General features: G+C 69.7%; 58 protein-coding genes and 1 pseudogene (1 of these 59 cut by a window edge). 26 read left to right on the plus strand and 33 right to left on the minus strand.

The features are described from left to right. Window positions 1-427: 427 nt before the first annotated feature. Window positions 428-1066, minus strand: coding sequence for a DNA-3-methyladenine glycosylase (locus tag OP79_RS00005; protein ID WP_033317752.1), 639 nt, complete (start codon window positions 1064-1066; stop codon window positions 428-430). A gap of 173 nt (window positions 1067-1239) precedes the next feature. Here OP79_RS00005 and OP79_RS00010 point away from each other — a divergent pair, with 173 nt between their 5' ends. The 3 genes from OP79_RS00010 to OP79_RS00020 all read left to right on the plus strand — a co-directional run bounded on the left by OP79_RS00010 (window position 1240) and on the right by OP79_RS00020 (window position 3265). Continuing rightward, window positions 1240-2022, plus strand: coding sequence for a sporulation protein (locus OP79_RS00010; protein ID WP_033317753.1), 783 nt, complete (start codon window positions 1240-1242; stop codon window positions 2020-2022). Window positions 2023-2072: 50 nt separating this feature from the next. Next, complete coding sequence (locus OP79_RS00015; protein ID WP_033317754.1) at window positions 2073-2612, plus strand: YbhB/YbcL family Raf kinase inhibitor-like protein; 540 nt, start codon at window positions 2073-2075, stop codon at window positions 2610-2612. Window positions 2613-2758: 146 nt separating this feature from the next. Then, entirely contained in the window at window positions 2759-3265 is a 507-nt protein-coding gene (locus OP79_RS00020; protein ID WP_033317755.1) for an HNH endonuclease, read from the plus strand. 61 nt (window positions 3266-3326) lie between these two features. Here OP79_RS00020 and OP79_RS00025 read toward each other — a convergent pair whose 3' ends face one another. The 3 genes and pseudogenes from OP79_RS00025 to OP79_RS00035 form a co-directional block, all read right to left on the minus strand. Next, the gene (locus OP79_RS00025) at window positions 3327-4262 is read right to left on the minus strand and encodes an SPFH domain-containing protein (RefSeq protein WP_033317756.1); all 936 of its coding nucleotides are present in this window, start codon (window positions 4260-4262) and stop codon (window positions 3327-3329) included. Window positions 4263-4391: 129 nt separating this feature from the next. After that, window positions 4392-4823: an NfeD family protein gene (locus OP79_RS00030; protein ID WP_033317757.1), complete on the minus strand. Its 432-nt coding sequence runs from the start codon at window positions 4821-4823 to the stop codon at window positions 4392-4394. 339 nt (window positions 4824-5162) lie between these two features. Further along, window positions 5163-5705: pseudogene (locus tag OP79_RS00035) on the minus strand (ABC transporter ATP-binding protein); the annotation flags it as partial. Window positions 5706-5808: 103 nt separating this feature from the next. On the opposite strand from OP79_RS00035, the gene OP79_RS00040 reads away from it, so the two are divergent. Further along, window positions 5809-6588, plus strand: coding sequence for a hypothetical protein (locus OP79_RS00040; protein ID WP_051744274.1), 780 nt, complete (start codon window positions 5809-5811; stop codon window positions 6586-6588). 325 nt (window positions 6589-6913) lie between these two features. On the opposite strand, the gene OP79_RS00045 is transcribed toward OP79_RS00040, so the two are convergent. The 3 genes from OP79_RS00045 to OP79_RS00055 all read right to left on the minus strand — a co-directional run bounded on the left by OP79_RS00045 (window position 6914) and on the right by OP79_RS00055 (window position 9119). Continuing rightward, window positions 6914-7156 carry a chaplin gene (locus tag OP79_RS00045; RefSeq protein WP_033317759.1) on the minus strand — a complete coding sequence of 81 codons (243 nt, stop codon included), beginning with the start codon at window positions 7154-7156 and terminating at the stop codon, window positions 6914-6916. A gap of 183 nt (window positions 7157-7339) precedes the next feature. Beyond that, the gene (locus tag OP79_RS00050) at window positions 7340-7981 is read right to left on the minus strand and encodes a response regulator (protein ID WP_033317760.1); all 642 of its coding nucleotides are present in this window, start codon (window positions 7979-7981) and stop codon (window positions 7340-7342) included. Then, window positions 7974-9119, minus strand: a complete 1146-nt coding sequence (locus tag OP79_RS00055; protein ID WP_033317761.1) for a GAF domain-containing sensor histidine kinase — start codon at window positions 9117-9119, stop codon at window positions 7974-7976. Before OP79_RS00055 ends, OP79_RS00050 begins: the two co-directional genes overlap by 8 nt. Window positions 9120-9290: 171 nt before the next feature. Between OP79_RS00055 and OP79_RS00060 the strand changes: the two genes are divergently transcribed. From OP79_RS00060 to OP79_RS00070, 3 genes are all read left to right on the plus strand, one after another. After that, window positions 9291-10019: an SDR family NAD(P)-dependent oxidoreductase gene (locus OP79_RS00060; RefSeq protein ID WP_033317762.1), complete on the plus strand. Its 729-nt coding sequence runs from the start codon at window positions 9291-9293 to the stop codon at window positions 10017-10019. Between the two features lie 91 nt (window positions 10020-10110). Then, on the plus strand, window positions 10111-11307 hold the full coding sequence (locus tag OP79_RS00065) for an S-adenosylmethionine:tRNA ribosyltransferase-isomerase (RefSeq protein WP_078491532.1): 1197 nt from the start codon (window positions 10111-10113) through the stop codon (window positions 11305-11307). Between the two features lie 298 nt (window positions 11308-11605). After that, window positions 11606-12406: a transglycosylase SLT domain-containing protein gene (locus tag OP79_RS00070; RefSeq protein WP_078491533.1), complete on the plus strand. Its 801-nt coding sequence runs from the start codon at window positions 11606-11608 to the stop codon at window positions 12404-12406. 120 nt (window positions 12407-12526) lie between these two features. On the opposite strand, the gene OP79_RS00075 is transcribed toward OP79_RS00070, so the two are convergent. Beyond that, entirely contained in the window at window positions 12527-15067 is a 2541-nt protein-coding gene (locus OP79_RS00075; RefSeq protein WP_033317763.1) for an ABC transporter ATP-binding protein/permease, read from the minus strand. A 242-nt stretch (window positions 15068-15309) separates the two neighbouring features. Between OP79_RS00075 and OP79_RS00080 the strand changes: the two genes are divergently transcribed. Both OP79_RS00080 and serB read left to right on the plus strand, forming a co-directional pair. Continuing rightward, window positions 15310-17076, plus strand: a complete 1767-nt coding sequence (locus OP79_RS00080) for a streptophobe family protein (RefSeq protein ID WP_033317764.1) — start codon at window positions 15310-15312, stop codon at window positions 17074-17076. 145 nt (window positions 17077-17221) lie between these two features. Beyond that, entirely contained in the window at window positions 17222-18427 is a 1206-nt protein-coding gene (serB, locus tag OP79_RS00085; RefSeq protein ID WP_033317765.1) for a phosphoserine phosphatase SerB, read from the plus strand. A 213-nt stretch (window positions 18428-18640) separates the two neighbouring features. On the opposite strand, the gene OP79_RS00090 is transcribed toward serB, so the two are convergent. From OP79_RS00090 to OP79_RS00100, 4 genes are all read right to left on the minus strand, one after another. Next, window positions 18641-19159, minus strand: a complete 519-nt coding sequence (locus OP79_RS00090; protein ID WP_033317766.1) for a SixA phosphatase family protein — start codon at window positions 19157-19159, stop codon at window positions 18641-18643. A gap of 77 nt (window positions 19160-19236) precedes the next feature. Then, window positions 19237-19461: a hypothetical protein gene (locus OP79_RS00095; RefSeq protein WP_033317767.1), complete on the minus strand. Its 225-nt coding sequence runs from the start codon at window positions 19459-19461 to the stop codon at window positions 19237-19239. Between the two features lie 178 nt (window positions 19462-19639). Continuing rightward, window positions 19640-19756, minus strand: coding sequence for an SGM_5486 family transporter-associated protein (locus OP79_RS57980; protein ID WP_106972257.1), 117 nt, complete (start codon window positions 19754-19756; stop codon window positions 19640-19642). Between the two features lie 51 nt (window positions 19757-19807). Beyond that, complete coding sequence (locus OP79_RS00100; protein WP_033317768.1) at window positions 19808-21181, minus strand: CynX/NimT family MFS transporter; 1374 nt, start codon at window positions 21179-21181, stop codon at window positions 19808-19810. 49 nt (window positions 21182-21230) lie between these two features. Between OP79_RS00100 and OP79_RS00105 the strand changes: the two genes are divergently transcribed. Further along, window positions 21231-21920: a FadR/GntR family transcriptional regulator gene (locus tag OP79_RS00105; RefSeq protein ID WP_033317769.1), complete on the plus strand. Its 690-nt coding sequence runs from the start codon at window positions 21231-21233 to the stop codon at window positions 21918-21920. 4 nt (window positions 21921-21924) lie between these two features. Here OP79_RS00105 and OP79_RS00110 read toward each other — a convergent pair whose 3' ends face one another. The 6 genes from OP79_RS00110 to OP79_RS55120 all read right to left on the minus strand — a co-directional run bounded on the left by OP79_RS00110 (window position 21925) and on the right by OP79_RS55120 (window position 25135). Next, a complete protein-coding gene (locus OP79_RS00110) occupies window positions 21925-22278 on the minus strand; it encodes a hypothetical protein (protein ID WP_078491534.1) in 354 nt (117 codons plus the stop codon). A 191-nt stretch (window positions 22279-22469) separates the two neighbouring features. Beyond that, on the minus strand, window positions 22470-23237 hold the full coding sequence (gene fabI / locus OP79_RS00115) for an enoyl-ACP reductase FabI (RefSeq protein WP_033317770.1): 768 nt from the start codon (window positions 23235-23237) through the stop codon (window positions 22470-22472). A gap of 3 nt (window positions 23238-23240) precedes the next feature. Next, window positions 23241-23945, minus strand: coding sequence for a 3-oxoacyl-[acyl-carrier-protein] reductase (gene fabG, locus OP79_RS00120; RefSeq protein WP_033318096.1), 705 nt, complete (start codon window positions 23943-23945; stop codon window positions 23241-23243). A gap of 161 nt (window positions 23946-24106) precedes the next feature. After that, the gene (locus tag OP79_RS00125) at window positions 24107-24502 is read right to left on the minus strand and encodes a type II toxin-antitoxin system VapC family toxin (protein WP_078491535.1); all 396 of its coding nucleotides are present in this window, start codon (window positions 24500-24502) and stop codon (window positions 24107-24109) included. After that, window positions 24499-24783, minus strand: coding sequence for a type II toxin-antitoxin system Phd/YefM family antitoxin (locus tag OP79_RS00130; RefSeq protein WP_033317771.1), 285 nt, complete (start codon window positions 24781-24783; stop codon window positions 24499-24501). Before OP79_RS00130 ends, OP79_RS00125 begins: the two co-directional genes overlap by 4 nt. 124 nt (window positions 24784-24907) lie before the next feature. After that, window positions 24908-25135, minus strand: coding sequence for a hypothetical protein (locus OP79_RS55120; protein ID WP_157857256.1), 228 nt, complete (start codon window positions 25133-25135; stop codon window positions 24908-24910). A 109-nt stretch (window positions 25136-25244) separates the two neighbouring features. Between OP79_RS55120 and OP79_RS00135 the strand changes: the two genes are divergently transcribed. The 3 genes from OP79_RS00135 to tyrS all read left to right on the plus strand — a co-directional run bounded on the left by OP79_RS00135 (window position 25245) and on the right by tyrS (window position 29550). After that, complete coding sequence (locus OP79_RS00135; RefSeq protein ID WP_033317772.1) at window positions 25245-26768, plus strand: TldD/PmbA family protein; 1524 nt, start codon at window positions 25245-25247, stop codon at window positions 26766-26768. Next, entirely contained in the window at window positions 26765-28156 is a 1392-nt protein-coding gene (locus OP79_RS00140) for a metallopeptidase TldD-related protein (RefSeq protein WP_033317773.1), read from the plus strand. The genes OP79_RS00135 and OP79_RS00140 overlap by 4 nt, the downstream gene beginning before the upstream one ends. A gap of 125 nt (window positions 28157-28281) precedes the next feature. Continuing rightward, window positions 28282-29550, plus strand: coding sequence for a tyrosine--tRNA ligase (gene tyrS / locus OP79_RS00145; RefSeq protein WP_033317774.1), 1269 nt, complete (start codon window positions 28282-28284; stop codon window positions 29548-29550). A 54-nt stretch (window positions 29551-29604) separates the two neighbouring features. Here the strand turns inward: tyrS and OP79_RS00150 are convergent, their stop codons facing one another. Beyond that, complete coding sequence (locus tag OP79_RS00150; RefSeq protein ID WP_033317775.1) at window positions 29605-29880, minus strand: GlsB/YeaQ/YmgE family stress response membrane protein; 276 nt, start codon at window positions 29878-29880, stop codon at window positions 29605-29607. Between the two features lie 211 nt (window positions 29881-30091). On the opposite strand from OP79_RS00150, the gene OP79_RS00155 reads away from it, so the two are divergent. Further along, window positions 30092-30478, plus strand: coding sequence for a DUF3099 domain-containing protein (locus tag OP79_RS00155; protein ID WP_033317776.1), 387 nt, complete (start codon window positions 30092-30094; stop codon window positions 30476-30478). A 247-nt stretch (window positions 30479-30725) separates the two neighbouring features. Continuing rightward, window positions 30726-30989 carry a hypothetical protein gene (locus OP79_RS00160; RefSeq protein WP_033317777.1) on the plus strand — a complete coding sequence of 88 codons (264 nt, stop codon included), beginning with the start codon at window positions 30726-30728 and terminating at the stop codon, window positions 30987-30989. Window positions 30990-31140: 151 nt separating this feature from the next. Here OP79_RS00160 and moaA read toward each other — a convergent pair whose 3' ends face one another. The 3 genes from moaA to OP79_RS00175 form a co-directional block, all read right to left on the minus strand. After that, complete coding sequence (gene moaA, locus OP79_RS00165; protein ID WP_033318098.1) at window positions 31141-32130, minus strand: GTP 3',8-cyclase MoaA; 990 nt, start codon at window positions 32128-32130, stop codon at window positions 31141-31143. A gap of 164 nt (window positions 32131-32294) precedes the next feature. Continuing rightward, on the minus strand, window positions 32295-33944 hold the full coding sequence (locus tag OP79_RS00170) for a solute symporter family protein (RefSeq protein WP_033317778.1): 1650 nt from the start codon (window positions 33942-33944) through the stop codon (window positions 32295-32297). Continuing rightward, complete coding sequence (locus OP79_RS00175) at window positions 33941-34297, minus strand: DUF485 domain-containing protein (RefSeq protein WP_033317779.1); 357 nt, start codon at window positions 34295-34297, stop codon at window positions 33941-33943. The genes OP79_RS00170 and OP79_RS00175 overlap by 4 nt, the downstream gene beginning before the upstream one ends. Before the next feature lie 374 nt (window positions 34298-34671). Here OP79_RS00175 and OP79_RS00180 point away from each other — a divergent pair, with 374 nt between their 5' ends. The 4 genes from OP79_RS00180 to OP79_RS00195 all read left to right on the plus strand — a co-directional run bounded on the left by OP79_RS00180 (window position 34672) and on the right by OP79_RS00195 (window position 40476). Next, the gene (locus OP79_RS00180; protein WP_033317780.1) at window positions 34672-36195 is read left to right on the plus strand and encodes a S8 family peptidase; all 1524 of its coding nucleotides are present in this window, start codon (window positions 34672-34674) and stop codon (window positions 36193-36195) included. Window positions 36196-36302: 107 nt separating this feature from the next. Further along, complete coding sequence (locus OP79_RS00185; RefSeq protein WP_078491536.1) at window positions 36303-37841, plus strand: S8 family peptidase; 1539 nt, start codon at window positions 36303-36305, stop codon at window positions 37839-37841. A 120-nt stretch (window positions 37842-37961) separates the two neighbouring features. Next, window positions 37962-39332, plus strand: coding sequence for a CoA transferase (locus tag OP79_RS00190; RefSeq protein WP_033317781.1), 1371 nt, complete (start codon window positions 37962-37964; stop codon window positions 39330-39332). A 181-nt stretch (window positions 39333-39513) separates the two neighbouring features. Further along, complete coding sequence (locus OP79_RS00195) at window positions 39514-40476, plus strand: CopD family protein (RefSeq protein ID WP_106972258.1); 963 nt, start codon at window positions 39514-39516, stop codon at window positions 40474-40476. Here OP79_RS00195 and OP79_RS00200 read toward each other — a convergent pair. Next, entirely contained in the window at window positions 40445-41338 is an 894-nt protein-coding gene (locus tag OP79_RS00200; protein WP_033317783.1) for a sterol desaturase family protein, read from the minus strand. The two genes, OP79_RS00195 and OP79_RS00200, sit on opposite strands and share 32 nt — an antisense overlap. 203 nt (window positions 41339-41541) lie before the next feature. Between OP79_RS00200 and OP79_RS00205 the strand changes: the two genes are divergently transcribed. The 5 genes from OP79_RS00205 to OP79_RS00225 all read left to right on the plus strand — a co-directional run bounded on the left by OP79_RS00205 (window position 41542) and on the right by OP79_RS00225 (window position 46433). Further along, window positions 41542-42528, plus strand: coding sequence for a DEDDh family exonuclease (locus OP79_RS00205; protein WP_033318100.1), 987 nt, complete (start codon window positions 41542-41544; stop codon window positions 42526-42528). Between the two features lie 99 nt (window positions 42529-42627). Next, window positions 42628-42861, plus strand: a complete 234-nt coding sequence (locus OP79_RS00210; protein ID WP_033317784.1) for a hypothetical protein — start codon at window positions 42628-42630, stop codon at window positions 42859-42861. A gap of 101 nt (window positions 42862-42962) precedes the next feature. Next, the gene (locus tag OP79_RS00215) at window positions 42963-43754 is read left to right on the plus strand and encodes an SURF1 family cytochrome oxidase biogenesis protein (RefSeq protein ID WP_033317785.1); all 792 of its coding nucleotides are present in this window, start codon (window positions 42963-42965) and stop codon (window positions 43752-43754) included. A gap of 62 nt (window positions 43755-43816) precedes the next feature. Continuing rightward, window positions 43817-45673: a glycoside hydrolase family 15 protein gene (locus OP79_RS00220; RefSeq protein WP_281192989.1), complete on the plus strand. Its 1857-nt coding sequence runs from the start codon at window positions 43817-43819 to the stop codon at window positions 45671-45673. A 4-nt stretch (window positions 45674-45677) separates the two neighbouring features. Then, entirely contained in the window at window positions 45678-46433 is a 756-nt protein-coding gene (locus tag OP79_RS00225) for an SDR family oxidoreductase (protein ID WP_033317786.1), read from the plus strand. 52 nt (window positions 46434-46485) lie between these two features. Here the strand turns inward: OP79_RS00225 and amaP are convergent, their stop codons facing one another. Genes amaP through OP79_RS00250 form a run of 5 tightly spaced genes read right to left on the minus strand, consistent with a single transcriptional unit; the run spans window position 46486 to window position 48913 of the window. After that, entirely contained in the window at window positions 46486-47064 is a 579-nt protein-coding gene (gene amaP, locus OP79_RS00230) for an alkaline shock response membrane anchor protein AmaP (protein ID WP_033317787.1), read from the minus strand. 6 nt (window positions 47065-47070) lie between these two features. After that, window positions 47071-47751, minus strand: coding sequence for a DUF6286 domain-containing protein (locus OP79_RS00235; protein WP_033317788.1), 681 nt, complete (start codon window positions 47749-47751; stop codon window positions 47071-47073). Then, complete coding sequence (locus OP79_RS00240) at window positions 47748-48176, minus strand: Asp23/Gls24 family envelope stress response protein (RefSeq protein WP_051744328.1); 429 nt, start codon at window positions 48174-48176, stop codon at window positions 47748-47750. The genes OP79_RS00235 and OP79_RS00240 overlap by 4 nt, the downstream gene beginning before the upstream one ends. A 5-nt stretch (window positions 48177-48181) precedes the next feature. Continuing rightward, window positions 48182-48367, minus strand: coding sequence for a hypothetical protein (locus OP79_RS00245; RefSeq protein WP_033317790.1), 186 nt, complete (start codon window positions 48365-48367; stop codon window positions 48182-48184). A 48-nt stretch (window positions 48368-48415) separates the two neighbouring features. Continuing rightward, window positions 48416-48913 carry an Asp23/Gls24 family envelope stress response protein gene (locus OP79_RS00250; RefSeq protein ID WP_033317791.1) on the minus strand — a complete coding sequence of 166 codons (498 nt, stop codon included), beginning with the start codon at window positions 48911-48913 and terminating at the stop codon, window positions 48416-48418. An 89-nt stretch (window positions 48914-49002) separates the two neighbouring features. On the opposite strand from OP79_RS00250, the gene OP79_RS00255 reads away from it, so the two are divergent. After that, the gene (locus tag OP79_RS00255) at window positions 49003-49767 is read left to right on the plus strand and encodes a hypothetical protein (protein ID WP_033317792.1); all 765 of its coding nucleotides are present in this window, start codon (window positions 49003-49005) and stop codon (window positions 49765-49767) included. Window positions 49768-49839: 72 nt separating this feature from the next. Here the strand turns inward: OP79_RS00255 and OP79_RS00260 are convergent, their stop codons facing one another. The 3 genes from OP79_RS00260 to OP79_RS00270 all read right to left on the minus strand — a co-directional run bounded on the left by OP79_RS00260 (window position 49840) and on the right by OP79_RS00270 (window position 52977). Next, a complete protein-coding gene (locus OP79_RS00260) occupies window positions 49840-50631 on the minus strand; it encodes an enoyl-CoA hydratase/isomerase family protein (protein WP_033317793.1) in 792 nt (263 codons plus the stop codon). A gap of 131 nt (window positions 50632-50762) precedes the next feature. Next, window positions 50763-50984, minus strand: coding sequence for a helix-turn-helix domain-containing protein (locus OP79_RS00265; protein ID WP_006123601.1), 222 nt, complete (start codon window positions 50982-50984; stop codon window positions 50763-50765). Window positions 50985-51378: 394 nt separating this feature from the next. Then, complete coding sequence (locus OP79_RS00270) at window positions 51379-52977, minus strand: ABC-F family ATP-binding cassette domain-containing protein (protein ID WP_033317794.1); 1599 nt, start codon at window positions 52975-52977, stop codon at window positions 51379-51381. A gap of 334 nt (window positions 52978-53311) precedes the next feature. Here OP79_RS00270 and OP79_RS00275 point away from each other — a divergent pair, with 334 nt between their 5' ends. After that, window positions 53312-53725: a VOC family protein gene (locus OP79_RS00275; protein ID WP_033317795.1), complete on the plus strand. Its 414-nt coding sequence runs from the start codon at window positions 53312-53314 to the stop codon at window positions 53723-53725. 29 nt (window positions 53726-53754) lie between these two features. Here the strand turns inward: OP79_RS00275 and OP79_RS00280 are convergent, their stop codons facing one another. After that, window positions 53755-55158, minus strand: a complete 1404-nt coding sequence (locus OP79_RS00280) for a hypothetical protein (RefSeq protein WP_078491537.1) — start codon at window positions 55156-55158, stop codon at window positions 53755-53757. A 169-nt stretch (window positions 55159-55327) separates the two neighbouring features. After that, window positions 55328-55381, minus strand: partial view of an alpha/beta hydrolase gene (locus OP79_RS00285; RefSeq protein ID WP_033317797.1) — the final stretch only. 1074 nt of this gene lie beyond the right edge of the window; 54 of the gene's 1128 nt are visible here — the last part of the coding sequence; its start codon lies beyond the right edge, outside the window; the stop codon is at window positions 55328-55330.

Genomic DNA, 55381 nt, shown 5'->3' on the forward strand with positions numbered 1-55381 from the left:
ACCGGAAAGATCCGGTGGACGGGGTATCAACATATCTGGCGTTGACTTTTGGCACGCTGTTGAGTTCTCAAGGAACGGACGCTTCCTTCGTACTCACCCGAGAGACTCTCTCGCGGCTTTCCTCCGGGCTTCCCTTCGGTGTTTCCAACGTTACCAGACCCTTTCGGATCCGATTCCCCGCTGGAGGGGATTTGTCATTAGGCTCCAAGATTTCTCTTGCGGCCTTTCGACATTCACTACGTTAACCGATCCTCCCCGGCAACTCATAATCGAGTCCCGCGAGGTCGGATTACGGCACGCAGACGCGCCGAACTCGCCCTCGCTGAGAGGAAGTCGTAAGTAGTGGGTTGGTCGCTTCCGGCTGCTGGCTGAACGCCGTACCCGGTTCAAGCGGCTCGGGCTACATTACGGATCGCCCACAGACGCGTCAAGTTCGACGACGGGGCGTATGGGCCCGGTAAGGACTCACCGTCGGGTCGTCAGCGATCCAGAAGCGCCAGGGGTGGACGCCTCCGTCGCCGGCCACACCGGTGCGTGGACCGTTGCGCACCTGGTCGGGGCGTACGGGTATGCCGGTGAGAAGGGTCAGAGGGGAGCCCCCTGGGGCGCAGGCGTCCGTGCCATCGAGGGCTCTGTCGACGTCCAGGGCTGTGGCCAGGCGGGCGGGGCCTTTGGCCAGTTCTTTGTCATATCGGGCCGAAAGCCGACGTTTGCGGGCGACTTCTACACCCTCGGTGATCTCTCCGGCGCGGAGCAGAACCGCGCTTGCCCTGCCCTCCGGACCGCACACCAGGTTCATGCAGTGCCACATGCCATAGGTGAAGTAGACGTACACATGACCAGGCGGACCGAACATCACGTCGTTGCGGGCGGTGCGACCGCGATACGCGTGGGAGCCAGGGTCGTTCGGGCCGTCGTAGGCCTCGACCTCTGTGAGGCGGAGCGCGATCGGTCCGTCCGGGGTGGTGCGCACGAGGATGCGTCCCAGGAGGTCGGGGGCGACGTCCAGGACAGGGCGGTCGAAGAACTCCCGGGGCAGGGGCGTACGGTCAGGGGCCGCGATCATGGCGTACGAGCGTAGTGGAAACGTGTGACGGTGAGCAGGGTGACCGGGGAACGGCCGTCTTGCCAGGATGAGGCTTGCCAGGGTGAAAGGGCGCGGAACCGGACACGGTCGGATCGCGTGTGTAGGGATCAAGAAACCGGACAGAGACAGGCGTTGCCTGAGGAGGAAAAGACATGGGGTTCAAGCGGCTGCTTGCGAGCCTGGGGGCCGGTGGGGCTTCGGTCGAGACGGTACTGACCGAGGTGAATGTCGTTCCCGGCGGCGTCGTTCAGGGTGAGGTGCGGATCCAGGGCGGGTCCGTGAAGCAGGAGATCGAGGGGCTCTCCGTGGGGCTTCAGGCCCGGGTCGAGGTGGAGGGGCAGGACCAGGAGCTCCAGCAGAACATGGAGTTCACGAAGATGCGGCTCGGCGGTGCCTTCGAGCTGCAGGCGAACGCGGTGCACGCGGTGCCGTTCGGGCTGGAGATCCCGTGGGAGACGCCCATCACGACCATTGATGGTCAGCCGCTGCGTGGGATGAACATCGGTGTGACCACGGAGCTCGAGATCGCGCGTGCCGTGGACTCCGGTGACCTGGACCCGATCAGTGTGCATCCGCTGCCGGCTCAGCAGGCGATTCTGGGCGCCTTCATTCAGCTGGGCTTCCGGTTCAAGAGCGCGGACATGGAGCGCGGTCACATCCGGGGTACGCGGCAGAAGCTGCCGTTCTACCAGGAGATCGAGTTCTTCCCGCCGCAGCAGTACCGCGGTCTCAACCAGGTCGAGTTGAGCTTCGTCGCGGATGAGCGCGAGATGGATGTGGTCCTGGAGATGGACAAGAAGCCGGGTCTGTTCAGTGAGAGCAGCGACACGTTCCGGTCGTTCAAGGTGGGGCTGAACGACTTCCAGGGGACCGACTGGGCGGCGTACCTCAACCAGTGGCTGTCCGAGGTCGGCAGCCGCCGTAACTGGTTCTAGGCTCGGGAACGAAAGACTCCACTGAGCAGAACCGATCAGGAGGTGCCGAGGTGACCGAGTCCAAGAGGCCGCCGCTTCCCCATGACTTCCATCCGACCGTGCCGTCTTTCACTGTGACGAGCGAGGACGTCGAGCCGGGCGCGGTGCTGAAGGACGCTCAGGTCTACGCGGCTGGGAACACCTCGCCGCAGCTGCGCTGGGAGGGCTTCCCGCCGGAGACCAAAAGCTTCGCCGTGACGTGCTTCGACCCCGATGCCCCTACGGGGAGCGGGTTCTGGCACTGGGTCGTGTTCGACATCCCGGTCTCGGTCACCGAGTTGCCGGCGGGTGCGGGCAGCGGCAAGTTCGAGGGGTTGCCGGACGCCGCGGTGCAGGCGCGCAACGACTACGGGACGAAGGACTTCGGCGGTGCCGCGCCGCCGCCCGGAGACCCGGCGCACCGTTACGTGTTCACCGTGTACGCGGTCGATCAGGAGAAGCTCGGTCCTGACGCGGACGCCACCCCGGCTTTCGTGGGCTTCAACTTGCGTTTCCATACGCTGGCGAGGGCGCAGCTCATCGCCGAGTACGCGGCGCCCGCGGAGAGTTGAGCGTTCACTGAACGTTTGCCCGCCTCTGGTCTTGGAATTGATCAGAGGCGGGCATTTTTTTATTGCGTTGTCCATCTCGGCGTGCCCGGCCAGAGTTGATCCAAGCCCGCCAGGGGGTGGGCCGGTGCGCATAGGAGGTGGGCTGGATGCGGGACACGCTGGTGCTGAACGCGAGCTTCGAGCCGCTGTCGACGGTGACGTTGAATCGAGCCGTCGTTCTGGTGCTGCAGGACAAGGCCGTCGTCGAGCAGGCCCACCCCGAACTGCGTATGCGCGGAGCGGTGGTCGACATACCGGCGCCCCGGGTGATCAGGCTGTGCCGCTATGTGAGGGTGCCCTTTCGAAGACAAGCTCCTTGGTCGAGGCGGGGTGTTCTGGTTCGTGACCGGCACAGGTGTGCGTACTGCGGCAGGCGGGCGACGACCGTGGACCACGTGGTGCCGCGGGCGCAGGGTGGTACGGACTCCTGGCTGAATACGGTGGCCTCGTGTGCGGAGGACAATCACCGCAAGGCGAACCGGACTCCTGAGCAGGCGGGTATGCCGCTGCTGCGGGAGCCGTTCGAGCCGACGCCTGCGGACGCGATGCTGCTGGCGCTGGGCCGGGACGAGTTCGACGCGTTGCCGGAGTGGCTGGCCCAGCCGGCCGCATAGGCAGTACGTGACTGGGGCTCACCTCCCGAGGGAGGTGAGCCCCAGTCACGTACGTACTACGTCAGTCGGTGACGGACGGCTTCTCGCGGCGCTCTGTACCTGAGCCGCCCGAATTGCCGCCCATCGGGCCGAAGTTGCCCATGGCGCCGCTCAGGCCCTTGAGGGCGTCGCCGATCTCGCTGGGCACGATCCAGAGCTTGTTGGCGTCGCCTTCGGCGATCTTCGGGAGCATCTGGAGGTACTGGTAGGCGAGGAGCTTCTGGTCCGCGTCACCGGCGTGGATGGACTCGAAGACGGTACGGATCGCCTGGGCCTCACCTTCGGCGCGCAGCGCGGCGGCCCTGGCCTCACCTTCGGCGCGCAGGATCGCGGACTGCTTCTCACCCTCGGCGGTGAGGATCTGCGACTGACGGATACCTTCGGCGGTGAGGATCGCGGCGCGCTTGTCGCGGTCGGCGCGCATCTGCTTCTCCATCGAGTCCTGGATGGAGGTGGGCGGCTCGATCGCCTTGAGTTCAACGCGGTTGACGCGGATGCCCCACTTGCCGGTGGCCTCGTCGAGGACGCCGCGCAGGGCCGCGTTGATCTCCTCGCGAGAGGTCAGGGTCCGCTCCAAGTCCATGCCGCCGATGATGTTGCGGAGCGTGGTGACGGTGAGCTGCTCGATGGCCTGGATGTAGCTGGCGACTTCGTACGTGGCCGCGCGGGCGTCGGTGACCTGGTAGTAGATGACCGTGTCGATGTTCACGACCAGGTTGTCCTGGGTGATCACCGGCTGCGGCGGGAAGGGCACGACTTGTTCGCGGAGGTCGATGCGGTTGCGGATCGAGTCGATGAACGGGACGACGATGTTCAGTCCCGCGTTGAGGGTCCGCGTGTAGCGGCCGAAGCGCTCGACGATGGCGGCGCTGGCCTGTGGGATGACTTGGATGGTTTTGATCAGCGCGATGAAGACCAACACCACCAGAATGATCAGGACGATGATGATCGGTTCCATCGTGGCTCCCCGTACCCTTCTCCGCCTCGGCGTTCCGGAAGATCCTGTGATTGTTGAAGATCTTGCTGGATGAGTGTGTCAGACCACAACTCTCCATGGGGCGTTCCGGCCACGGAACGCTGCGCGAAGTTATATGACGATTGCCGTGGCACCTTCGATGTCCACGACATCGACCTCCTGGCCGACTTCGTAGGTCCGGCCGGTGTCGAGGGAGCGCGCGGACCAGACTTCCCCGCCGAGCTTGACCCGGCCTCCGGAGCCGTCGATCCGTTCCAGGACGACGGCCTGCTTGCCCTTCAACGCGTCTATGCCGGTGGCGAGATGGGGCATCTGGGCGCGTTGCCGGGCCGCGATGGGGCGTACGACGGCGATGAGCGCGACCGAGACCACGGCGAAGACAACGACCTGGAGGACCACACCACCCCCGAGTCCCGCGGTCAAGGCGCCCGCCACAGCGCCGACGGCGAGCATTCCGAACTCCGGCATCGCGGTCACCACGAGCGGGATTCCGAGCCCGGCCGCCGCGATCAGCCACCACACCCATGCGTCGATGTCGTCCACATGGTCATGGTAGGTCCGCAGGTCGGGTCGCCGACAGGGCGCCGATCAACTTGGCACAGGCGTTCGAGCTCGTCAGGACAGGGGCAGGCCCTGGGCCGTCCAGCGGTCGCCGACCTGCTCGACGACGAGCGGGAGGCCGAAGCACAACGACAGGTTGCGGGAGGTGAGTTCGAGTTCCAGCGGGCCTGCGGCGAGCACCTTGCCCTGACGGATCATCAGGACGTGGGTGAAGCCCGGTGCGATCTCCTCGACATGGTGGGTGACCATGATCATCGAGGGGGCGATCGGGTCGCGGGCGAGACGGCCGAGACGGCGCACGAGATCCTCACGGCCACCGAGGTCGAGGCCCGCGGCGGGCTCGTCGAGAAGCAGCAACTCGGGGTCGGTCATCAGGGCGCGAGCGATCATGGTGCGCTTGCGCTCTCCCTCGGAGAGCGTGCCGAACTTGCGGTCGAGGTAGTCGCTCATGCCGAGGCGGTCGAGGAAGGCGCGGGCGCGCTGCTCATCGATGTCCTCGTAGTCCTCGTGCCAGCCGGCCGTCATGCCATACGCGGCGGTCAGTACGGTCTGCAGGACCGTCTGGCGCTTGGGGAGCTTCTCCGCCATGGCGATGCCGGCCATGCCGATGCGGGGGCGCAGTTCGAAGACGTCGACCTTGCCGAGGGTGTCGCCGAGGATGGTGGCGGTGCCACTGCTGGGGAAGAGATAGCTGGACGCGATGTTCAGAAGGGTCGTTTTTCCGGCACCATTCGGACCGAGGATGACCCAGCGCTCCCCCTCTTTGACCGACCAGGAGACCTGGTCCACCAGAGCCCGGCCCTCCCGGACCACGGATACGTCCTCCAGCTCCAGAACATCGCTCATGAGCGCGCTGTCTCCCATTGCAGTCTCGGCCGTCGCTTACGTCTGTGGACGCAGCCCCCAGGGAAAACCTACGCCACCGGTCCCCCGCACCTTTCCATCGGCCGGTCCTTAGGGTGGGGGCATGCTCTCGGAACCACGCTCAGGACGGCTGGCCGCATGGGGAAATGCCCTGTTGGCCGGGTTTGTTTCGCCGGACGACGCGGTCCTCGCCGTCGTCGGTGAGGACGCCGTGCACCGGGTCGAGGGGCTGCCCGGCGAGACGGGGCCGGTCGGGCTCACGCTCGCGCTGGGGCGGCTGCGCGGGCTCGGGGTGACCGGGCTTCGGGTCGCGCTGCCCGCGCCGGGGCATCCGCTCGGGCTGAGCGGACCGCCGGAGTTCAACGCGCGGGCCTTGGAGGCCGAGGAGGCGGTCGTCTGCCATGGCGCGGCGCTGGGCCTGGTGCCCGAGGTGTCCGAGGCCGGTCCTGAAGGCGACGTACATGTGGAGGTCGTCTGGCACTGTCTGGCGGTGCGCGAGGCGCCGCCCGCCGATGTGCCGTCTCTCGGCGAGGCCGAGCGGGAGCTCGCGGAGGCACTGCGTGACGCCACCGACATGCTGTCGCGGCTCGACGTGGCCGGTTCGGGTCCGGTCGCGGAGGCGGCGATCGACGCGTACCGGGCGCGGGCCGAGCGCGGTGGCGAGGTGTTGGCTCCCGGCTATCCGCCGCGTGCGGTACGGGTGTTGGAGCTGGCCCAGCGCGTCGGGCTGCTCATCTCGGTGGCGTACGAGAACGGCCACGGCGGAGCGGTGAGCGCCTCGGAGATGGCGGCGCGCTCCGAGGCTCTGCGGCCGGTCGAGCGCACGGCTCGGCGGGCACAGGTGGCGGCGTACAACGCGTTCGTTGAGGAACGCGAGCGGTAGCGCTCCGCTTGGGGTGCGGTTTGAAGGTGCGGGTTCGTTGTGGCTTGTCGCGCCCACGCGGCGGAGCCGCACATTGATACAGCCCTGCGCCCCTGAGGGGCTGAGGTGCACTTCAACGCTGCGGGTCCGTCGTGGCTGATCGCGCCCACGCGGCGGAGCCGCATATCGAAACAGCCCCGCGCCCCTTGGGGCCTGCGGCCCTCTCGGGGGCGCGGTAGCGCACCGGACTTCGCCAAGGCCGCTCAGCCCGACGCCGGAGGTCAACGCGGACCGGCCCCCCAGAGGTACCTGAGAGGCCGGTGGTCACTGCTGACCCGGGAGTGCTTCAGCCGTTGAAGCCCTCGTTGCCGAACGCCGGGTTCAGGATGCCGATGACGTTCGCGGTGTTGCCGACCGCGTTCACGTCGATGTCGGCCGGGGCCTGAACGAGGTTGCCCGAGGCGATGCCCGGCGAGCCCACGGCCTGGCCGGAGGCGTGCGCGTCGGTGGCGGACGCGAAGCCGGCACCGGCGGCAACCAGGCCACCGGCCATCATCGCGACGGCTGCGGCCTTCTTCAGGTTCTTCACTTTTCTCAAGCCCTCCCTTGTGATCACTGCGGCAGGCGCCGCAGCACGCACTGGAGAACGGCTCAGAGCCGCGGAGGATGCGCCATCCGGGTGACATTCCCACGACGGTATGAATCTCAGCCCGGAACGAGACCCTCCATATTGTCGTCAGGAAGTCGTCAAGCAAGCGTGCCGGAGCGGGGATCAGCCGGTCACCCCATGGCGTACGGCCCACAGGGCGGCCTGGGTGCGGTCGGCGAGGTCGAGTTTCATCAGGATGTTCGAGACGTGTGTCTTGACCGTCTTCTCGGAGAGGACGAGGGCGCGGGCGATCTCGCGGTTGGAGCGGCCGTCGGCGATCAGGCCGAGCACCTCCCGCTCCCGCTCGGTGAGTGAACCGCCTCTCCCCTGGCCGAGGTTGGAGTCCTCCTGGGACAGCAGCGCGTCGGCCACCTCGGGTTGCAGAAGTATGTGTCCCGCGTGGACGGAGCGGATGGCTCCGGCCAGGGCGTCGGGGTCCACGTCCTTGTAGACGTATCCGGCGGCGCCCGCGCGCAGGGCCGGGACGACGGTGCGCTGCTCGGTGAAGCTGGTGACGATGAGCACACGCGCGGGGTTGTCGAGTTCGCGCAGCTTGCGCAGGGCCGCGACGCCGTCCATGCCCGGCATCTTGACGTCCATGAGGACGATGTCGGGCTTCAACTCCTCGGCCCGGGCCACGCCTTCGGCGCCGTCGGACGCCTCTCCCACGACCTCGATGTCGTCCTGTATCTCCAGGAAGGTGCGCAGTCCGCGGCGGACCACTTGGTGGTCGTCGACGAGCAGCACCTTGATTGCGTCAGCCACCGGGGACCTCCATCTCGATCGTGGTGCCTTTTCCGGGCGTCGATTCCACGGTCAGCCGGCCGCCGACTCCGCTCGCCCTGTCGTGCATGGACACCAGGCCCAGGTGGCGTCCCGCGCGTCGTATCGCCTTGGGGTCGAAGCCGCTGCCGTCGTCGATGACGCGCAGGGCCGCTCCCGGGCCGCGCTTGTCGAGGGTGACGTCGACGTGGGTCGCTCCGGAGTGCCGTAGCGCGTTGTGCAGGGCCTCCTGGGCGACGCGCAGCATGGCCTCCTCCTGGGCGGAGGGCAGGGCTCGTACGCCTCGGCCGGTGAAGGTCACGCGGGCGGAGTGGGCGCGGTCGAGGACCTGGATCTGGGTGCGCAGCGTGGCCACCAGACCGTCCTCGTCGAGGGCCGCGGGGCGCAACTCGATGACGGCGGCGCGCAGTTCGTCGGCGGCCTCGGCGGCGAGCGTGGCCACCTGCTGGAGTTCGCCCTTGGCGCGGGCCGGATCGCGGTCGACCAGGGTTACCGCGGCCTGGGCGGTCAGGCGCAGGGAGAACAGCTTCTGGCTGACGGCGTCGTGCAGTTCGTGCGCGAGCCGGGAGCGCTCCTCGGCGATGGTGAGCTCGCGACTGCGCTCGTACAGGCGGGCGTTGGTCAGCGCGATCGCGGCGTGCTGGGCGAGGATCGACAGGAGCTCCTCGTCCTCCTCGGTGAAGCCGCAACCGCCCTCCGGCTTCGGACACTGCTTGTTGGCCAGGAAGAGGATGCCTATGACCTCGTCGTCGTCGCGGATGGGCAGGCCCAGGAAGTCGGCGAGTTCCGGATGGGCGCTCGGCCAGCCCTCGAAGCGGGGGTCCTTGCGCACGTCGGCGAGGCGCTCCGGCCGGGCCTCGTGCAGCATCGAGGCGAGGATGCCGTGCTGGCGCGGCAGCGGGCCGATGGCCTTCCACTGGGCGTCGCTGACGCCGTCCACCACGAACTGGGCGAAGCCGCCGTGGTCGTCGGGGACTCCCAGCGCCGCGTACTCGGCGTCGAGCAGCTCGCGGGCCGAGGCGACGATCGTCTTGAGGACGTCGCGCACCTCGAGGTGCCTGCTCATGGCCAGCAGCGCGGAACTCACCGCGGCCAGGCCCGACCGGGGTCCTTGACTCATGACCTCAACGTACCCGCCGGGTGTGACAGCCCGTATCGGACCTGTGGCCGCCCCTGCGTAGGCCGGTGGGCCTAGGGCAAAGGGCCCGCCGCATTGCGGCCCGCGGACGAGGCGTCATGGGGTGCCGTGTTCCTAGGTTGAAGTCACTGCCGATCACGGCAGCCACACCCGATGAACGTGTGGGACGAGGGGACGGATGTCATGCCGGTAGCGATCATCACGGGGGCTTCGAAGGGGCTGGGGCGGGCGCTCGCCGAAGCCCTGGCGGAGCGCGGCTGGGAGCTGGTGCTCGACGCCAGGACGGCGGGGGTGCTCCAGGAGACGGCCGCGGCGCTCGGCAAGCACGGGGTACGGGTCGAGGCGCTGCCCGGGGACGTCACGGACGCGGCGCACCGTACGGCGCTGGCGGCGGCGGCGCGGCGGCTCGGTGGCCTCGATCTGCTGGTGAACAACGCGAGTGCGCTCGGCGCCGAACCGCTCGTACGGCTGGAGGACCTGGCGCTGGACGGGCTGAGGCGGGCGCTGGAGGTCAACGTGGTCGCGGCGCTCGGCCTCATCCAGGAGGCGCTGCCGCTGCTGCGGGACTCGGCGGCCGGGACGGTCATCGACATCAGCTCGGACGCGGCGGCCGAGGCGTACGAGACCTGGGGCGGTTACGGGGCGTCGAAGGCGGCCCTCGACCATGTCTCGGCGGTGCTCGCCGAGGAGGAGCCCGGACTGCGGGTCTGGGCGGTCGACCCGGGCGACATGAACACGGATCTGTACGCGGCGGCCGTACCGGACGACGAGGATCCGCGGCCGGCACCGGCGAGCGTCGTCCCGGCGTTTCTGCGGCTGATCGAGGAGCGGCCGGCCAGCGGTCGCTATGCGGCACCCGCGCTTCTGGGGGTGACCCGGTGACCGGCATCACCACCGGCGGACGGCCCGGCGCGGCAGCGCCCGAGCGGCCGGTGAGCGGTCGTTGTAAAGCGGCCTCGTTGCTGGGAGCGCGATGACGGCCGCGATGGGGGTCCCCCCGCTCATGGGGGTCCCCCCGCTCGAGCGAAGTCGAGAGTGGGGGAGCAACCGAGAGTGGGGGAAGGTTCCGGAGGAGTTGTCGGCCCGGGTGCCGGTCGAGCAGCGTGGGGTCGGGCTCGATCGGGACGGGGTGCGGTTGCTTGTCTCTCGCGGGGCTCAGGAGGTGTCCCATCACGCGTTCGCGGAGCTGCCGGGGCTGTTGCGGGCCGGGGATCTGCTGGTCGTGAACACTTCGTCGACGCTGGCGGCGGCAGTGGACGGACGGCTCGGGCACGCGCGCGTGGTGGTGCATTTCTCCACGCGGGGCGAGGACGGGCGGTGGGCCGTTGAGCTGCGGGATCCCGACGGAGCGGGCACCACGCGCGCGCGTGCGGGAGGTCCCGCTGGTACGGAGGTACGCCTCCCCGGTGACGTACGGCTCGTCCTGGAGGAGCCCCTCACCACGCGGAGCCCCCGGCTGTGGTGGGCGCGGGTGTCGGAACCGGACGTCTCAGGGTTGATGCGGCGGCACGGGAGGCCCATTCGGTACTCGTACACGGAACGGGACCAGCCCCTGTCGGCGTACCAGACGGTGTTCGCGCTGCCGTCCGCGGACGGTGCGGGCAGCGCGGAGATGCCGAGTGCCGCGCGGCCCTTCACGCCTCGGCTGGTGGCGGAGCTGGTGAGCCGGGGCGTGCAGTTCGCCCCGATCACGCTGCACACCGGAGTCGCGTCACCGGAGGCGCACGAGCCGCCGTATCCGGAGCGCTTCGCGGTGCCCGAAGCGTCGGCACGGCTGATCAACACGGCGAGGGCAGGGGACTACAGGGTCCTCGCGGTCGGTACGACGGCCGTACGGTCCGTGGAGTCCGCGGCCGGCCCCGATGGGGTGGTACGGGCGGCGGAGGGCTGGACCGATCTCGTGGTGACCCCGGAGCGCGGGGTGCGGGTGGTCGACGGGCTCCTCACCGGGCTGCACGAACCGGAGGCCTCGCATCTGCTGATGCTGGAGGCGATCGCGGGACCGGCAGCGATCCGGCGCAGCTACGACGAGGCCTTGCACGGCCGCTATCTGTGGCACGAGTTCGGCGACATGCATCTCGTCCTGCCGTCCGAGAAGTCCGCGAGGACTGCGAGGACTGAGGAGTCTGCGAATCCTCACGCAGAGCATTGCGTCAGCAACTGCTGGTGAGACTGCCATGCGCTGAATGTGAGCCCTCACATAGGACGCACATCACGTACGAAGGCCGCTAGGAGGTACAAACACCCCATACGAGCGGGGAAGACGTTCCGGTCTGCCCCGTTTTGCCCTTTAGGGGTCCACTACCCGGCTTCGTACGTCACACCTTTGCCACAGGATTTTGCGGCCGCTAAGAATGGCTCCCGTCGCTCGACGCCGCGGGTTTTGGCCCGCGGCGTTGTGCCGGAACCAGCAATGTCCCCTCCGGCCCGAGAGCGACCTCCGCGCTATTCGAAGAGGTCCTTCAGTCATGCCCAAGTACACCGCCGGTTCCGGCCATCGCCCCGCCCTCGCCAAGCTGACCGAGCTCACCGAGCAGACCAGGACGAAGCTGACCCACACCGGGCAGAAGCTGAACACCACCAGGCAGAAGCTGCCCAAGAAGCATCAGCTCGGTGTCGCCGGTGTCGCCGGTCTCGGTGCCGCGGCCCTCGCGTTCTCCCTCGTACCGGGCGGCGGCTCCCAGCCGAGCACCACCGAGTCCGTCTCCGCCTCCTCGGTGGCCTTCAGCTCCGAGCAGGTCGAGGATGTGAAGGGCGGCGTCGAGAAGCAGCTGAACGACGCCCTCACGCAGGCCACGTCCGCCGCGAAGAAGGCCGCTGAGGACGCCAAGAAGAAGACCGCCGCGGAAGCCGCGAAGCAGAAGGCCGAGCAGGAGCGCAAGGCGAAGGAGGCCGCGAGCCGGTCCGCCCAGCGCGCGCAGGTCAAGCCGGTCGCCGCGAAGAGCTACGCCAACAACCTCGACGGCTGGATCCGCGAGTCGCTCGACGTCATGAAGAAGAACGGCATCCCGGGCTCGTACGACGGCATCAAGCGCAACATCCTGCGCGAGTCCTCGGGCAACCCGAACGCCATCAACAACTGGGACATCAACGCCATCAACGGCATCCCCTCGAAGGGCCTGCTGCAGGTGATCCCGCCGACCTTCCAGACGTACCACGTCCCGGGTACGTCCTCGAACATCTACGACCCGGTCGCCAACATCACCGCCGCCTGCAACTACGCGGCCGACCGGTACGGCTCCATGGACAACGTCAACAGCGCGTACTGAGTCCCATGCGGACCTCTGGCCTCAGCACAGACAGCGAGGCGCTCAGCACAGACGGCGAGGCGCGGCATCCCGGCGGATGCCGCGCCTCGTTCGTGTACGGGAGTCGTTGCCGCACGGAAGTTACTTGCGCATGACCTCGGGCTCATGGCGGCGCAGGAAGCGGGCCACGAAGAAGCCGCAGATGACGCCGAGGACGATCAGCGCGGCCATGTCCATGCCCCAGGCCGAGGCCGTGTGCTCCCACAGCGGGTCCGTGTTGCCCGGGTCATCCGTGTTCGGGCTGATCCGGTTGAAGTCCAGCGTGGTACCGGCGGCGGCGACCGCCCAGCGCGAGGGCATCAGATACGAGAACTCGTTGACGCCGAGCGTGCCGTGCAGGATGAACAGGCAGCCGGTGAACACGACCTGGACGATCGCGAACATCACCAGCAGCGGCATCGTCTTCTCGGAGGTCTTCACCAGCGAGGAGATGACCAGGCCGAACATCATCGAGGAGAAGCCGAGCGCCATGATCGGAATGGAGAGCTCGAGCATCACGGCGAGCTTGCCGGTACCGAAGATCAGGGCCTCGTCGGGGATCGTCCGGCTGGAGAAGCCGATCGCGCCGACCATGGCGCCCTGCAGCACCGTGATCACACCGAGGACGATCACCTTGGACATCAGATACGCGGAGCGCGACAGGCCGGTCGCCCGCTCCCGCTCGTAGATGACCCGTTCCTTGATCAGCTCACGGACGGAGTTGGCGGCGCCCGCGAAGCACGCGCCGACCGCGAGTATCAACAGGACCGTGGTGGCCGTGCCGTTCGGGATGATTCTGCCGGTCTTCGGGTTCTCGTTGACCAGCAGGGTCTTGTCCGGGTCGATGAGCAGGCTCACCGCGCCGAGCACCGCCGGCAGGATCACCGTCAGCGCCAGGAAGCCCTTGTCGGACGCGATCACCGACACATAGCGGCGGATCAGGGTGAACAACTGCGAGCCCCAGCCCTGCGGCTTCGGTGGACGCATCGACTGGGCGGGCGGCATCTGCGTCGACTGCGCGGCGACGGCGTCGATGTCCGCTGCGTACATCTGGTAGTGCTGCGAGCCCCTCCAGCGGTCTGCCCAGTCGTAGTCGCGGTAGTTCTCGAAGGCGGAGAAGACATCGGCCCAAGTGTCGTAGCCGAAGAAGTTCAGGGCTTCCTCGGGCGGGCCGAAGTAGGCCACCGAGCCGCCGGGCGCCATGACCAGAAGTTTGTCGCAGATCGCCAGTTCGGCCACGGAGTGCGTGACGACGAGGACCGTACGGCCGTCGTCAGCGAGGCCGCGCAGCAGCTGCATGACATCGCGGTCCATGCCCGGGTCGAGGCCGGAGGTCGGCTCGTCCAGGAAGATCAGCGAGGGCTTGGTCAGCAGCTCCAGGGCCACCGAGACACGCTTGCGCTGGCCACCGGAGAGGGAGGTGACCTTCTTCTCCTTGTGGATGTCCAGCTTGAGCTCGCGCAGCACCTCGTCGATACGGGCCTCGCGCTCGCCACCCGTGGTGTCCGCGGGGAAGCGCAGCTTGGCCGCGTACTTGAGGGCCTTCTTGACGGTCAGCTCCTTGTGCAGGATGTCGTCCTGCGGGACCAGACCGATGCGCTGGCGCAGCTCGGCGAACTGCTTGTAGAGGTTCCGGTTGTCGTAGAGGACGTCGCCCTGGTTGGCGGGGCGGTAGCCCGTGAGCGCCTTCAGGAGCGTCGACTTTCCGGAACCGGACGGGCCGATGACCGCGATGAGCGACTTCTCCGGTACGCCGAAGGAGACGTCCTTGAGGATCTGCTTGCCGCCGTCGACGGTCACCGTCAGATGGCGGGCCGAGAAGGAGATCTCACCGGTGTCGACGAACTCCTCGAGGCGGTCGCCGACCAGGCGGAACGTCGAGTGGCCGACACCGACGATGTCGTTCGGGCCGAGCAGCGCGGAGCCGCCCTTGGCGATCGGCATGCCGTTGACGTACGTGCCGTTGTGCGAGCCGAGGTCGCGGATCTCGTAGCGGCCGTCGGGCGTCGCATGGAACTCGGCGTGGTGGCGGGAGACCTGCAGGTCGGAGACGACCAGCTCGTTCTGCAGCGCACGGCCGATGCGCATCACCCGGCCGAGGGCCAGCTGGTGGAACGTGGTGGGGCTGCGGTCGCCGTAGACCGGCGGCGCCCCCGCGCCACCACCGGGAACCTTCTGTGCGTACGACTCCGACGGTCCCTGGTGCGGGACCTGCGGCGGCTGCTGCCGGCCCTGCTGCGGGGACTGCTGTTGCGGCGGCGCCTGCTGGGCCGCCCAGCCTGCCGCTCCTGCACCCTGCGCGGCGTACGGCTGCTGCTGGGGCTGCGCCTGTGGTGCGGCCGAGGACGCTCCGGCGCCGGAGACGTTCACGCGCGGGCCGTCGGTCGCGTTGCCGAGGTTCACGGACGAACCCGGACCGATCTCCATATGGTGGATCCGCTGGCCCTGCACAAAGGTGCCGTTGGTGCTGCCGTGGTCCTCTATGACCCAACTGCGGCCGTTGAAGCTGATCGTGGCGTGACGCCAGGACACCCTGGCGTCATCGAGCACGATGTCTCCCTGCGGATCGCGTCCGAGGGCGTATGGCCTGGACGCATCGAGCGTCCAGGTCCGTCCATTCAATTCCAGTACGAGTTCCGGCACTCCATGCCCCACGTGAGTTGTCCCCCGAGTTACCCCCATCACAGGGAGTCTAGGGATGTCGAACATCGGGGGGAACTATTTCAGGACGACCCCTCTGACCGAAAGTCGGGCCTCGTGATGACCGCGTACGGGCGGCTTGTCCGTTTGCGTTGACTGTGTTCAAACCGACCCGGAGAGTGGTAATCCCACGCGAGGGGGACATCCTCGGTGGAGACATCGCGGCGCGGAGTCGGGGGGCTGACGTGAGCTACGAGACCGCGAGGGACGGCAGGCGACTGCCGGTGGGCGATGTGCTGTTGTCCGCGATCGCCGCTGTGAGCTGGGCGTTGATCGGGATGGCGGGCGTGGCCGCGTTGGGGCTGCATCTGCTGGAGGCGGACGCGTCGGGCTCGCTCGGGACGATGACCGCCGCTGTGGTGGCGCTCGGGGCGGGTGGTTCGGTGACGCCGTCCGGCGATGTGTCGGCCTTCGGCCTCGAGGGCGCCGAGGCGGAGACCGCCCTCCAGATCACGCCACTGGGAGTGAGCCTCGTGGGTGCGCTTCTGCTGGCCTGGTTCTTCCTGCGCTCCTTGCGCGGAGCGGGAGTTGTGATCTCACTCGGTGAACTCGCGGCGCGTGCGGGCGCTGTGGTGGTGCTCTTCGTGGCGATGCTGGGCGGGCTCGCCTGGGCCGGTCACGACGTGATCACGATTGACGGCGGCTCGCTCGGGCTCGACCAGCTGCCGGGTGGCGGGCTGCCGGACGACGTCGAGGTGCCCGGGCTCGGTGACATCGGCGGGCTGCTGCCCGACCGGCTCGGGGACCTCGCGGACGCGAACGCGAAGGTCGGCTTCACCGTCGACACCGTGCCGACGCTGCTCGGCGGTGCGGTGTGGGTGCTCGGCGTTCTGCTGATCGCGCTGCTGGCCTCACGCCGTACGCCGCTGCCGCGCGGCTGGGAGGCGGTGCACCGGTTGGTGCGGCCGGCCGCGTCTGCGCTGGTCACGGTGTTGCTGGTGGCGGTCCTCGCGGGGCTCGCGGCGGCGGCGTACGCGGCGACCGGCGACGACCATCCGAAACGGATCGCGGGCGCCGCGCTGCTCGGGGCGCCCAACGGGGTGTGGCTGGGCGTCCCGATCGGGCTCTTCGTGCCGTGGGACGGCTCGGCCTCGGGCGGGCTCGTCCAGTTCCTGCCCGCCCCGCTGGACGAGTTGCTGAGCCTGTCCTCCGACCAGCCCGTGACGCTTGGGCGGCTGGCCGAACTGGACGGCCGGGTCTGGCTGTTGGGGGTCGCGACCGCGCTGATGATGCTGTACGCGGGCGTGCTGACCGCGGTGCGTACGCCATTCGTACGCGAGCGGGGGGCCGCCCTCGGTTTCGCGGGGCGCTGTGCGCTGCGGCTGGGGATCATGACGGCGCTTGCGCTGCCGCTGCTCGCCTGGCTGACGGGGGTGTCCGTGGACGCCTCGCTGTCCGTCCTCGGCGTCGACGCGTTCGACGCCGGCATCGAGTTGCACGGGCAGTTGGGCATGGCGTTGCTGCTCGGCGCCTTGTGGGGCGCGGGGGCGGGGGCGGCCGGGGCGCTGCTCGCCTGCGCCGGCGGGGCCGCCGGACGGCGCGCGGCACCGCTGGCATGGGGGGACGCGGAGGTGCCGCCGACGGAGCCGACCGAGCCGGTCGCACCGCTGTACGAGGAGATCCCCGAACAGCCGGGCCCCTACAGCCCCGCCCCCTCGTACCGGCCGTCGAACCCTGACACCAACCCGTATCTGCACCTCCCGGACGGCTTGCGGGAGCCCGAGGACGGGCGGCGGCATCCCGGTGCGCTGCCTCCCGGCCCCCAGCGTCCCGGTGCCCGGCCCCCCGAGAACGGGCGCCCTCCCGACGTGTACGGCGCTCCCACGGTCGCGGGCCCCTACACGCCACCCCTCGCCCCGAAGCCGCGCCCCAGGCGCGGGCCGTCCCAGGACGGGCCCCCTCCACCGCCGGAGGAGCCGCCGCCTCCGCCCAAGCCTCGCGGGCGGCCGTGAGGAGGGCTTCGGCATACGCCGGTGGGGCCTTGTGAGCGTCATGCGCCGGGAAGGGCGAGGTCACCGAGACGACACCGACTGTTTCCCGTCCGCTGGGCGGACCGTAGAAGCAGGGGCACTGCGTGCCGGTTACTGTGGGAAAACCATGAGCGCTTCGCAGACCTCCGACGCCCCCACTCTCCTCGTCAAGATCTTCGGCAAGGACCGGCCCGGCATCACGGCCGGGCTCTTCGACACCCTCGCCGGCTACTCGGTCGACGTGGTCGACATCGAGCAGGTCGTCACCCGTGGCCGGATCGTGCTGTGCGCGCTCGTGACCCAGCCGCCGGCCGGCCTCGAAGGCGGGCTGCGGGCCACGGTGCACAGCTGGGCGGAGTCCCTGAAGCTCCAGGCCGAGATCATCTCCGGCCGCGGCGACAACCGGCCGCGTGGCCACGGCCGGTCGCTCGTCACCGTGCTCGGGCACCCGCTCACCGCACAGTCGACCGCCGCGATTGCCGCCCGGATCACCTCGACCGGCGGCAACATCGACCGTATCTTCCGGCTCGCCAAGTACCCCGTGACCGCGGTCGAGTTCGCCGTGTCCGGTACGGAGCCCGAGGCTCTGCGGACCGCCCTGGTGACCGAGGCGGCGGCCCTCGGTGTCGATGTGGCGGTCGTCGCGGCGGGGCTGCACCGGCGCGCCCAGCGCCTGGTCGTCATGGACGTCGACTCGACGCTGATCCAGGACGAGGTGATCGAGCTCTTCGCCGCCCACGCCGACTGCGAGGACGAGGTCGCCGAGGTGACGGCGGCGGCGATGCGGGGCGAACTGGACTTCGAGCAGTCACTGCACGCGCGCGTGGCGCTCCTCGAAGGGCTCGACGCCTCCGTGGTGGACAAGGTGCGCAGCGAGGTGCGGCTGACGCCGGGGGCGCGCACGCTGATCCGTACGCTGAAGCGGCTCGGCTACCAAGTGGGCGTCGTCTCGGGCGGGTTCACGCAGGTCACGGACGACCTCAAGGAGCGGCTCGGGCTCGACTTCGCCCAGGCCAACACGCTGGAGATCGTCGACGGGAAGCTGACGGGCAAGGTCACCGGCGAGATCGTGGACCGCGCGGGCAAGGCACGGCTGCTGCGCCGGTTCGCCGCCGAGGCGGGCGTACCGCTGGCCCAGACCGTGGCGATCGGTGACGGCGCGAACGACCTCGACATGCTGAACGCGGCCGGTCTCGGCGTCGCCTTCAACGCCAAGCCGGTCGTCCGCGAGGCCGCGCACACCGCCGTGAACTTCCCCTTCCTCGACACCGTCCTGTACCTGCTCGGCGTCACTCGTGAAGAGGTCGAGGCGGCGGACATGCACGTGGATTGAGCGGGGCGCTCCGCTGGGTTGGGCAGTTTTAAGCTGCGGGTTCGTTGTGGCTGGTCGCTCCCCCACTCTCGGCTTCGCTCGAGCGGGGGGACCCCCATCGCGGCGGAGCCGCAAATCGATACAGCCCCGCGCGCACCGATAGAGCGCGGTACAGCACCGGACACAGACGGCCCGGCACCTTTCGCGGTGCCGGGCCGTCCACGTAGGGGCGGGTTATTCGGTCGGCGCCCAGTAGTCGAGCAGCGTGCCCAGGCCGGGCTCCAGGGTCTTCCAGGAGCCGGAGAAGCTGAGCACGGCGAACGCTGCGGTGGGGAAGTCGCGGCTGCTCATCCGCTCACGGGCGTCACCCTCGGACTGGCCGGCCAGGATGTCGGCGAGGGCCTGCACTCCGGGGTTGTGGCCGATCAGGAGCACGTTCTGCATGTCGTCCGGGGTTTCGTTGAGCACGGCGATCAGCTCGCCGGGCGAGGCCTCGTAGAGCCGCTCCTCATAGACCGTTTTCGGCCGATGCGGGAACTCGTGGACGGCGAGTTTCCATGTCTCGCGGGTGCGGGCCGCGGTGGAGCAGAGGGCCAGATCGAAGGGGATGCCGGTGTCGGCCAGCTTGCGCCCGGCGACGGCGGCGTCCTTGCGGCCCCGCTCAGCGAGCGGCCGCTCATGGTCGGACACCTGTGGCCAGTCGGCTTTCGCATGCCGGAAGAGGACAATCCTGCGGGGTTCTGCGACGCTCATGGAACCCAGCTTCGCATGAAACACGCCATGGAGCGCAGAGAGTTGGCACGCTGCCCCGACATGGCAGATCCTCCAGCTCAGGAGCCCTGAGGCAGCACCGTCTGCTGGATGCGCTCGATGAGCTCGCCGACCGCGGGGTCGCCGCTCGCCGCGTGGGCGTCCGCGGGGTTGAGTATCAGCAACAGCAGTGCGACGAAGGCGAGCGCGGGCAGGGCGACGGCCCACCAGGGCAGCCGGGCCTCGACGCCGCCCCTGGTCGCCGAGGTCGCCGAGCTGTGCCGGGTGTGCGTACGGGCCGACATGCCGCCTCCGTGGGTCTTCGAGGGGTCCGTGGATCCGCGTCTTCGCGGCCACAGTTCGAAGCTACGGAATGAAGAGCCTTCAACCCATCCGGTGATCCACCCACTTGACCCTGACACTCACCCCCTAGGGGATGGTGGGGCTAGCCCCACCATCCCCTGCCGGGGTGGGACAACGGCATCACGGCGAAGCGATCGACGCGATGACGCCGATGATCACGAAGATGGCGAAGAAGGCGCCGAAGACGAGCAGCATCTTCTTCTGGCCGTTCTTGGGGTTCGGGTCGAGCACGGGCATACGGCCAGTCTCGCACTCTTCGTACGCCCCCTCGCCGGTGGGGTCCGCCGCTCAAGGGCGGGACCGGCGCTCGGTCTCCTCCTCGACAGTGCGGTCGCGCCCGGCCAGGAAGCCCACCACGAGCTGCGGGATCATCAGGGCCGTCATGAGTGCGAGCGGCAGCCCCCAGCCGCCGCTGTGCTGGTAGAGCACGCCCACCAGCAGCGGTCCGGGGATCGAGATCAGGTAACCGGTGCTCTGCGCGAAGGCCGAGAGCTTCGCGACCCCGGCGCTGGACCGGGTCCGCATGCCGATCAGAGTGAGAGCCAGCGGGAAGGCACAGTTGGCGACACCGAGCAGCAGCGCCCAGGCCCAGGCGCCGCCCGCCGGGGCGAAGTAGAGACCCGCGTATCCGGTGAGGCCGCACAGGCCGAGGGCGATCGCGATCGGTCCCTGGTGGGGCAGGCGCGTGGCCACGCGCGGGATGACGAACGCCAGCGGCACACCCATGACCATCGTGACGGCGAGGAGCAGCCCGGCCGTGCCCGCCGGGACACCCGCGTCACGGAAGATCTGCGGCATCCACCCCATCGTGATGTACGCGGCGGTGGCCTGGAGCCCGAAGAAGACGGCGAGCGCCCAGGCGGTACGGCTCCGGGTGATCCGCAGCGCGTCCGGACCCTGGCGTGCCACGGGAGCCGAGGCCACACCAGAAGCCGAAGCCGTACCGGAAGCCGAGGCCGCGCCGGGAACCGAGGCCGCCCCCCGTTCGCGTACGAGCAGAATCCACGGCACCACGGCAACGGCCGCGAGGCCCGCCCACACGGCGAGCCCCGACTGCCAACTGCCGCCCAGAGCCCCGGTCATGGGCACCGTCACGGCGGCCGGGGCGGCGGTGCCGAGGGCCATGGCCATGGAGTACAGGCCGGTCATGGAGCCGACCCGGTCCGGGAACCAGCGCTTGACGATCACCGGCATCAGGATGTTGCTGACCGCGATGCCCATGAGTGCGAGGGCGCTGGCAGCCAGGAAGCCGACCGTGTTCCCGGCGAAGGGCCGGACCGCCAGGCCCGCGGTGATGGCCACCATGCCGGCGCACACCACGGTGCCGGGCCCGAAGCGGCGGGCGAGGCGCGGTGCCATCACGCCGAAGACGGCGAAGCAGAGCGTCGGTACGGACGTGAGCAGTCCGGCGACGCTGCCGCTCATGCCGAGGTCGGCGCGCACCTCTTCGAGGAGGGCACCGAGGCTGGTGATCGCGGGCCGCAGGTTGAGGGCCGTGAGGACGAGGCCGACGATCACCAGGCGCGTCCCCCACGCGCGCGGGGCCGCGGGCTTCGGGGAATCGTCGGCTCCGGAGGAACTGCGTAAGGGCATGGGCTCGGATGTGGACGTCGGCGTCCGGGTTTCCGTACGGGTTTCCTCGCTTGCCATGCCACCCATCATAGAATCATGGGATGATTGGTTGTCCACCGTCTGTTCACGGAGAAATGCCATGCCCCTGAGCCATCCCCGACGATCGGCGCTGTCCGAGCAGGTCATCGCCGAGCTGCGCGGCCAGATCACCTCGGGCGAATGGCCGGTCGGCTCCCGCATCCCCACCGAGCCGGAGCTGGTCGAGCAGCTGGGCGTGGCCCGGAACACGGTTCGCGAGGCCGTGCGCGCGCTCGCGCACAACGGCCTGCTCGACATCCGCCAGGGCTCGGGCACGTACGTCGTGGCGACCAGTGAGCTGGCGGGCGTGATGCACCGCCGCTTCGCGGACGCCGATCCCCGGCACATCGCCGAGCTGCGCTCCACGCTGGAGTCGAGCGCAGCGAAGCTGGCCGCCGAGCGCCGCACCGAACGCGACCTGAAGCAGTTGGACGCGATCCTGGTGCGCCGCGAGGAGGCCTGGGAGTCGGGCGACGCGGAGGCCTTCGTCATCGCCGACACGTCGTTCCACATGGCGGTGGTGGCCGCGTCCCACAACGACGTCATGACGGCGATGTACGCGGACCTCGGCGAGGTCGTGCGCGACTGGCTGCGCGAGGACGTGGGCGAGGAGCTGACGCCCGAGACGCACATGGACCACACGCGCCTGGTGGACGCGATCCGCGCTGGCGACGCGGAGTCCGCCGCCACGGAGGCCGCGAGCTATCCGTTCCTGTGCCGCCCGAGGGGTCCTGCTCTCTCCGGAGACTGACGCGTCACCTCCGGTGCGTGACCCACGCCGAGCGGACCTCCTTCCAGCACCGCCCGGCCAGACGCACGGTCTGCGTGGGCCCCACCGCGACCCGGGTCCCGTCGCTGTCGATGTCCCACCACCGGTCGCACTCGATGTGCAGGGCGACCCGGTCGATCTCCGGATACGGGTTATGGCAGTACGCGGTCACATACGAGCCCTCGACCCTGATCCGGCACTCCGACCCGAAGGGCCTGACGACGGGCACGCGCGCGTGGAGGGCCGTTTTCGTGGCGTCCGGGGCATCGTCGTAGGCCGGTATGAGCGGAAGAGCGAGAACGACCAGCAGCGGAGCGAAGCGCCGGGGAAAGGCGCACAAGGGGGACCTCCTCTGCCGTGCCGGGGAGGGACGCGTGATGAACGCCTGATCCAGAGTGCGCAGTTGCCACCCCTGACCGCCCGGCCGGGTAGGCCGAACGAGTGATGGGTGAGGGCCCGCGACCTGCCGGACGGTCAGCAGGTCGCGGGCCCTCACCCATCAGTCGAGCCGGTCAAGCCACAGCGGCAGCGTCACGCGCCGATCGCGTGCAGGCCGCCGTCCACGTGGATGATCTCGCCGGTGGTCTTCGGGAACCAGTCGCTGAGCAGCGCGACGACGCCGCGGCCGGCCGGCCCGGGGTCCTTGAGGTCCCACTCCAGGGGCGAGCGGTTGTCCCACACGGAGGCCAGCTCGCTGAAGCCCGGGATGGACTTGGCGGCCATCGAGGCGAGCGGACCGGCGGAGATGAGGTTGCAGCGGATGTTCTGCTTGCCCAGGTCACGCGCCATGTAGCGGCTGGTGGCCTCCAGGGCGGCCTTGGCCGGGCCCATCCAGTCGTACTGCGGCCAGGCGTACTGGGCGTCGAAGGTGAGGCCGACGACCGAGCCGCCGTTCTGCATCAGCGGCAGGCAGGACATGGTCAGCGACTTCAGGGAGTACGCCGAGACGTGCATCGCGGTGGCCACGGACTCGAACGGCGTGTTGAGGAAGTTGCCGCCGAGGGCGTCCTGCGGGGCGAAGCCGATGGAGTGGACGACGCCGTCGAGGCCGCCGAGCTCCTCGCCGACGATGTCGGCCAGGCGCCCGAGGTGCTCGTCATTGGTGACGTCGAGCTCGATGACCTTGGTGGGCTTGGGAAGCTTCCTGGCGATGCGCTCGGTCAGCGTGGGCCGCGGGAACGCGGTCAGGATGATCTCGGCGCCCTGCTCCTGGGCCAGCTTGGCGGTGTGGAAGGCGATGGAGGACTCCATCAGCACACCGGTGATCAGGACGCGCTTGCCCTCGAGGATTCCGCTCATGGCTCAGTGACCCATTCCCAGTCCGCCGTCTACGGGGATGACGGCTCCAGTGATGTACGAGGCGTCGTCCGAAGCGAGGAACCGCACCGCCGCGGCGACCTCCTCGGGCTGCGCGTACCGGCCGAGCGGCACCTGCTTCACGATGCCCTCGCGCTGCTCGTCGGTGAGCACCTTGGTCATGTCGGTGTCGACGAAGCCCGGCGCGACGACATTGAAGGTGATGTTGCGCGAGCCCAGCTCGCGGGCGAGGGAGCGCGCGAAGCCGACCAGACCGGCCTTGGAGGCGGCGTAGTTGGCCTGGCCCGGGCCGCCGTACAGCCCGACGACCGAGGAGATCAGGACGACGCGGCCCTTTCTGGCGCGCAGCATGCCGCGGTTGGCGCGCTTCACGACCCGGAAGGTGCCCGTCAGATTGGTGTCCAGGACGGACGTGAAGTCCTCCTCGGACATACGCATCAGCAGCTGGTCCTTGGTGACGCCGGCGTTGGCGATCAGCACCTCGACCGGGCCGTGCTCGGCCTCGATCTCCTTGTAGGCCTGCTCCACCTGCTCGGTGTCAGTGATGTCGCACTTGACCGCGAGGAAGCCGGCTGGCGGCTCGCCCGAGCGGTACGTGATCGCGACCTTGTCGCCCGCGTCGGCGAAAGCGCGGGCGATGGCGAGGCCGATGCCCCGGTTTCCTCCGGTGACGAGAACCGAGCGGCTCAACGGATCACCCTTTCGATAGCCGGACTGGTGCCCCTGCATGGCAGGCGGTTACCTCGAAAACCTATCGGTCGCGCCCGGCTTGCGGACAATCCGCCATCGACAGTGGCTCCGCCCGCCTCCTGTCGGGTCTCTACAGTCGGCGCGGCTCGGAGGCGGCTGCATCAGTCCGCCATGCCGGGTGCGTATGCGGGCAGGGCCGCCGCTCGCGCCGCCTCCAGCATCCGCTTGTCGTACGTGACAAGGCATTGCAAGGAGTCACCGAGCGTCAGCGCACTGGCCACGTGCAGGGCATCCAGAGTGCGCAGGCGACCGGGGAGACCTGCCGCCTGGTCCCGGACCTCCTCCGTCACGAGGATCTCCGTGATGTCTCGTTGAAGATCGCTCATGGCCGTGGGGAAGTCACCCATGAGGTCCAGGGTCCGCACGGTCTCCACGAAACCGATCGTGCTGGTGGCGAAAGGGGCCGCTGGGCGCTCGTCGAGGAAGGCGTCCAGTTGCGTGAAGTAGTCCCGCCTGGTCAGCCAGGTGATCAGCGCCGAGGAGTCGAGGTAGATCAACGGTCGTCCTCCTCGCGCTCGGCGAGCAGCAGGTCGAGCGGCGAGACGTCAGCGGGGACCTCGTAGTGCGGCAGCCGCGCCCTGTCCGCGCTGGTCGCCGCCTTGAGTCGGATCTTGCCCTGGGCCACAAGGTCGGCATATCGGGCCACCGGTCCGGAGCCGGGCAACAGTATGGCGATGACGTTGCCGTGCCGGGTCACCTGGACCGCCTCGCCCTTCTCCACGCGGGCGAAGACGGCGCTGGGGTTGTACGAGAACTCTCGAACGGAAATGGTGCTCATGCCGGATTCCTTCACTACGGCAGGACACAGCACATTGTGCCTACATCTCTACGATGGTACCCACATCGCCGATTGCGTTCAGCTTCTCTTCCGGGTGGAACACTCTCGCTGCCGCCTCACCCGTTCACGCGGGCGCAGGGTTCCCGCAGCTTTCTTCCAGCAGCCGGTCGTAGATGGTGAGCGCCCGCTGGAACTCCTTGGCCAGGATCCATTCGCTCGCGGCTTCCAGGAGGGTTTCCTCCCGGTGCTCCGGGTACTGGTCGGCCGGCTCCTCCATCGCCGTGGCGGCTTCCGCTTCGCCTTCCTGGAGCGGCTGTTGCTGGGCATGCTTCCTCAACTCAGCGGCAGGCAAAGGAGACACGCACCTCGGCCAGTGAATTCGTTGGAAGCAAGAGTGTCGGCGCTGCATGATTCACTGCGGACAAACACTTCTCGCTAACGGTGACAAGGGGAGGCCGCTCGTGGCCCATGAGGTCGATCAGTCATTCCTGGCACTGCCCCTGAGGGCCCTGGCCGACGCCGCCCTCGCGCGCGCCCGCGCACTCGGCGCCGAGCACGCCGACTTCCGGTTCGAGCGGGTGCGCAGTGCGGCCTGGCGGTTGCGGGACGGCAAGCCGTCCGGGTCGTCGGACACGACCGATCTGGGGTTCGCGGTGCGGGTGGTGCACGGCGGGACCTGGGGGTTCGCTTCCGGTGTCGACATGACGATGGACGCCGCCGCGAAGGTCGCCTCGCAGGCCGTGGCGATGGCGAAGCTGTCGGCGCAGGTGATCAAGGCGGCGGGCTCCGACGAGCGCGTGGAGCTGGCCGATGAGCCGGTGCACGCCGAGAAGACCTGGGTCTCCTCGTACGAGATCGACCCCTTCTCCGTGCCGGACGACGAGAAGGTGGGGCTGCTCACGGACTGGAGTGCGCGGCTGCTGGCGGCCAACGGGGTCAGCCATGTGGACGCCTCGCTGCTGACCGTGCACGAGAACAAGTTCTATGCCGATACGGCGGGGACCGTCACCACGCAGCAGCGCGTGCGGCTGCATCCGCAGCTCACCGCCGTCGCGGTCGACGAGTCGAGCGGCGAGTTCGACTCCATGCGGACGATCGCGCCGCCGGTGGGGCGCGGCTGGGAGTACCTCACGGGCACCGGCTGGGACTGGGAGTCCGAGCTGGAGCGGATCCCGGAGCTGCTCGCCGAGAAGATGCGGGCGCCGAGCGTCGAGGCGGGGGCGTACGACCTGGTCGTCGACCCGTCCAACCTGTGGCTGACGATCCACGAGTCCATCGGACACGCCACCGAACTGGACCGCGCGCTCGGCTACGAGGCGGCGTACGCCGGGACGTCCTTCGCCACCTTCGACCAGCTGGGCAAGCTGCGGTACGGCTCCGAGCTGATGAACGTCACCGGCGACCGGACCGCCGAGCACGGGCTCGCGACGATCGGGTACGACGACGAGGGCGTCGCAGGGCAGTCCTGGGACCTGGTCAGGGACGGGACGCTGGTCGGCTATCAACTCGACCGCAGAATCGCGAAGTTGACCGGCTTCGAGCGGTCCAACGGCTGCGCGTACGCCGACTCCCCCGGCCATGTGCCGGTGCAGCGCATGGCCAACGTGTCGCTCCAGCCGGATCCCGGCGGGTTCTCCACCGAGGACCTGATCAGCGGTGTCGACCGCGGGATCTATGTCGTCGGCGACCGCTCGTGGTCCATCGACATGCAGCGCTACAACTTCCAGTTCACCGGACAGCGCTTCTTCAAGATCGAGAACGGGCGGCTCACGGGCCAGCTGCGGGATGTCGCGTACCAGGCGACGACCACCGACTTCTGGGGCTCGATGGCCGCGGTCGGCGGCCCGCAGACGTATGTCCTGGGCGGTGCCTTCAACTGCGGCAAGGCCCAGCCGGGCCAGGTCGCGGCGGTCTCGCACGGCTGCCCGTCCGCCCTCTTCAAGGGCGTCAACATCCTTAACACCACGCAGGAGGCCGGTCGATGAGCGCGCGTACGAACAAGCCGCACGAGGTCGTCGAGCGCGCCCTCGAGCTGTCCCGGGCCGACGGCTGCGTCGTGATCGCGGACGAGTACTCGACGGCCAATCTGCGCTGGGCGGGCAACGCGCTGACCACGAACGGGGTCACACGCGGGCGCACGCTGACCGTCATCGCGACCGTCGACGGCAAGGAGGGCACATCCTCCGGGGTCGTCTCACGCTCGGCCGTGACCGCGGACGATCTGGAGTCGCTCGTACGGGCCGCCGAGGCCGCGGCGCGGGGCGCGGGCCCGGCAGAGGACGCGCAGCCGCTGGTGACGGGGGTCGCTCAGTCCCCCGAGTTCACGGACGCGCCCGCCGAGACCTCCTCGGGCGTCTTCGCGGACTTCGCCCCGGCGCTCGGCGAATCGTTCGCCCGCGCGCGTGAGGGCGGACGCGAGCTGTACGGCTTCGCCAACCACGAGTTCGTCTCCAGCTACCTCGGTACGTCGACGGGGCTGCGCCTGCGGCACGATCAGCCCAACGGCACGCTGGAGTTGAACGCCAAGTCGCCGGACCGTACGCGCTCCGCGTGGGCGGGCCGGTCGACGCGGGATTTCAAGGACGTAGACCCGGCGGCGCTCGACGCGGAGCTGGCCACGCGCCTGAGGTGGGCGGAGCGGCGCGTCGAGTTGCCTGCCGGGCGGTACGAGACGCTGCTGCCGCCGACGGCCGTCGCGGATCTGCTGATCTACCAGTTGTGGTCGTCGTCGGCCCGGGACGCGGCCGAGGGCCGGACGGTGTTCAGCAAGCCCGGCGGTACGCGCATCGGCGAGAAGCTCGCCGAGCTGCCCCTGACGCTGCGCAGCGACCCGAACGAGCCGGGCCTGGAGTGCGCGCCCTTCGAGCTCGCGCACTCCTCCGGGGGCGACTCCTCGGTGTTCGACAACGGGCTGCCCCTCCAGGCCACCGAGTGGATCCGTGCGGGCGAGCTGGCGCATCTGGTCAGCTCCCGGCACAGCGCGGGCCTGACCGGACTGCCGGTGGCTCCCGCCATCGGCAACCTGATCCTCGACGGCGGCCAGGACAAGTCCCTCGAGGAGATGGTCGCCGCGACCGAGCGCGGGCTGCTGCTGACCTGCCTCTGGTACATCCGCGAGGTCGACCCGGCCACGCTGCTGCTGACCGGGCTGACCCGGGACGGCGTCTACCTGGTCGAGAACGGCGAGGTCACGGGCGAGGTGAACAACTTCCGGTTCAACGAGTCGCCGGTCGATCTGCTGGGCCGGGCGACCGAGGCGGGACGCACGGAGAAGACGCTGCCGAGGGAGTGGGGCGACTGGTTCACCCGGGCCGCGATGCCCGCCCTGCGCATCCCCGACTTCAATATGAGCTCCGTCAGTCAGGGCGTATGACGTCCGTCGGTCAGGGCCTGTGGCTCAGGGCACATAACGGCGTGGGCTCTGTCAGTCGGGACGTATAACCTCGTAGTCGGCTGTCACTCGACCGCCCGAAGATCATCCAAGGAGATACGAGAACCGTGACGGACATCGTCGACGAGCTGAAGTGGCGCGGGCTGATCGCCCTGTCCACTGACGAGGACGCTTTGCGCAAGGCGCTCGCGGACGGTCCCGTCACGTTCTATTGCGGCTTCGACCCGACGGCGGCCAGTCTGCACGTCGGCCACCTGGTGCAGGTCCTCACCATGCGCCGTCTTCAGCTGGCGGGCCTGCGCCCGCTGGCCCTGGTGGGTGGGGCGACCGGCCAGATCGGCGACCCGCGCCCGACGGCGGAGCGCACGCTGAACGATCCGGAGACAGTCGCGAACTGGGTCAATCGGCTGCGTGGGCAGATCGAGCCGTTCCTGTCCTTCGAGGGTGAGAACGCCGCGGTGATGGTGAACAACCTGGACTGGACGGCCGGGATGTCGGCCATCGAGTTCCTGCGGGACATCGGCAAGCACTTCCGCGTCAACAAGATGCTGACGAAGGACTCGGTCGCCCGGCGTCTGGAGTCCGAGGAGGGCATCAGCTACACGGAGTTCAGCTACCAGCTGCTCCAGGGCATGGACTTCCTTGAGCTGTACCGCCGGCACGGTTGCACGCTCCAGCAGGGCGGCAGCGACCAGTGGGGCAACCTCACTGCGGGCCTGGACCTGATCCACCGCCTGGAGCCGCATGCCGAGGTCCACGCGCTGGCGACGCCGCTGATGACCAAGGCGGACGGCACGAAGTTCGGCAAGACCGAGGGCGGTGCCATCTGGCTCGACCCGGAGATGACGACGCCGTACGCGTTCTACCAGTTCTGGCTGAACGCGGACGACCGGGACATCTCGGCATACATGCGGATCCTGTCCTTCAAGTCCCGCGAGGAGCTGGAGGAGCTGGAGAAGGTCACCGAGGAGCGTCCGCAGGCCCGTACCGCCCAGCGGGCGCTGGCCGAGGAGCTGACGACGCTGGTGCACGGCGCCGAGCAGACGGCTGCCGTGATCGCCGCGTCACGCGCCCTCTTCGGTCAGGGTGAGCTGGGTGAGCTGGACGAGGCGACGCTGAGTGCGGCGCTGTCCGAGGTGCCGCACATCCAGGTCGCGGAGCCGGCCCTGGTGGTGGACCTCTTCGCCGAGGTCGGCCTGGTGGCCAGCAAGTCGGCCGCGCGCCGCACGGTCAAGGAGGGCGGGGCGTACGTGAACAACGTCAAGGTCGCCGGCGAGGACGCCGTCCCCGCCAAGGAGGATCTGCTGCACGGGCGGTGGCTGGTACTGCGGCGCGGCAAGAAGAACCTTGCGGCGGTGGAGGTCACGGGCGGCTGAGCACCATGCATGAGTGGAGGGGGTGGCCGACCGGCCGCCCCCTTCGTCGTATCGTCAGGCTCTCTGTCTGCCGCCCCGTACGGCCGTGTACAGCATGTCGCCGAGGAAGACGAGGACGACCGCGGCAGCGAGCTGGAGGCCGTGGCGGCCCCAGTCGATGCCGCGGGTCTCGTCGATGCCGATACCGCGGGCGATCGAGTTGCCCACGATGGCGCCGATCATCCCGAAGATCGTGGTCAGCCAGAGTGGGCTGTGCTGCTTGCCCGGAATGATCGCCTTGGCCAGCAGACCAAGCACGAAGCCGACGATGATCGCCCACAACCAGCCCATGGCTGCCTCCTGTACGGCTCTGCGCGAGCGTTTCGCCCAGCTTCGGCCTGGCCGTCGTACGACGCATGCCGGGCACCGCCATACGCGGTACGACGCAGCGGCCCCCGACCCGAAGGGGACGGGACCCGGTCTCGAACGCGGCGCATGTGCGGCGTACCGTAGAGGTGGTACGGACCGGTGCGCGTCCGATGCAGGCGGGTGGTGGAACGTGATGCGGAAGCACAGCGAAGCCGAAGTCTTCCGGATCACCGGGGCCAGGCAGGGGCTCGCCGACGACGTGCGCGGCAGGCAGCGCCGCTATGTCATCTCGATGTCCGTCCGTACGGTCGCCGTGATCCTCGCGGCCACCCTCTGGAACGTCGAACGGCACGTCGCCGTCGTCGCCTTGGTGCTCGGCGTCGTTCTCCCGTACATCGCCGTGGTGATCGCCAACGCGGGCCGGGAGAACGCGCCGTCGCTGCCGTCGACGTTCGTCACCGTGCCCACCCGGCCGATGCTCACGGAGTCCCGCCCGGACGACGCCGCGGAATCCGTCCCGGAAGACATCGCGGCCGATTCCCCGTCCGCCGCCCAGGGCGAGCCGCACGAGCGGACCTGACCACCGCCGATCCATGGCGGCCGGACCTTCACGGCGGCACCAAGCTCAAGAAAAGCTCAGATCAATCATGCTGTTCCAGTGCCGGGCAGAGGGTCACCCGTGACATACTTCGTACGCGCTCCGCATCCCCCGTCGGAGCGACAGACCGACGCCGGGCAGCTCCCCCCGTGGCTGCTCGGCGTCGCCTTTTCTCCAGCACTTCGGACGCCTTCAGCTCTCCGGATGCCGTCGCGTTAGGGTCGGGGACGTGATCCTGAACATCCCCGGCTCCGATCCGGCCTCGCCCATCTGCTCCGCCAAGGGCTGCCGGGCCGACGCGGTGTGGGTGCTCGCCTGGAACAACCCGAAGCTGCACACCCCGGACCGCCGCAAGACATGGCTGGCGTGCGAGGAGCACCGCGAGCACCTGTCCAAGTTCCTTGGCGTACGGGGCTTCTTGAAGGACGTCGTGTCCTTGGAGGACTGGGACTCCCAGGAACCCAAAGAGTCGCCGAAGTCCCCGGAGGCCTGAGCGGGCTTGCCGAAGTCCGCTGCGGCACCACGCCCCTAGGGAGGCCGCAGGCCTCTTAGGGGCGCGGGGCTGTGACATATGCGGCTCCGCCGCGCGGGCGCGACCAGCCACGACGCACCCGCAGCATCGCACCGCATTTCCAGCGGAGCGCTTAGCCGCCGATCGCCGACATAGGTCGCTCCGGCTGCACGAACGACGGGTCGTCCAGGCCGGCGCCCGCCTTCTTGCCCCACATCGCCAGCTTCCATATGCGGGCGATCTCCTCGTCCGGCGCGTCCGAGCGCAGGGCGGCGCGCAGGTCGGTTTCCTCCTGGGCGAAGAGGCAGGTGCGGACCTGGCCGTCGGCCGTGAGCCTCGTACGGTCGCAGGCCGAGCAGAACGGGCGGGTGACGGAGGCGATGACACCGACGCGGTGCGGGCCGCCGTCGACCAGCCAGCGCTCGGCCGGGGCCGCGCCCCGCTTCTCGGAGCCCTCCTCGGTGAGCTCGAAGCGGGTGCGCAGCGAGGTGAGGATGTCGCCGGCGGTGACCATGCCCTCGCGCTTCCAGCCGTGCTGGGCATCGAGCGGCATCTGCTCTATGAAGCGCAGTTCGTAGTCATGCTCCACGGCCCAGGCCAGCAGGTCCGGGGCCTCGTCGTCGTTCAGCCCCGGCATCAGGACGGTGTTGACCTTGACGGGGTTCAGGCCCGCCTCGCGGGCGGCTTCGAGGCCCTCAAGGACGTCCTTGTGGCGGTCGCGGCGGGTGAGGGTCTTGAAGACGTCGGGGCGCAGCGTGTCCAGGGAGACGTTCACCCGGTCCAGGCCCGCCGCCTTCAGGGCGGGCGCCGTGCGCCTGAGGCCGATGCCGTTGGTGGTCAGGGACATCTGGGGGCGTGGCTCAAGCGCGGCCACGCGCTCCACGATGCCGACGAGTCCGGGGCGCAGCAGGGGCTCACCGCCGGTGAAGCGGACCTCGGTGATGCCCAACTGCCGTACGGCTATGTCGATGAGGCGGACGATCTCGTCGTCCGTGAGCAGGTCGGGCTTGGCGAGCCACTGCAGGCCCTCTTCGGGCATGCAGTACGTGCACCGCAGATTGCAGCGGTCCGTCAGCGACACACGCAGATCGGTGGCCACACGGCCATAGGTGTCGATGAGCACGTGGGCCCCCTCCACTCGCGCGAACACTCATATGAATTCCAGTCACCGGCGAGCCTACGCGACAGGACTGACAACGACGGCAGCCGGATCGCACCGGACGCGACGCGGCCGCGTCGTGGAGACCTCCAGAGATCTACGACGCGGCCGCGAGGTGGACGGGAACCTCAGTGGGCCCCGGTACCGGTGAGCGAGCGCACCTCCAGCTCGGCGTACTTGCCGGTGTCCGGCTCCTCCTTGGACAGGACGGTGCCGAGCCAGCCCATCAGGAAGCCGAACGGGATGGAGATGATGCCCGGGTTCTTCAGCGGGAACCAGGAGAAGTCGACGTCGGGGAACATCGCCGTGGGGTCGCCGGAGACGACGGGCGAGAACAGCACCAGGCCGACGGCCACGATCAGACCGCCGTAGATCGACCACAGGGCGCCCTGGGTGGTGAACCGCTTCCAGAACAGGCTGTAGAGGATCGTCGGCAGGTTGGCGGAGGCGGCGACCGCGAAGGCGAGGGCGACGAGGCCTGCGACGTTCAGGTCGCGGGCGAGGGAACCCAGGAGGATAGAGACGGCGCCGATGCCGATGGTCGCCAGACGGGCCGCCCTGACCTCCTCCTTCTCGGTGGCCTTGCCCTTCTTGATGACGTTCGCATAGATGTCGTGCGCGAAGGAGGACGACGAGGCCAGGGTGAGGCCGGCGACCACGGCGAGGATCGTCGCGAAGGCCACCGCCGAGATCACGGCGAGCAGGATGGCGCCCCAGGCGGAGTCGACGCCGCCCAGGTGCAGGGCGAGCAGGGGCGCCGCCGTGTTGCCGGACTTGTTGGACGCGATGATCTCTTCCTGCGAGATGAGTGCGGCGGCGCCGAAGCCGAGCGCGATGGTCATCAGGTAGAAGCCGCCGATGATGCCGATCGCCCAGTTCACGGACTTCCGGGCGGCCTTGGCGTTGGGCACCGTGTAGAAGCGGATCAGGATGTGCGGCAGGCCGGCGGTGCCGAGCACCAGGGCGATGCCGAGCGAGATGAAGTCCAGCTTGGTGGTGCCGGTCGCGCCGTACTGGAGGCCGGGCTCCAGGAAGGCGGTTCCCTTGCCGCTGTTCTCGGCCGCCGTGCCGAGCAGGTCGGAGATGTTGAAGTTGAACTTCAGCAGCACCAGGAAGGTGATCAGGATGGTGCCGCTGATGAGCAGCACAGCCTTGACCATCTGGACCCAGGTGGTGCCCTTCATGCCGCCGATGGAGACGTACACGATCATCAGGACGCCGACGAGGGCGACGATGAGGATCTTGCCGGCGTCGGAGGTGATGCCGAGCAGCAGCGAGACGAGGACGCCCGCGCCGGCCATCTGCGCCAGCAGGTAGAAGATCGAGACGACGATCGTGGAGGTACCGGCGGCCGTACGGACCGGGCGCTGGCGCATGCGATACGCCAGCACGTCACCCATGGTGTAGCGGCCGGAGTTCCTCAGCGGCTCGGCGACCAGGAGGAGGGCCACCAGCCAGGCGACCAGGAAGCCGATGGAGTACAGGAAGCCGTCGTATCCGAAGAGGGCGATCGCGCCCGCGATGCCCAGGAAGGACGCGGCGGACATGTAGTCGCCGGATACGGCGAGTCCGTTCTGGAAGGCGCTGAACTGCCGTCCGCCCGCGTAGAAGTCGGCGGCGTCCTTGGTCTGCCGGCCCGCCCATACGGTGATGAAGAGGGTGGCGATGACGAAGGCCGCGAACAGGGAGATGATCAGCGGCCGGTGCTCGCTGGCCTCGTTCGCCGCGAGCTGCACTTCACTCGCGGCGAGCTGGACCTGAGTGATCGCGGGGCTCATTCGCCGCCCTCCATCCGGGTCTTGATCGCGTGGGCCTTGGGGTCGAGCTTGGCGGAGGAGTGCCGCTCGTACCACCAGGCGATGAGGAACGTGGTGAGGAACTGGGCGAGACCGAAGACGAGGGCGACGTTGATGTTGCCGAACAGCTTGGTGCCCATGAAGCCGCCCGCGTAGTTCGACAGCAGGACGTACAGCAGGTACCAGCTGATGAAGCCGACGGTCAGCGGGAAGGCGAAGGAGCGGTGGGCGCGGCGTAGTTCACCGAACTCAGCGCTCTCCTGCACCTCGACGAACTCCTCGGTGGTGGGGAGGTGAGGCTGGGATTTCGAGGGGGGCGGTGCGTCGGTAGCCACGGAGTCTCCTCGCGTTGCGGTTGCGGCGTCCGAATCGGAAGCGGGCGGATGGGGATAAAGGGTTGAACTGGCTCTGGACATGGCTGTGTTGTGACCTCACGGAGGTGTGGATCACGTGGGCCGAGTGGCGATGCTAGGGCCTTACGGGCGTGATCCAACAGGGGCTCGCTGGTGCTCTCGCCCCTGCCCAAGGTCACGGGGCGACGCCAAGACCGGTTCAACGCACGGCCGTTCTTTCGGAAGTCATTTCCTGTAAGTCGTTGCTGGCCAGGGATCACGGGGGATAGCTTCGCCCTGCACCACTCAAGTCATGTACCTGCCCGAGCACCACCTGTGTTCGGGCCGGTTCCTTTTCCGGATGATGTGGAGACCCCATGGCTCATCTGCGCTCCAGACGCCGTCTTGCGCTTGCCGTGCCCGTAGTGCTGTCCCTCACCGCCTCGCTCGGCTTCCTGCCGGGCGTCGCCTCGGCCGCCCCGGTCGACGCGCCCGCCGTGGCCGCGGAGGAGGGCCCGAACCTCGCGTACGTGGTCAACACGAAGAAGACGGACCACGGCACGATCGAGTCGGTGAAGAAGGCGATAGCCAAGGCCGACGGCACGGTTGTCGCGACGTACAAGAAGATCGGCGTCATCGTCGTCCACTCGACCAACGCGGAGTTCGGCAAGCAGATTCGTGCCGTACGCGGGGTGCAGTCCGCGGGTGCCACGCGCACCACGCCGCTGACGCCGGCGGGGACGACGGACGAGGGCGCGGCGCAGCTCCTGTCGGCTGCCGAGGCCGCCAAGGTCGAGGCCAGGGGCGCAGCCGCCGAGGAGCCCCTCGAGGCCGACCAGTGGGACCTGCGCGCGATCGGCGCCGACAAGGCCGCGAAGATCAACCCGGGCAGCAAGAAGGTCACGGTCGCCGTGATCGACACCGGCGTCGACGACACCCACCCGGACATCGCACCGAACTTCTCCGCCTCCCAGTCGGCCAACTGCAACGGCGGCGTGGCGGACACCAGCGAGGGCGCCTGGCGTCCGTACACCCCGGAGGACTACCACGGCACGCACGTGGCCGGTGAGATCGCCGCGGCACGCAACGACGTGGGAGTGGCCGGTGTCGCGCCCGGCGTGAAGGTGTCCAGTATCAACGTGACCGACCGGGCGAACGGCCTGTTCTACCCGGAGAGCGTCGTCTGCGCCTTCGTGTTCGCCGCGGACCACGGCGTCGAGATCACCAACAACAGCTACTACGTGGACCCGTGGCTCTACAACTGCATGGACGACCCCGACCAGCGGGCCATCGTCGACGCGGTGAACCGGGCCCAGCAGTACGCCACGAAGAAGGGCACCCTGCACCTCGCCTCGGCGGGCAACTCCAACCACGACCTCGACTCGGACGCGATCGTCGACGACTCCAGCCCCGACGACTCGACCCCGGTCACCCGCACCATCGACCCGCACGAGTGCTTCGACGTGCCGACCCAGCTGCCGGGCATCGTCACGGTCAGCGCGACCGGCGTCAAAAACACCAAGTCGTACTACTCCACGTACGGCAAGGGCGTCATCGACATCGCGGCGCCGGGCGGAGACAAGTACCAGATCCCGGACACCCCGTCGAAGAACGGCCGGATCCTGTCCACCATGCCGAACAACGCGTACGGCTACCTGCAGGGCACGTCGATGGCGGCGCCGCACGCCTCCGGGGTCGCCGCGCTGCTCAAGTCCAAGTACCCGTGGGCGACTCCGGGCCAGCTCCAGGCGCTGCTGAAGGCGCAGGCGGACAGCCAGGCCTGCCCGACCGACTACGACGGTGACGGCGACGGTGTCGTGGACGCCACCTGCGAGGGCGGCAAGCGCGTGAACGGCTTCTACGGATTCGGCGTCGTCAACGCGCTGCGGGCGGTCAAGTAGGCGGTCTTGTGGGCCACTTCGGACGTACGACACTTTCGGAAGCCCACCTCGGACCCGGCCTCGCACGGCCCGTAACGCTCGTACAGCGAACGAACTGGAGACCCCCCATGACAGCGCCTCATACGCGCTCCCGCCGTGCCATGTCGATCCCGCTCGGGATGGCCATGGCGACGGCACTCGCCTTCCTGCCGAACACCGGCGCTTCGGCGGCCCCGGCGGCCGAGGACGCCGCGCCGCAGCTGTCGGCCCTCTCGGCGGAGGCGACCTCGCTCAGCTATGTCGTCAACGTCCGTCCCGGTCACGGCACTTCCTCTTACGTGAAGAAGGCCATCACCAAGGCCGGCGGCACCGTCGTGACGTCGTACGACAAGATCGGCGTGATCGTCGTCCACTCGTCGAACGCCGACTTCGCCAAGACCATCCGCAAGGTGCGCGGTGTTCAGTCGGCGGGCGCGACGCGTACGGCGCCGCTGTCCGCGCAGTCGACGACCGATGTCGGTACGCCCAAGGTGCTCACCTCGGAGCAGGTCGCGGACGTCGAAGCGGCGGCCGGGCAGGACCCGTTGGAGCCCCTGCAGTGGGATCTGCCCGCCATCAAGGCGGACAAGGCGCACGAGAAGTCGCTCGGCAGCCGGGACGTCACGGTCGCCGTGATCGACACCGGCGTGGACGACACGCACCCCGACATCGCGCCCAACTTCGACCGCAAGGCATCGGTCAACTGCGTGTCGGGCAAGGCGGACACGGCCGACGGGGCGTGGCGGCCGAGCGCCGCCGAGAGTCCGCACGGCACACATGTGGCGGGTGAGATCGCGGCCGCCAAGAACGGCGTCGGCGTCACGGGCGTCGCGCCCGGCGTGAAGGTCTCCGGCATCAAGGTGTCCAACCCGGACGGGTTCTTCTACACGGAGGCCGTCGTCTGCGGCTTCATGTGGGCGGCGGAGCACGGTGTGGACGTCACCAACAACAGCTATTTCACCGACCCGTGGCTCTTCAACTGCACGAACGACCCGGACCAGAAGGCCCTCGTCGAGGCCCACTCCCGGGCCACGCGGTACGCCGAGAGGAAGGGTGTGGTCAACGTCGCTGCGGCGGGCAACGACAACTTCGACCTCGCGGCGGACGAGATCACCGACACGATCTCGCCGAACGACTCCACCCCGTCGGACCGTGTGATCGACCCGTCCGAGTGCCTTGACATCCCGACCCAGTTGCCGGGTGTCGTCACGGTCGCTTCGACGGGCGCGAAGGGCCTCAAGTCGTCCTTCTCCAACCACGGCCTGGGCGTCATCGACATCGCGGCCCCCGGCGGCGACTCGACGGCGTTCCAGACCCCGGCCCCGCCCGCCACCAGCGGCCTCATCCTGGGCCCGGTGCCCGGCGGCAAGTGGGGCTACATGGCCGGTACGTCGATGGCCTCCCCGCACGTCGCGGGCGTGGCCGCGCTCATCAAGTCGACGCACCCGTACGCCCCGCCGGCGTTGGTGAAGGCCCTCCTGTACGCCGAGGCCGACGCCACACCGTGCACCGACCCGTACGACATCGACGGCGACGGCAAGATCGACGCGGTCTGCGAGGGCGGCAAGAACCGCAACGGGTTCTACGGCTGGGGCACCGCCGACGCGCTGGACGCGGTGACGAAGTAGCGGACAAGCAGTGCCTCCCTACGGGGAGTTGAGCCGGGCGGCCCTTGGGTCGCCCGGCTCTCGCATGGAGTGATCCAAGTCACCTCCCGTGGCGACCGGTCAACGCCGCATAGTGCTCTCATGGCTGACATCGAGTACCTGTGGTCCGCGCTGGGCGGCGGTCCCGCCTTGGTCTCGCGGATCTCCACGGTCGTACGGGACGGGGCGCTGGAGGCGCGGTTGCCGGTGCGGGAGTTGGCGCGGGGCTGTGTGGGTGCGTGTGCGCTCGCGGCCGCTGAACTCGGCGCGCGCCGTAGCGGGCGGGAGGTCCCTTCGGTGCGGGTGGATGACGGAGCCGTCGCCACCGCGTTCGTGAGTGAGCGGCATCTGCTCGTGGACGGGCGGGCGCCGGTCACCTTCGCGCCGCTGTCGCGGTTCTGGCGGACGGCGGACGGTTGGGTGCGTACGCATGCGAACTATCCGCATCATCGGGCGCGGTTGCTCGGGGCTCTGGGGCTGTCGGCGGAGGCGTCGGTGGAGGCCGTGGGCGCCGCTCTCGCGGAGCGGTCGGCCGTGGAGGTGGAGAGCGCCGTGTACGCGGCCGGAGGGCTCGCCGTGGCGCTGCGTACGGCCAAGGAGTGGGCCGCGCACGAGCAGGGCGCGGCAGTGGCCGGGCGCGGGCTGCTGGAGCGGGGGCGGATGGCTTCCTCGGGGGTACGCGTCCTCGCGCCCCTCGACGGTGATCCGCTGTTGCCCGCGGCGGGACTGCGCGTGCTCGATCTCACGCGCGTCATCGCCGGCCCCGTCGCGACCCGTACCCTCGCGCTCCTCGGCGCGGACGTCCTGCGGGTCGACCCGCCACGGCTGCCCGAACTCGCCGACCAGCACGCGGACACGGGCTTCGGCAAGCGGTCCGCCACGCTCGATCTCACGGCCGACCGGCATGCCTTCGAGGAGCTGCTCGCCTCGGCGGACGTCGTCGTCACCGGCTACCGCCCCGGCGCCCTGGACCGCTTCGGGCTCACACCGGAGGCGCTGGCCGAGCGCAGGCCCGGGATCGTGGTGGCGCAGCTGTCCGCGTGGGGTGCGTACGGGCCGTGGGGCGGGCGGCGCGGGTTCGACAGCCTGGTGCAGATGGCGACGGGCATCGCGGCGCTGGAGGGTTCCGAGGAGAAGCCCGGCGCCCTGCCCGCCCAGGCCATCGACCACGGCACGGGATATCTGCTGGCCGCCGGAGTGCTGCGCGCGGTCGCGGAGCAGTTGGAGGAAGGCGGGACGCGGTTCGTGCGTCTGGCGCTGGCGCAGACGGCGGGGTGGCTGGTGAACGGTGTCGCGCGGGGCGAAGGGTCCGCGGACGCTGCGTACGACAGCCCCGCCCCCTGGCTCAGCGAGACGGACAGCGGACTGGGGCGGCTTCGGTACGCCCTTCCGCCGGTGTTCTTCGCAGGTGGGCCGAAGAACTGGTCGCGGCCACCGGGGCCGTGGGGCGCGGATGCCGCGCGGTGGACCTGAGCGGCGAGGTTCCGCGCCCGGTCTGAGTCGTACGGGCGGTCGGGGCGTATGCAGGGGTGGAATGTTGTTCCGCACCAGTTGTTCTCCAGGGCTTGCCCGGATCTGAACGACTGGTGAAGATCCTGAGGTGAGTTCGATAAGACCGAGTACCGACGCGGGCGGTGAGGTCGGTGCCGCCCGGATGACCGCGGCCGGAGGCCGGCGAGCCGTTGCCGCCATCGCCCTGGTGGGCCTTGCCGCGCTGATCCCGCTCCTCGGGCCGCCCGTCGCCCTGCGGGGCACGGGGGAGGCCGCCGTTCCCGCCGACGGGGGGATCGCCCTGCTGCGTACGGTCCTGTTCGCGGCGGTGTGCGTCTCGGCGGGCGAACTGTTCGCCGCCCGGCTGGCCCGCCGAGTGCCGGGGGCGCCCCTGGACGACACGCCCCGCAGCTGGGCGCCCGTCGCGGCGGGCGCCGGCTTTGTCGCCGCGCTCGGGCTCGCCTCGGTCGTGGCCAACGGCAACCTGGTGCCGCGCCGGCTCTCCGACATGGACATCGGCGGCCTGTACGAGACCCGGGACGGCGTGCTCGCGCTCCTGGAGGTCAACGCGTTCGTCGTGGCGGGCCTGTGCGCCCTGTCGCGGCGCCCGGCGACCCAGGCGTGGCCGCTCGCCGCAGTGGCCGTCGCGGAGGCGCTGCGGGCCCATCCCACCACGGAGTACAGCCCACTGCTCGGCTCGGGCCTGACGCTCGTACATGTGACGTGCGCGGCCCTGTGGGCGGGCGGCCTGCTGCACGTCCTGCGCCTGCTGCGGCGCTGGCGCGACCCGGAGGCGGGCGCCGCGCTTCTCGGGCTCTACTCGCGCGTGGCGGCCGTTCTGTTCGCCGTGATCACCATGACGGGCGTGGGCAGCACCCTGCGCCGGATGCCGGCAGGCACGGTCCTGGAACAGCTGACGGCGACGGCGTACGGGCGCACCCTGCTCGCCAAGCTGCTCCTCGTGGCCGCCGTCGCCGTCCTCGCCCTGTGCGCGCGGCGACGGCTGCGCAGGGCCACCGACCCGCTCACCGCCTACTCCCCCGCGCGGACGGAAGTCATCGTCCTGGGGGCGGTGGTCGCGATGTCCGCTGCGCTTACGGCACTGCCGGTGCCGATCCGTTGGTGACCTGATCGGCCGCTTCCTCGGCACCGACTGGCGTCGGCGGCTGCCAGCCCGGCCCCCGGAACACCCGCCCCGCCCGCTCACGCCAACTGCCCGCCGCGCGCAGGTCCCTGGCGATGGCGGCGTATTCGTGCGTGGCGACGCGCAGGGGGTTGTAGGTGTCGATGTTCTTCGTCAGCCCGTACACCGGCCGCTCGGTCTCCGGGACGAACGAGCCGAAGAGCCGGTCCCAGACGATGAGGATCCCGCCGAAGTTCCGGTCCAGATAGCCCCCTTGGGAGGCGTGGTGGATCCGATGGTGCGAGGGCGTGTTGAAGACGAACTCGAAGGCGCGGTGCAGCTTCCCGATGCGCTCGGTGTGGATCCAGAACTGGTACACGAGGTTCGCGGACGAGCAGAAAGCGAGCGCCGCCGGATGCACACCGAGGGCGACTAGAGGAACGTAGAACGGCCAGACGGTCCAGGTCGTCCACGGCTGCCTGAGCGCGGTGGTGAGGTTGAACTTCTGGCTGGAGTGGTGCACCACGTGGCAGGCCCACAGGATGCGGATCACGTGATGCCCGCGGTGCGACCAGTAGTAGAAGAAGTCCTGGGCGAGCAGCATCAGCGGAACGGTCCACCACAGGACGGGCACGCGCAGGGGCGTCAACTCGTGGACGGCCGTGTAGACGGCGACGATCGGAATCTTCCACAGCAGGTCGAAGCCCAGGCTGCCCAGCCCCATGGAGACGCTCGTCACGGCGTCCTTCGCCTCGTACCCGGCGGCCTCCTCGTCCGGATGGATCCGGACGCTCACCATTTCGACCACGGTGAGCAGCACAAAGGCGGGGATCGACCACAGCACGGCATCGGGCAGGTTCGGCATGGCTGAACCGTAGAGCGGCCGTTGAGCTGCGGATAGACGTTGTTACCCACAAGTATTACCTGGGGTACGCGCTTGCTTCTTGGCCGGCTCCTCCAAGAGGCGCAGATGGCCGCAGGTGGCCAGGTTGCCGACGGAGGCACGGGGGCCGGAAGAGCGGACTCCGGCGAACGGGCTGTCAGTCGGGCCCTTTATCCTCGGTGACCATGCTCGAAGACCGTACGACCGCAGCGTCCGCAGCCTCGTGGCCGGCCGCGTATCCGCAGGGATACGCGGTGGTCGACGTGGAGACCACCGGCCTGGCCCGCGACGACCGCATAGTGTCGGCCGCGGTCTACCGGCTGGACGCGCGCGGCAAGGTCGAGGACCACTGGTACACGACGGTCAACCCGGAGCGGGATCCGGGCCCCGTGTGGATCCACGGTCTGACGAGCCAGGTGCTCGAAGGGGCGCCCCTTTTCCCGGACATCGCCGAGGAGTTCGCGGCTCGGCTCGACGGCCGGGTGCTCGTCGCGCACAACGCCGTCTTCGACTGGTCGATGATCGCGCGGGAGTACGCGCGCGCGGAGCGCGAGGCGCCGGTCCGTCAGCGGCTGTGCACCATCGCGCTCTCCAAGGCGCTGGGCCTGCCGCTGGCCAACCACAAGCTGGAGTCGCTCGCCGCGCACTTCGGCGTCGTACAGCGGCACGCGCATCACGCGCTGGACGACGCGCGCGTGCTCGCCGAGGCTTTCCGGCCGAGCCTGCACGCCGCCGCACGCGACGGTCTGCGGCTGCCGCTGCTGGAGTGCCGGCCGCTCACGGAGTGGGCGGACGGGTCCGCGCCGCGTATGGACCGGCAGTCCGGCGGCGGGGGCTACGGCGGTTACGGTCCCGGGAGCTGGCGCCCCTCCCGCAAGCGGCCCGCGTGCCCCTACCCCAACCCGGGCCGGTACGAACCGGGCAGGCCGCTCAAGCAGGGCATGCGGATCGCGTTCTCCGGAGACACCTCCGTCGACCGCGAGCTCCTGGAGGACCGGGCCGTCGACGCCGGGCTGCATGTCGCGACGAGCCTGTCCCGGCTCACCAGCCTCCTCGTCACGAACGACCCGGACTCCGGTACGTCCAAGGCGGCCAAGGCCCGCCAGTTCGGCACACCGGTCGTCGACGAGGCGGCCTTCGGCCAGCTGCTTCTGGATGTGGAGCCAGCCTAGGTCTGTCCTAGCAGGCGTGACGGGGCGTACGGGTGATTGGCGGGCGACTCGCCCCGCGGCCGCTCGCCCGTGCCGTCGCGGCGGCCCACCCTGTGGCGCATGGCACGTTGTGAGGTCTGTGGAAACGACTACGGGATGTCCTTCGAGATTCATGCGCAGGGCGCGATTCACGTCTTCGACTGTTTCGCCTGCGCCATCCACCGTATGGCACCCATCTGCGAGCACTGTCGCGTCCAGATCATCGGCCAAGGGGTCGAGGTCGGAGGCCAGTGGTTCTGCGGAGCGCACTGCGCCCGCTCGGAGGGGAAGGTGGGGATCATCGACAAAGTGTGAGACGCCCTCGACACCGTCGCGCTCCTCCGGCGCACGATCGACACAGCCCTCGGCGGGACCCTCCCGTCGAGGGCCGATTCATGCGGGGTAACGTCAATGGGGTGTACCGCTTCCTGTTGTCCCGGCAGTGGGTGATCCTCACGCTGGCCGCCCTCCTCCTCATCCCCACGATGATCAGGCTGGGCATCTGGCAGATGCACCGCTACGAGGAGCGCACCGCCCGGAACCAGCTGGTCTCCGAGGCGCTGGGCGCGGAGCCGGTGCCCGTGGAGAAGCTCACCACCCCCGGACACACCGTCACCACCGACGAGCGGTACCGCAGCGTGACCGCGAAGGGCCGCTTCGACACCGACGACGAGGTCGTCGTCCGCCGCCGCACCAACTCCGACGACGAGGTGGGCTACCACGTCCTGACTCCCTTCGTCCTCGACGACGGCAAGGTCCTGCTCGTCAACCGGGGCTGGATCCCCGGGGCCCCGACCCAGACGGCGTTCCCCGAGATCCCCGCACCGCCCCGCGGCGAGATCACCGTCACCGGGCGGCTCATGCCCGACGAGACGACCGAGGCGAGCGGTATCAAGAACCTCGAGGGGCTGCCGGACCGGCAGATCATGCTGATCAACAGCGAGCAGGAGGCCCACCGTCTCGGCGAGCAGGTGCTCGGCGGCTTCATCGTGCAGACAGCACCCGCGCCGAAGGGCGACACCCCGGAGCTGATCGGCAGGCCCGGCGACGAGGACGCCGCGCTGAACTACGCGTACGCCATCCAGTGGTGGCTCTTCGCGGCGGGCGTCCCGGTGGGCTGGGTGATCCTGGTCCGCCGTGAGCGCCGGGACCGGGCGGAGGCCGCGGCGAAAGCGGAAGCGCCGGAGGCGACACCGGCCGCCGTATAGCCGTAACCGCCGACACGGCACCCGTCGGGATTGTCACCCGACGTCACGGGAACCCACCACCCGTGCACTCATCGAACGAGTCTGGCGCATCCGACGGGTCCGCCGAGCCCCGCGAAGCCGAGGAGGCGGACGAGGCCGTCCCCGCCATCGAGGACTATGCGCTGATCGGCGACCACCAGACCGCCGCCCTGATCGGGCGGGACGGGTCGATCGACTGGCTGTGCCTGCCCCGGTTCGACTCGGCGGCCTGCTTCGCGAAGCTGCTGGGGGGCGAGGAGAACGGTCACTGGAGGCTCGCGCCGAAGGGGGCGGAGGCCTGCACGCGGCGGGCGTACCGGCCTGAGTCGCTCGTGCTCGACACCGAGTGGGAGACCACCGAGGGGACGGTACGCGTCACCGACCTGATGCCGCAGCGCGACCGCGCCCCCGACGTCGTACGCGTCGTCGAGGGGCTCGAGGGCCGCGTGACCATGCGCAGCACGCTGCGACTGCGTTTCGACTACGGCTCGATCGTGCCGTGGATGCGCAAGTCGGACAGCCATCGGGTGGCCGTGGCGGGCCCGGACTCGGTGTGGCTGCGCAGCGAACCCAAGGTGCGTACCTGGGGCAAGGACTACGGCACGCACTCGGAGTTCACGGTCGCCGAGGGCGAGCAGGTCGCCTTCGTGATGACCTGGCACCCCTCGCACGAGCCGCGCCCCCCGCTCGTCGACCCGCACGAGGCGCTGGCCTCCAGCGTCGACGACTGGCGTGCGTGGGCGTCCCGCTGCCGTTACCGGGGCCCGCACCGGGATGCGGTCGTCCGCTCCCTGATCACCCTCAAGGCCCTCACGTACGCGCCGACCGGCGGCATCGTCGCGGCGCCCACCACCTCGCTCCCGGAGGAGATCGGCGGCGTCCGCAACTGGGACTACCGCCACTGCTGGCTGCGCGACTCCACACTCGCCCTGGGCGCACTGCTGGCCTGCGGCTACCACGAGGAGGCCGAGGCCTGGCGCGACTGGCTGCTGCGTGCGGCGGCGGGCGACCCGGCGGATCTGCAGATCATGTACGGGCTCGCGGGCGAGCGGCGGATCCCCGAGTACGAGGTGCCGTGGCTGCCCGGATTCCAGGGCTCGCGTCCGGTCCGGGTCGGCAACGACGCCGTACGTCAGCTGCAGCTCGACGTGTACGGCGAGGTCATCGACTCCCTGTCGCTGGCGCAGCGGGCGGGCCTGCCGGCCAAGCCGCACATGTGGCGTCTGCGGCAGGCCCTGATGGAGTTCCTGCGGTCGAACTGGCGCAGGCCCGACGAGGGGCTGTGGGAAGTCCGCGGCCCGCGCCGCCACTTCGTGCACTCGAAGATCATGGCGTGGGTGGCCGCGGACCGCACCATCCGCGCCATGGAGGACAACCCCGGCCTGCCCGGCGACCCGGACCACTGGCGCGCGATGCGCGACGAGGTGCACCGCGAGGTGTGCGAGCGCGGCTACGACCCGGAGCGGAACACCTTCACGCAGTTCTACGGCTCCCGCGAACTGGACGCCTCGCTGCTGCTCATCCCCCGTATCGGCTTTCTGCCGCCGGACGATCCGCGGGTGACCGGCACGATCGACGCGATCCGCGACGAGCTCGCACACGACGGCTTTCTGCGCAGGTACTCCTCGGAGCCGACGGTGATCGACGGGCTGCCGGGCCATGAGGGCGCGTTCCTGGTCTGCTCGTTCTGGCTGGCGGACGCGCTGCATCTGACGGGGCGTACGAAGGAGGCGCGCGAGCTGTTCGAGCGCCTGCTCGCGCTCTGCAATGACGTGGGGCTGCTGTCCGAGGAGTACGACCCGGTCGCGGGCCGTCAGCTCGGCAACTTCCCGCAGGCGTTCAGCCATATCGGTCTGGTGGGCACCGCCCTCACCCTGTTCGGCGAGGAGGGGGCAGGATAGGAGCATGGATCTTGGACTGAAGGACCGTGTCTACGTCGTCACCGGGGCCACCCGCGGCCTGGGCAACGCCTCCGCGCGGGAACTCCTCGCCGACGGCGCGAAAGTGATCATCACGGGCCGGGACGAGAAGAAGGTGGCCGAGGCCGCCGCGGCTCTCGGCCCGAACGCCCACGGAGTCGCCGTCGACAACGCCGACCCCACGGCCTCGGCGAGTCTGATGGCGGCGGCGCGCGAGCGCTTCGGCGGCTTCGACGGCATTCTGATCAGCGTCGGCGGCCCGGCGCCCGGCTCCGCCGCCGACAACACGGACGAGCAGTGGCAGTCGGCGTTCGAGTCCGTCTTCCTGGGCGCGGTCCGGCTGGCCCGTGCGGCTGCCGCGGAGCTGGTCGAGGGCGGTGTCATCGGCTTCGTGCTCTCCGGTTCGGTGCACGAGCCGATCCCGGGCCTGACCATCTCCAACGGCCTGCGCCCGGGTCTCGCGGGCTTCGCCAAGTCGCTCTCGGACGAGCTCGGCCCGCGCGGCATCCGCGTCGTGGGCCTGCTCCCGGCCCGGATCGACACGGATCGCGTGCGCGAGCTGGACGGCCTGTCCCCTGACCCGAAGGTCACACGGGCGGCCAACGAGGCGCGGATTCCGCTCCGGCGGTACGGCACCCCGGAGGAGTTCGGCCGCACGGCCGCCTTCCTCCTGTCACCGGCGGCGTCGTACCTCACGGGAATCATGCTGCCGGTGGACGGCGGGGCGCGACGCGGCTTCTAGGGGTACGGATTCCAGAGGTACGGAGTCCAGGGCTTCTGCTTGGCCTTCGTGCTCAAGTCACCCGTTCCGCCCGGTGCTTGACCCCGCGCAGGCGCACCTGCGCGGGCAGCGCGGCCAGGCCGGCGGAGTCCCTGGCGTGGGCGAGGGCCTGAGTCGTCAGGCGGTGCAGTGCGTCGCCGGGGTCGGCGTGCGGTTCGAGGAGCAGCTGGACCCGCGCCTGAGGGGTGCTGCGCCGGCCGGTCAGCGCCGCCTGTGCGCGCTGCACGCCGTCCAGTGCGCCCGCCTCACCGGCCAGTACGCCCTCCAGGGCCCGCCCGCGCAGCAGCGCCCCCTCGCCGTCGCCGGTGTCGACGAGTACCTCGGCGAGCCGGCGCCGCCGCAGCACCGCCGTCAGCCACCACACAGCGAGCAGCACGGCGACGGAGAGTACGGCGATGACGGTGGGCCACCACCAGCCGTCGTCCCGCCAGCGCGTACGGTCCGCATCGCTCAGCAGCACGTCCCGCTGCCCGTCGTGGACCCACCACGAGGGCGGGTCGAGGCCGAGGCCCACGGCGAGCACGGAGCCGCCGCCCACGACCAGGAGCAGGCCCGCGAGCCCCACCAGAACTCGGTTCACGATCTTCAGCACCGGCCGTCATCCCTTCCGGTTCTTGTTCGCCCGCGCGACATGCACCGACAGGGCGGGCCGCCGGGCCAGCCCGAGTCCCTTGATGCTCTCGGCGAGCGCGGTGTCCAAGTCGGCGCGTACGTCGTCGAGTTCACGGAAGTGCGACACCGCCCGCACATCGACCTTCCTGCGCCCCACCCGGACCCGTACCGAACGCACCCCGGAGACCTCCATGGCCCGGTCGCGCAACACCATGGCGGCGGCGCCCCGGTGCAGACCGGCCCGTACGTCGGCGTGCGGGCGGCGCATCGGCAGTACGTCCCGCAGGCCGGGCGTCACGGCGAGCACGAGCAGCCAGAGGCCGAGAGCGGCCGCGACCCCGGCGCCGACGAGCACCCAGGTGTCGTCGAGGGGCCGCTCGGCGAGCTCGCGGGCGAGGGATCTGCGCCATGCCATGGCGGGCCGGTCGAAGCGCACGGCGACGACGTCGTACAGCAGGAGGCCCGCGCCGGCCAGGACCAGCAGCGCGAGGATGCCCGCGGGGACCCGGCGCTTGGACCAGAAGCGGCCGTCCCCGTCGTCCGCGGCGTCGGAGGTGGGCAGCGGGTCGTACGCCGCCGCGGACGCGGACTGGCCGAGTTCGCTCTCGGCCGCCTTCTCGATGACAGGCAGCTGACGGGTGCTCTCGGAGCCCTGGGACTCGCTCATTGGGTCCTCCCCTGTGCCGCGCCGCGTGCCTGCGCGGAGTGCAGGCGCTCCACCTGGACGGCGACCTCGGACACCTCCATACCCGCCAGCATCCTTACCCGCTGGGTGACTTGGCGACGCACGGCGGCGCACTGGGCGCCGATGTCGGAGGGGTAGTCGAGTTCCAGGCCGATCCGGACACGGGCGGTGTCGATGGGGGTCCCCCCGCTCGAGCGAAGCCGAGAGTGGGGGCGGACAACGACGGTGGCGTGCGGCGGCCCGGCGTCCGGAGGCAGCACGTCCAGGGCCTCGCGCGCCGCCTGCGTGGCGATCTTCGAGACGACCCGGTCGGCGATGCGGAGCGCACCGCGCTCGGCAGGTGCGACGGTCCGGCCCGGGCTGCCGGGCCGGACCGTCGCACCTGCCGCGGCGAGCTCACCGGTCACGTGCGTCACCGCCGCCGGTCGCCGCGGGTACGGAAGAAGTCACCGACTTCCCAGTCGCCCTCCAGGAAGCGGCCGGCCACGAAGCCGACGGCGCCGAGGGCCGCCACGAGGAGGAAGGCACCGAACCCGCCGAAGTATCCGGCGAAGCCCAGCGCCATTCCGGCGATCATGCCGATCGCGGCCATGCTCATGCTGCGCTCCTCTGCGCATCAAAGGGGGCGGTAGTAAGGGGGGCTGTGCTACTGAAGCCGGGTCTCCGATTCCTCTTCTTCTTCCTCTTCCGGCAGTTTGACATCGCTGACCGCGATATTGACCTCGACGACTTCAAGGCCCGTCATCCGTTCGACGGCCGAGATGACGTTCTCGCGCACGGCGCCGGCGACGTCGGTGATCGAGACGCCGTAGTCGACGACGATCTCCAGGTCGAGCGCCGTCTGCACCTCTCCGACCTCGGCCTTCACGCCCCGGGTCACGGACTTCGCACCGCCCGGGACTCGGTCCCTCACCGCTCCGAAGGTGCGCGAGAGCCCGCTGCCCATCGCATGCACCCCGAGCACATCGCGGGCTGCGAGCCCGGCGATCTTCTCCACCACACCGTCCGCGATGGTGGTACGTCCCCGGGAGGCCGGGTCGCCTCCCCCGCGCTTGGTCACACTGGGCCTGCGGGGCTGTACATCCGGCGCCCCCTTCTCGCCCTCGGGGTTCTCCGTCCGGTTCCGCTGCGTCGTGTCGGTCATCGCCCTGCGTCCCTTCCGGCTTGTACTCCTTCCCTCACACTAAGTGTGGTCGCACGGCAGCGCAGCAGGTGATGCGGCAGTCTGGAGCGATGATGGCGGACCAGTGGACCCGGGCAGTACGACGTCAACTCGGCTTCGGCAGACTCCTGCCGCTGGGCGGGCCACAGGACGGTGCATGGCTGACAGAGTCGGCGGCGGAGCCGGTCCTGCGCCGAGCCGCGCGCCATGTGCCGGGCGTACACCTCGGCACGCTCCGGCTCGCGCTCGCCGACCCGGACCAGACGTACGTGGCCGCCGTGCCGCCTCCGCCCAGTGCCCTGCCGCCTGGGCCACTGCGGATCAGCGGCGAGTTCACAGCCACCCTCGTGACCGGCGAACCCCTCCCGACACTCGCGTTCCGCCTGCGCACGACCCTCGCCTCGGCGGCGACGGAGCGGCTCGGGCTGACGGTCACGGAGGTGGATCTACGGGTGACGGGGTTGCTGGAGGAGGGGGACGCGGGCGTTACGGAGGACGACGAGGCCGACGTACGCCGCGACGAGCCTGATGAGCCGCCACGCACCGCAGAGCCCGAGCCGGAACCGGACGGCGACGAGTCCCGAGTGGCTGCCGCCGCACTGGCCGTCCCGGGCGTGGCCCGCCTGACCGGCACATTCGGCGGTCTGGGCCGCGCGGTGCACATCGAGGAGCACGCCGGTGAGGCCGCTCTGCCGCGCCGTCACGTCCGCGTGGAGCTCGAGGTCCACGCGGACCGGCGAGCACTGGACGTGGCCCGCGAGGTCCGCGCGGCCGCGAGCGAGGTACTGCCGGACCATCCGTCGGTGGCGGTACTGGTCACAGGGGTGAGGGACTGAGCACGGGCCCAGTCAGGCGCGCCCCGTAAGGGGGGCGCGGGACTGTGACATATGCGGCCCCGCGCGGAGCGCTCAGTCGCCGACCCCGGCAAGATCCCGCAGCCGCCGCCCCTGCGCGGAGCGCTCCGCGACCCGCTGGTCCTCATACGTGCGGTCAACGGCACCCTGGAGCAGCGCCTTGGTCTCGACGAGGGCATCTCGCGGCGCGGCCAACAACGCCGCCCCAAGATCCCGTACCGCATCATCAAGCTGCCCCACAGGCACAGCAAGATTCGCAAGCCCGGTACTCACGGCCTCCTCGGCCGGCACGAACCGCCCCGTCGCGCAGATCTCCAGCGCACGGGCGTACCCGACCAGCCCCACCAGCGGATGCGTACCCGTGAGGTCGGGCACGAGCCCAAGACTGGTCTCCCGCATGGCGAACTGCACATCGTCCGCGACGACGCGCAGATCACAGGCGAGCGCAAGCTGGAAGCCCGCCCCAATGGCATGCCCCTGTACAGCGGCGATGGACACGATGTCGCTGCGCCGCCACCAGGTGAAACCCTCCTGGTACCCGGCGATCGTCGCGTCGAGCTCGGCGTCGGAACCGCGCGCGAGTTCGATGAACGACGGCTCGCCCTCGAACCCCTCGGGCGTGAACGCCTGCCGGTCGAGCCCCGCGGAGAAGGACTTGCCCTCCGCGCGCAGCACGACAACGCGAACGGTGCCCGGCAGCAGCCGCCCGGCCTCGGCCAGCGCCCTCCACAGAGCGGGGCTCTGCGCATTGCGCTTGGCCGGGTTGGTCAGCGTCACCGTGGCGATCGCCTCGTCGACGGTGAGCCGTACGCCGTCCTTGTCGAGTACCGGGTCGAGCGAAGCCATGGGGCGCCTCCGATGGGTGCGGTCAGAGTGGGTGTCTTACGAGGACACCCTTAAGTGACTGCACAGTAACCACCCGGTCCGTCACCGGACCGACCGGGTGGCCACCATCGGAGAACGAGAAGCGCCCGGCTTCAGGCCGACGCGGCCTTCTTACCGCGCGTCGCTCCGCCACGCCCTCGAAGCGTGACTCCCGACTCGCTGAGCATCCGGTGGACGAAGCCATACGAGCGGCCGGTCTCCTCGGCCAGTGCCCGGATGCTTGCACCGGAGTCGTACTTCTTCTTCAGGTCTGCCGCGAGCTTGTCGCGCGCGGCGCCGGTCACCCGGCTGCCCTTCTTCAGAGTCTCGGCCACCCGTGCCTCCTCATGGGAAGTGCGCTCTGGACTTCTCATGATCACCCCTCAAGAGCTTCCTGGCCACCCATTCGGCAAGGTCCGTGGACAAGCTTTGAGTCGCGGGAGGTCTTCCTCACGAGCGGAATCTTGGGTTCCGGGCGGCGATGTTCGTATGCCCGAACGAGTTCACGCGCGAAGGTCCAGGTCAGCGGAGCGTGGCGGCCGGTCATCTGCGGGCCGAGGGCCCGGCCGCGAAATCGATGTACGACACACCTCGGTACGAGGAGATCTCACACAGATGATGGATCACGGATGAGCCGAATGATCCATACGCAGTTGATCAGTCATTCGATCAAGCGCCACTGACCCTGCCCGGGCTTCCGGGGCAGGGTCCATGCGGGCCGCGCGGGGCTCAGGCGAGGGCGACGAGGTCCGCGTAGTCCGCGCCCCACAGGTCCTCGACGCCGTCGGGCAGCAGGATGATCCGCTCCGGCTGGAGCGCGTCGACCGCGCCCTCGTCGTGCGTGACGAGGACGACGGCGCCCTTGTAGGTGCGCAGGGCGCCGAGGATCTCCTCGCGGCTGGCCGGGTCGAGGTTGTTGGTCGGTTCGTCGAGGAGGAGGACGTTCGCGGACGACACCACGAGGGTGGCGAGCGCGAGGCGGGTCTTCTCGCCGCCGGAGAGGACCCGGGCCGGCTTGTCGACGTCGTCGCCGGAGAACAGGAAGGAGCCGAGCGTCTTGCGTACCTCGACGAGGTCGAGGTCGGGGTTCGCGGAGCGCATGTTCTCCAGCACCGTGCGGTCCGGGTCGAGGGTCTCGTGTTCCTGCGCGTAGTAGCCGAGCTTGAGGCCGTGGCCCTCGAGGACCTGGCCGGTGTCGGGCTTCTCCACACCGCCGAGAAGCCTCAACAGGGTTGTCTTTCCAGCGCCGTTGAGACCGAGGATGACGACGCGTGAGCCCTTGTCGATGGCCAGGTCGACGTCGGTGAAGATCTCCAGGGAGCCGTACGACTTCGACAGGCCCTCGGCGGTGAGCGGCGTCTTGCCGCAGGGCGCGGGCTCGGGGAAGCGGAGCTTTGCGACCTTGTCGGACTTGCGCTCGGCCTCCAGGCCGGCCAGCAGCTTGTCGGCACGGCGGGCCATGTTCTGCGCGGCGACGGTCTTGGTGGCCTTGGCGCGCATCTTGTCGGCCTGCGAGTGGAGGGCGGAGGCCTTCTTCTCGGCGTTCTGTCGCTCGCGCTTGCGGCGCTTCTCGTCGGCCTCGCGCTGCTGCTGGTACAGCTTCCAGCCCATGTTGTAGACGTCGATCTGGGAGCGGTTGGCGTCGAGGTAGAACACCTTGTTGACGACTGTGTCGACGAGTTCGACGTCGTGGGAGATCACGATGAAGCCGCCGCGGTAGGTCTTCAGGTAGTCGCGCAGCCAGACGATCGAGTCGGCGTCGAGGTGGTTCGTCGGCTCGTCGAGGAGCAGGGTGTCCGCGTCCGAGAAGAGGATGCGGGCCAGCTCGATACGCCGGCGCTGACCGCCGGAGAGCGTATGCAGGGGCTGGCCGAGCACCCGGTCCGGCAGGTTGAGCGCGGCGGCGATGGTGGCGGCCTCGGCCTCGGCGGAGTACCCGCCCTTGGTGAGGAACTCCGTCTCCTGGCGCTCGTACTGCCTGAGCGCCTTCTCGCGCGTGGCACCCGTGCCGTTGGCGATGCGCTGTTCGTTTTCGCGCATCTTGCGGATCAGGGTGTCCAGGCCGCGCGCGGACAGGATGCGGTCGCGGGCGAGCATGTCGAGGTCGCCGGTACGCGGGTCCTGCGGGAGGTAGCCGACCTCGCCGGAGCGGGTGACGGTGCCCGCGGCGGGCGTGCCCTCACCTGCGAGGACCTTGGTGAGCGTGGTCTTGCCCGCGCCGTTGCGGCCGACCAGGCCGATGCGGTCGCCCTTGGCGATACGGAAGGTGGCGGACTCGATGAGGATGCGGGCACCGGCACGCAGCTCGATACCGGAGGCGGAAATCACGGACAGACTCCAGGGCAGGGTCGATGACGGGGTGGGCGAATGAGGTGGTGCCGCACGTAGCGCGCCCTTGGAAGAGTGTGGCGGGCGACGGGCGGGGCGATCACGCCGTCTAATGCGCGAGGAGAATGGCCATGGGCCAAGTCTAACGGGGGCCCGCAACCAGATTTTCTGTGCGCGCATGTTCTACGTCACCTTTGCGGCCCGGCAGTTCGTTGCCCGAAGGTCTCCTCGGGGATTCCGGCTCGAAGGGCGTTGTCAGTGCCGGGTGCAAGACTGAGGAGCAGGTCACATTCAGCAGGTTCATCCGGCGACGAGGCGAGAGGAAGTGGTCGCCATGGCGGGCACGGTGGGCGGACGCCCGAGCATCTTTCCGACGCTGCTGTACGGGGACGCGAAGGCCGCGATCAGGCAGCTCACGGAGGCCTTCGGCTTCATCGAGGCGTCGGTGTACGAGGGCGAGGACGGCACAGTGCTGCACGCGGAGCTGGTGCAGGGCAACGGCGCGGTGATGCTCGGCTCCAGGGGCCGCGGCGGCCGTTTCGACGAGGCGATGAAGGGCTCGACGCACACCGGGGTGTATGTCGTCGTGGACGACATCGACGCACACCACCAGCGGGCCGTCGATCACGGGGCGGAGATCCTCATGCCCCCGACGGACCAGGACTACGGATCGCGGGACTACATGGCCCGTGACCTCGAGGGCAATATCTGGAGCTTCGGCACGTACGCCCCCGAGATACAGGCCTGACGCCCCGCCCGCCCCCTCGGCCGACGCTCTCAGTTGCCTCCGGTGTGCACCTGGAAGGCGGCGCGGCGTACGGCCCTGGCCAGGGCCGGGTCGGGGTGGGCGGCGGCGAGTGCCACCAGGACCTGCACGGTACGGGGGTGGCCGACGGCACGGACCTCGTCGAGGAGCGCGGGCACGGTGGGCTGCACCGCGGACTCCAAGTGCCGTACGAGAAGCGGGGCTTCACCGTGGTCGGCGACGGCCGCGGCGGTGTCCACCCACAGCCAGGTGGCCTCTTCGCGGGTGAGGATCTCGTGGGCGTCCTCGGGGTCGTGACCGTCGTGCACGGCGAGCCACAGCAGGGCGTACGGGCGCAGGTGGACCTCGTCGGCGACGGCGCGTACGTCCTGCTCGGCGGGGGCGCCGACGACGCGCAGCGCTTCGAAGGCGAGCCCGCGCAGCAGGGCGTCCTCGCCACGGGCGGCGTCGAGGAGTTCGGTGACGGCGCTGCCGACGGGACGGGCGGCGAGCCAGGCGCGGTACTCGGCACGGGCCGCGTTGGGACGCAGCTGGGCGCAGCCGCGGAGCATGTCCTCGGCCGGCTGCTCGATGTTCCCGGCGGGGCTCTGCGCGGCGACGCAGATCTGTTCCAGCTTGACCCACACCGCCCAACTGCCCAGCGGGGTGAGCGTGGCCTGGCCGTCTGCGCAGGTGAGGGCGCCCACGGAGGCGATGGCGCTCAGGGCCCAGTCGAGGAGGGGGGCGAGAGGGGTGTCCTGTGCCGGTTCCTCCACCGGCTCGGGCTGCGGCCCGTACGGGATCTCGCAGCGCTCGGTGCGCAGTTCCGTGACGCGCTGTTCGAGCAGGTCGAGGAGTTGGGTGACGGGGACGGGGCCGGCCGAGAGCTGGAGGAAGGAGAGCACTTGGGGCATCGCGGAGACGACCTCGGCGACGACCGCGTGTTCCTGGTCCTCGGGCTCCGGGCAGGCGAGCGACCAGGCGTCGAAGAGGGCGACCCAGCCGCGCAGTACGGCGCTGTCGTCGCGGTTCCAGGCGCGCAGCCGCCAGCCGGGGCGCGCGCTGTCGCCGTGTACCTCGATGAGGCCCGCGAGACGTGCGGTGTCCCAGTCCGCGCGGACCTGAGCCGGAGTCAGGGCCAGGTCGTCGGCGGCCCGTTGGGCGGACGCCTCGGAGAGCGTGCCCGTGCCGTCGGGGGTCGTGCCGTCGCGGTCCCGGCCAGGGCTCAGCGCGGCGTCGGCCCATCGGGCGACACGGGCCGCGCCGGCGAGCTGGGCGCGCGCCATACGGGCCAGTTCCGCGGGCGCCGGGGTGCCCTCGGGCGGGCGCGGTGCGGGTCGGCGCGCAGGCCGCTGGTTCATCGCTCGGGGTGCGGCGGCCAGGGGTCGTGAGCGGACGAGTCGGAGCCTGGAGTCGCGCGGGATACGGGACGTCACGGGGGCAGTCTTCCGGTTGACGGTCCGAAAACCCAAACGGAACGGCTCAGGGGCCGACAGGGGAGCCCGGCGCACCGGGCCCCACGAGCGCCCGCAGGACCAGAACCGCCAGGTGCTTCGGGGGCAACCGGAAGCCGAGAAGGATCAAGGATGGAGGGGGAGGCGAGGGCTACATCAGCGGAGTGAGGAAACGTCGCAGGGCCTCTTCGTAACCGGCCGGGTC

This window comes from Streptomyces yerevanensis (genome assembly GCF_000716805.1).
Taxonomy (GTDB): Bacteria; Actinomycetota; Actinomycetes; order Streptomycetales; family Streptomycetaceae; genus Streptomyces; species Streptomyces flaveus.

Bases quoted from the DNA above. Each gene is read 5' to 3' on its own strand.
- OP79_RS00005 (WP_033317752.1), bottom strand. From the start codon at position 1,066: ATGATCGCGGCCCCTGACCGTACGCCCCTGCCCCGGGAGTTCTTCGAC.
- OP79_RS00010 (WP_033317753.1), top strand. From the start codon at position 1,240: ATGGGGTTCAAGCGGCTGCTTGCGAGCCTGGGGGCCGGTGGGGCTTCG.
- OP79_RS00020 (WP_033317755.1), top strand. From the start codon at position 2,759: ATGCGGGACACGCTGGTGCTGAACGCGAGCTTCGAGCCGCTGTCGACG.
- OP79_RS00025 (WP_033317756.1), bottom strand. From the start codon at position 4,262: ATGGAACCGATCATCATCGTCCTGATCATTCTGGTGGTGTTGGTCTTC.
- OP79_RS00040 (WP_051744274.1), top strand. From the start codon at position 5,809: ATGCTCTCGGAACCACGCTCAGGACGGCTGGCCGCATGGGGAAATGCC.
- OP79_RS00055 (WP_033317761.1), bottom strand. From the start codon at position 9,119: ATGAGTCAAGGACCCCGGTCGGGCCTGGCCGCGGTGAGTTCCGCGCTG.
- OP79_RS00060 (WP_033317762.1), top strand. From the start codon at position 9,291: ATGAACGTGTGGGACGAGGGGACGGATGTCATGCCGGTAGCGATCATC.
- OP79_RS00065 (WP_078491532.1), top strand. From the start codon at position 10,111: ATGACGGCCGCGATGGGGGTCCCCCCGCTCATGGGGGTCCCCCCGCTC.
- OP79_RS00070 (WP_078491533.1), top strand. From the start codon at position 11,606: ATGCCCAAGTACACCGCCGGTTCCGGCCATCGCCCCGCCCTCGCCAAG.
- serB (WP_033317765.1), top strand. From the start codon at position 17,222: ATGAGCGCTTCGCAGACCTCCGACGCCCCCACTCTCCTCGTCAAGATC.
- OP79_RS00090 (WP_033317766.1), bottom strand. From the start codon at position 19,159: ATGAGCGTCGCAGAACCCCGCAGGATTGTCCTCTTCCGGCATGCGAAA.
- OP79_RS00095 (WP_033317767.1), bottom strand. From the start codon at position 19,461: ATGTCGGCCCGTACGCACACCCGGCACAGCTCGGCGACCTCGGCGACC.
- OP79_RS57980 (WP_106972257.1), bottom strand. From the start codon at position 19,756: ATGCCCGTGCTCGACCCGAACCCCAAGAACGGCCAGAAGAAGATGCTG.
- OP79_RS00100 (WP_033317768.1), bottom strand. From the start codon at position 21,181: ATGATGGGTGGCATGGCAAGCGAGGAAACCCGTACGGAAACCCGGACG.
- OP79_RS00105 (WP_033317769.1), top strand. From the start codon at position 21,231: ATGCCCCTGAGCCATCCCCGACGATCGGCGCTGTCCGAGCAGGTCATC.
- fabI (WP_033317770.1), bottom strand. From the start codon at position 23,237: ATGAGCGGAATCCTCGAGGGCAAGCGCGTCCTGATCACCGGTGTGCTG.
- OP79_RS00130 (WP_033317771.1), bottom strand. From the start codon at position 24,783: ATGAGCACCATTTCCGTTCGAGAGTTCTCGTACAACCCCAGCGCCGTC.
- OP79_RS00140 (WP_033317773.1), top strand. From the start codon at position 26,765: ATGAGCGCGCGTACGAACAAGCCGCACGAGGTCGTCGAGCGCGCCCTC.
- OP79_RS00150 (WP_033317775.1), bottom strand. From the start codon at position 29,880: ATGGGCTGGTTGTGGGCGATCATCGTCGGCTTCGTGCTTGGTCTGCTG.
- OP79_RS00155 (WP_033317776.1), top strand. From the start codon at position 30,092: ATGCGGAAGCACAGCGAAGCCGAAGTCTTCCGGATCACCGGGGCCAGG.
- OP79_RS00170 (WP_033317778.1), bottom strand. From the start codon at position 33,944: ATGAGCCCCGCGATCACTCAGGTCCAGCTCGCCGCGAGTGAAGTGCAG.
- OP79_RS00180 (WP_033317780.1), top strand. From the start codon at position 34,672: ATGGCTCATCTGCGCTCCAGACGCCGTCTTGCGCTTGCCGTGCCCGTA.
- OP79_RS00185 (WP_078491536.1), top strand. From the start codon at position 36,303: ATGACAGCGCCTCATACGCGCTCCCGCCGTGCCATGTCGATCCCGCTC.
- OP79_RS00190 (WP_033317781.1), top strand. From the start codon at position 37,962: ATGGCTGACATCGAGTACCTGTGGTCCGCGCTGGGCGGCGGTCCCGCC.
- OP79_RS00195 (WP_106972258.1), top strand. From the start codon at position 39,514: ATGACCGCGGCCGGAGGCCGGCGAGCCGTTGCCGCCATCGCCCTGGTG.
- OP79_RS00200 (WP_033317783.1), bottom strand. From the start codon at position 41,338: ATGCCGAACCTGCCCGATGCCGTGCTGTGGTCGATCCCCGCCTTTGTG.
- OP79_RS00205 (WP_033318100.1), top strand. From the start codon at position 41,542: ATGCTCGAAGACCGTACGACCGCAGCGTCCGCAGCCTCGTGGCCGGCC.
- OP79_RS00210 (WP_033317784.1), top strand. From the start codon at position 42,628: ATGGCACGTTGTGAGGTCTGTGGAAACGACTACGGGATGTCCTTCGAG.
- OP79_RS00225 (WP_033317786.1), top strand. From the start codon at position 45,678: ATGGATCTTGGACTGAAGGACCGTGTCTACGTCGTCACCGGGGCCACC.
- OP79_RS00235 (WP_033317788.1), bottom strand. From the start codon at position 47,751: ATGAGCGAGTCCCAGGGCTCCGAGAGCACCCGTCAGCTGCCTGTCATC.
- OP79_RS00245 (WP_033317790.1), bottom strand. From the start codon at position 48,367: ATGAGCATGGCCGCGATCGGCATGATCGCCGGAATGGCGCTGGGCTTC.
- OP79_RS00250 (WP_033317791.1), bottom strand. From the start codon at position 48,913: ATGACCGACACGACGCAGCGGAACCGGACGGAGAACCCCGAGGGCGAG.
- OP79_RS00255 (WP_033317792.1), top strand. From the start codon at position 49,003: ATGATGGCGGACCAGTGGACCCGGGCAGTACGACGTCAACTCGGCTTC.
- OP79_RS00260 (WP_033317793.1), bottom strand. From the start codon at position 50,631: ATGGCTTCGCTCGACCCGGTACTCGACAAGGACGGCGTACGGCTCACC.
- OP79_RS00275 (WP_033317795.1), top strand. From the start codon at position 53,312: ATGGCGGGCACGGTGGGCGGACGCCCGAGCATCTTTCCGACGCTGCTG.